This is a genomic window from Candidatus Tisiphia endosymbiont of Stenodema calcarata (assembly GCF_964030695.1).
Classification (GTDB): Bacteria; Pseudomonadota; Alphaproteobacteria; order Rickettsiales; family Rickettsiaceae; genus Tisiphia.
In genome coordinates this window covers 461371-519041 of sequence record NZ_OZ034911.1, presented here as the reverse complement: position 1 = coordinate 519041, position 57671 = coordinate 461371, and the positions used below count along the sequence as shown (strand labels likewise).

The window sequence follows — 57671 nt, the reverse complement described above, 5'->3', positions numbered from 1 at the left end:
AACATAATAGCTTTGTTTTTTATGGATTGTGCTTGGCCAGTATGTTTTTACTTTGCTTATGTTTATTGTGGTAATATTCTTAAGCAAGATTTTGGATTCAGCTCAGAACAAATCATTCATCAAAATTTTATTGTTTCAATAATTCAATTAATAGGAATGTTAGTATTGACTTTTTTAAGTTATAAAGTTTATCCACCAAAAATCATCAAAGCTAAACTATGCTTGTTTATAATTGTTATGTTACTTACCCCAATGTTAATAACAAAAACATCTAGTCATTATACTATATTTTTTATTCAATGTTGTATAATGCTATTTGCCTGTGACTATGTGCCAGCAAGACCAATAACATATACGCATATATCAATTTTCCGACGTTTTACTTATTCATCTTTTTCTTATGCTTTATCACGTGTTATAATGTATATAATAACTTCATTCGGACTGGTGTATTTAGTTGAGTTTTTTGGCTATATAGGATTATTAATTATAATGATACCTGTGGTTATAAGTTATAGTTTTGGTGTAATGCATTTTGGTAGATTAGAGAAAGCGGCTGGTAATTATTTTGATAAGAAAAATTAGTTGCATTTAAATCAATGTCTGTCAATACATTAATAGTAGTATATGTGTGTATTAATTTTGATACGCTAGGTAACCCTAAATATTCTGCTAAAACTACGAAATAACGTAAGGTCTCTTCTATAATCTTTTTAGCTTTTTCCGGTGATTTAGCACTAACCGTTTGTATATTATGTAATCTGTCAAATAACTTAACTAAAAGCACATCATGTTTCTTTTCTTTATATAACATTTCGACCATTTCCGCCGAGCTAATCTTGCCACTAGGTTTAACCCTAGTTAAGTCTTCTACTTGACTAGCCACTTGACTGCCAAAGATGTAAGCAATCATCTTTTCGGTAAGTTTTGTATCCTCGATGGTGTCGTGTAGTAATGCAGTCACAATCATGTCAGTTCTGAAATATTTTGGAATTTCTAGGGCTGTGTACTGGGCAAGCATATACGCCACTTCAATCGGATGAGAATAATAAGGCTCACCAGATTGTCTCATTTGACTGCCATGATATTTTTTAGCATAGTAGATGCCTTTTTTGACTTCATACATGTCTATTGGTTGCTTTACTTTTTTATTTAGCAAAATTAACTCATTAAGCAACCTCTCAGCATATGCACAATACTGGTATTTTGAATTATCCCAATAGTTATTAACATCTTCCATAAGAAACCATGATATTTTAATTATAAAGTTATTATAAACTAAAATTCTTATTACTTAAAGCATTTACTACTTTTTATTTTTAAAAAGATGCAATATTTTCTAATCTTGTTGTATAAATTTTTTCATAAATATGCTTAGCGGGTAGGAAGAATATGATATAATTCAACTATAATGATTATATAAAAGAGGATCAGATGAGTAAAGATAAAGATGTAGCTAGCACTATGCAACTACATGTGGCAGTTAAGAGTGGAAATATTGAGGAAGTAAGAAAAATATTAGAATTGCCTAACCTTGATATTAATGCCAAAGATAAAAATGGCAGAACTCCATTACATATAGCGGCAAAAGAAGGGTTTACTGATATAATAGAGTTATTAATTAAGTCTGGTGCTACGGTAGATGTGTTAGGTTATGAAAAAAGGACAGCTTTACATGAAGCAGCATTGAACACTAAATATCAGGCAGTAGAGATATTACTTGATCACGGAGCTCAAGTGGATAGTAAGGGTTGGGGTAAAGACATTACAAGATTTAAGGACAAAGGAGAATTATATAATACACCATTATTTAATGTGTTGGATCTATGGGTTGCCAAATATCAAGCTCTATGTGATGCAGACCCTGACGACATACCTGATACAGACCCTAAAGTAGATTATGATATAGAAGATAATAGTGATATTACAAAGAATTCAGAACAAAAGGAGGACTATATTAATACAGCCCATACACTAATAGATCATCATGCATCAGTAAATGTTTTTTTTAACAATGGTCACTATTATTATCACGCTATACATACTGCAATACGGGCAGGATTTTCTACTGTTGTAGAAAAGATGATAAAAAATGATCCTTCTTTAGCTAATGTACAAGAGTATTTAGATGAAAGGTGGCCTCATGATAAGCAATATCCCTTAGAAATAGCAATAGAACATGAACACCCTGAAACAGTAATGGTACTACTTAAAAATTATGCTAATGTTTGTGAGATAGAAAACGTCATGGAGAAATTAGCAAAATTGTATAATGAAGAAATATTAAAAGAAGCCAAATGTCTTGAAGAAAAAATAAAGAAATTTGTAGAAACATTTCGTTATGTTTCTGAGCACAAAGAATTACCTAATGATGGAGATAAAGCTGAATTTTGTCGTATTTTCCATATATTAGATAACCCTTCTAGACTCTTTAACTGGGACAAAGACCACTTTCCATTCATGGATGGACTAGATGCCTCGGAACAACTGACAGAAAAAATGAAAATTTCTGTAAGAAGTTTTGTTAACAATTTATCATCTGAAACACCTATTTCTAATCCAGGAACTGGTTTGACAGATGAAATAATTCACCAAGATGATATAATGAAACCATTAGGTGATTCTGATCATCATGACCAATGAAATTACTCATATGTATTATATAGCTAATATACTACTCGTAAATGAAGAGTTGGTAGACGATAGTATAACTTCAAGAAGAGCTAGGCAGTAGCAAAGTCGAGCTGCTAGGCGTACATTAGTACGTGAGCAGCTTCGATCTTTGGTCGCGGGAATCTTAATTCTTGAAGTTCTACCTGAGTATACCATTAATTCTTTACATCATTTGAGTATAGATGATTTAAGCGGATGATGATCTAAAGCCTGTTTTAGATGCTTTGTTTGTATATGTGTGTAAATTTGGGTAGTACTAATATCAGCATGTCCAAGTAGTTCTTGAATTACCCTAAGATCTGCACCGCCTTCTAGCAAATGGCTTGCAAAACTGTGACGTAAAGTATGTGGGGAGATATTACTTGGGTCTAGCCCAGCCTTAATAGATGCTTGTTTTAACAGAATTGCAAAATTCTGCCTAGTCATATGACCACTAGCTGAAGAAGAACAAAATAAATAAATTTGACTTTTAGGGTGTTTTTTGCTTATAAATTTACTACGAATAGTTAAATAATCGGACAAACTCATGGTAGCCTGTTCATTGATTATTACCATTCTTTCTTTATTACCTTTACCGATTATTGAAAATATTTTTCTAATATTTTGGGACATTTGATTTACTAAAATATCAGTTAACCTTATACTGACAAGCTCAGAAACACGTAACCCACTTGCATATAATAAATGAATCATTGCTTTTAGACGTATGGAATCAGGATTTTTGTCTTGATCACAATAGAAAAGTAAATCTTTGATTTTATCAATTGATAATGTAGAAGGAAGTTTAGTTTGATATCTTGGTAGATCTACCATCAAAGCAGGATTATAATTGGTATGCTTTTCGCTAATTAAAAATTCATAATAGTTTTTTATAGTGGATATTTTCCGGTTGATTGATCTTGCCTGCAAGCCATTTCCTGATAAATATTCTATCCAGTCTCTAATATTTTCAGCTTTAATATTCAGCTCTAACAAGTTATTCTGTGATAAAAATTTCTGAAAATCTAACAGATCACCTTTGTAGCCAAGTACGGAATTATTAGCTACACCACGCTCCGCTATCATCATTTCTAGGAATTGTTCGATAAACTCTACCATATTATGTACAGTTTGTTTTAATGGAGGCCAGGGCCGGAATCGAACCGGCGCATTGAGGATTTGCAGTCCACGGCATTACCACTTTGCTACCTAGCCTAAAGGCTTTGAATACTAACCAATATTAGAGCAAAAGGCAACTTATTTTTCTTTTGTTTTAGGCAGGGTAACCTCAGTTCGATATAAGAATTAATAATTCTTATATCGAACTGGCTTTGTTATAAGGAAAAATGCACTCTTAAAGCGGCTGACGCGAGTGCATTTTAACTTTTTTCATCATTCAACATGTGATTTTAATTATTAAAATCACATGTTGAATGGAGTGTTATATTTTAATAATCAGGTGTAGAACCGCTTCAAACCTGATTGTTTCTATATATAATACTGAATTCGATGTAACTTGTTACATCGAATTCAGGTTAGGGTAATATTTTTTTATAACTTATACTTTGTTATCCTTCTAAAATATGCTATACTACCACAGAGTAAAATTAGTCTGTATTGTATACTAATTCTGTTTCGAAGAATTGTTATTTGAAAATATCAAGGACTCCCGTACCATAATGTACGTCTAGTGTGTTCTTTCCTCATTTTCAAATTTAATTCGGAGTCTCATTCAAGTATATTTAGGGAGTGTTATCTTTAGTATTGTGATTTGCAAAATATCTATAGTTAGGATTTAATTATTTGCAACTCACTGACACAAATTCAAATCAATTGACCATGGTCTAAGTTTTTATAATGGAAAGGAGTAAGCATGTCAACATCGTCTGAATTTAAAGTAGGAGAAAGAATTGTATATCCATCTCATGGAGTTGGAGAGATAGTAAATGTAGAACACCAAATCATAGCTGGTGCTGATATTAAGGTTTATGTAATATCGTTCCCTCAAGACAAAATGACTTTGAAAGTACCGGTAAACAGAGCTGCTATTTCGGGTCTTAGAAAACTTGTTAGTAAAACTGATTTAGCTTTAATATATTCAACACTTCAGGGTAAAGCTAAGCAAGGTAATAGGATGTGGAGTAGAAGAGCACAAGAATATGAGGGTAAAATAAATTCTGGTAATGTAGTATCTGTAGCAGAAGTGGTACGAGATCTCTATAAGAATGTTGATAGTGATCGATCTTATAGTGAAAGGACTATTTATGAATCAGCCTTAAATAGGCTAGCTGGGGAGCTTGCAATTCTTGAGAATATAAATCCTGACGAAGCAATTAATAAATTAATTGAAGTATTGAGAGATAAGCTCGCTGCGTAAATTGGAAACTCATTTTTCCAAGGTGATACACTGCTATGATTTCAAGAATTGATAGACGATAGTATAACTTCAAGAAGAGCTAGGCAGTAGCAAAGTCGAGCAGCGTAACGTACATGAGTAACGGAGTAGTTTCGATCTTTAGGTCGCGGAAATCTTAATTCTTGAAGTTCTACCTAAATATAACGAATTTATTTAAACATTACCTCCAGTAATTCGTACTATATTTGCCCCGCAACTGGTTAGTTTTTTCTCCAATGTTTGGTATCCACGGTCTAAGTGGTAGATTCGGTGTATTCTTGTTGTATCGTTGGCGGCAAGTCCAGCTAATACTAGGGATACTGATGCTCTGAGGTCACTTGCCATTACTTCTGCTCCTGTCAAAAAAGGTACACCCCGTATTATAGCACTCTTTCCGTTAATTGTTATATTTGCCCCCATTCTGCATAATTCAGGAACATGCATAAAGCGATTCTCAAAAATGTTTTCTGTAATTATAGAAGAACCTTTGCAAAGAGTCATAAGGCTCATAAACTGAGCTTGTAAGTCTGTTGCAAACCCTGGATATGGATTTGTATGGATGTCCACAGGGTTTAATTTACCTACGTAAGAAACTCTTAAACCATTATCAATAGGTAAAATTTCTATACCAGCTTCAATAAGCTTTAATACTATATTTTCAACGATATTATTGCTGATTCCATAAATGTTTAAATTGCCTTTAGTAATAGCAGCAGCAATCATGTAAGTACCAGCTTCAATACGATCCGGCATAATTGAATAATTGACATTTTTTAAATGAGATCTACCAATTATTCTTATTTCATTTGTAGCAATTCCATCTATTTCTGCACCCATTTTGCTAAGACAATGGCACAGATCAATGATTTCTGGTTCTCTAGCACAGTTAAATAATATTGTTTCTCCTTCAGCCAAAGTAGCAGCCATTATGGCATTAATTGTTGCTCCAACAGATATTTTATTAAAAACAAAATGTACAGCTTTTAATCTACCTTTAATTGTAGCATTAATATAACCATGATCGACGTCAACATTTGCTCCCATAGCTTGTAGAACTGCTACATGTAGATCAACTTGTCGAGCACCTATAGCACATCCTCCAGGTAAGGAAACCTTAGCTTTAGAAAATCTAGAAAGTAGAGGTCCTAGAACCCAAATAGAAGCACGCATTTTACGTACTATATCATATGGGGCAGTAAAATTATTAATATTGCTGCTGTCGATATCCATACTCAATCGATCTTGATGATCAGTTACAGTAACAACACTACCTAAATTCTCAAGTAATTTTTTCATTGTGAGAATATCAGTAAGCTTTGGAACATTGTTAATACTAAGCTTATCTGTAAGTAGTGCTGCAGTCATAATTGGTAGGGCCGAATTTTTAGCCCCACTAATGCTAATACTACCTTCAAGAGGGATACCGCCTTTAATTATCAAACTGTCCATGGAAAAATCCTATATATTACTTACAAAAACTTGAAAATTAGTTTACCACTTTTCAAGTTTTTAGGTAAAAATTGAGTAGCAAAATTGAAGTAAAGGCCTTCGATTTTGCTACAAAACAATAATAGAGATCTTTGGCAAACTCTACTTCTGCTGGTAATACCATTTCCCAAAACTAAATTGCTACTCGGAGTACGAGTGTCGGCTACCTTCGCGTACAACTAGTACGTGAGGAGCGGAGATCATAAAGTACGACGACGTAATGATTAGTTTTCGGAAATGGTACAACTTATTCGTGCTACCGGCTACTGCTGCTCCTCACGTACACCATCGTCCGCTGCGGGTCGATATTCCGTGGCTTCTTTAAATTCCTCAGCATAAGCGAGTTTGCCAAAGATATCTAATAAATATCAAGTTTTACCGTTCTTGTCTCCTTTATTGTCAAGAGCTGTTCCAAGTATGTCCCCTAGACTAGCAGCACTATAAGCAGAACCATATTCTTTGATAGCTTTTTCTCTCTTTTCTATTTCAAGTGCTTTTATTGACAAAGTAACTTTACGAGATGCCTTATCAATGGTAATGATTTTTGCATCAATTCTGTCATTAGGGACAAATCTTTCAGTTTTTTGATCAGCTTTTTCACTAGAAAGATCAGCTTTTTTGATGAAGCCCGGTATTTTGTCGTCTAAAATAACTTCTATCCCATCATCTTTAACTTCAGTAACTGAGCAAGTAACGACCATATTTTTTTTGTACATGTCAAATTCATCTTGCTGGGGGTCAAAGCTTAGTTGTTTAATACCTAAGCTTATACGTTCCTTTTCAATATCAATTGATAAGACTTTACACTCTATTTGATCATTCTTTTTATATGTTTTTAACAGCTCAGTACCATTGCCTTCCCAACTTATATCTGTTTCATGAATCATACCATCAATGTTGTCATTAAGTGCTACAAACATACCAAAGTCAGTGATATTTCGTATTGGTGCTTTAATTATACTACCTATTGGATGACTATGTGCAAACCCAATAATTGGGTTATCTTGACACTGTTTAATACTTAGAGATATTCTATGTTTATCGGTATCAACTTCTAAAATTGTAAATTGAACTTCTTGACCAATAGTAAGCATTTTCTTAGGATGTTGATTTGATTTTACCCAGCTAATTTCACTTGAATGAACGAGTCCTTCAATACCATCTTTTAATTCAATAAATACCCCATAATCAGCAATATTTGTTACTTTGCCAGTCATTACTTTGCCAACTGGGAATTCTTCTTTTATACTTTGCCATGGATTATGATCAAGTTGCTTCATACCAAGTGAAATTCTCTTAGTTTCTTCATTAAATTTTATAACTATAACCCTAACCTTTTGATCTAGAGATAAAACTTCAGAAGGGTGATTTATTCTGCTCCATGAAATATCAGTAACGTGCAATAGACCGTCTACATTACCTGAATTACCTAAAGCAATAAACGCACCGTAATCAGTGATATTTTTTACTGTACCATCTAATATTATTCCTTCCTTAATTTTCGATAACATTTCATCTCTAGCCTCAGATCTTGATTCTTCAAGTATGGCTCTTCTAGAAACTACGATATTACCAAGTTTCTTATCCATCTTTAAAATTTGGAATGGCTGCTTGATACCCATTAACGAAGCAATATCTTTTATTGGTCTAACATCTACCTGACTTCCAGGTAAGAAGGCAACAACCCCTGATACGTCAACAGTAAATCCACCTTTAACACGTCCGAATATTATACCATCAACAAACTGTTTATTGGCACATGCAATTTCTAAATGTCCCCATGATTCTTCTCTAATGGCCTTTTCACGACTTAATATAGTTCTACCGTTACGTCCTTCAATTTTCTCAATATATACATCAACTATCTCGCCAACTTCTGGTAAAGGTTGATTACTAGCTAGAGCAAATTCTTCTATAGGAACTCTGCCTTCATTCTTTAATCCAACATCAACTATGATAATGCCTTTAGCAATCCCTACTACTTGACCTTTGACAACAGTACCTTCTTTTACGTGACTAGTACTTACGGCTTCAAGCATTTGTGCAAAATCTTCGTGAGATTGAATGCTAATTTCAGCAAGTTGAGAAACAAATTTTTTCTTAAATTTTTGCATATTATTCTCTAATACTAGTTGTGCCGTCTAGTATAAAAATTATAGTTAATTGACCTGAATTTACATAAGCAAGTTGTTCTTCGCCTTAAGTAATCAAATTCAACTAAATTAACTATGAATGGTTAATAAAATGTAGATAAAACAACCTATGGCACATAAAATATGTTGATGTTACCTAACTACCCCAATTCGGGATAAGAATTTGTCAATTCTTATCCCGAATTGGCTTTAATATAAGGAAAAATGCATTCTTAAAGCAGTTTTGCGAATGCATTTTAAACCTTTCTAAAGCTAAAAACATGATTTTAATCTTTTAAAATCATGTTTTTAGCAAAATATTAATTTAACAATCAGATGCAGAGCCGTCTCAAATCTGATTGTTTCTATAATTTTACCGAATTTGGGATAAGAATTGGCAAATTCTTATCCCGAATTCGCGTTAACTGAAATAAACTCCATGATCTTATCAATCACTTCTTTTGGTGATAGATAAGAAGTATCAATTTCTAAAGCTCCTTGTGGGGGAAGAGTTGGAGCAATATCACGCTCTATATCCCGTTTGTCTCTTATTTTTAGTTGTTCCAAAACTGTATCAAATATATATTCTCCTCCTTTTTCTTGCAATTCTTTATATCTTCTCTTTGCTCTAATAACAATATCTGCTCTGATAAAAATCTTTAAGTCAGCATTTGGGGCCACTACTGTTCCAATATCTCTACCTTCCATTATAATTCTAGGAGTTGTTTTTATTAATTTTCCTAGATATTTCCCTAGGTTATTTCTTACTTCCGGTATAATAGCAATTTTTGATGCTACATTACCTACAATCTCACTATCAAGTTCTGAATTTTGTACATATTCCGTAGATTTGGATAATTCAATTATTCCATTTATGTCAGTAAGATCAATTTTTTGGTTTATACAAGAAATAGCAAGGCTTCTATATACAATACTTGATTGAAAGTAAGTAAGCTTAAGTTTTTGTGCTAACATTTGCCCAATTGTACTCTTACCCGATGCTGCTGAACCATCCAGTGCCACTACAAAATTATTGCTAATATTAAAAGCTTGAGATTTTAAGGTCATTTACTTATAATTTTATGCCGAATTCTAGCTGAATATTTAAAATAATGCAAATAAAACTTGAAATTGAAGCTATTATAGATTAGACATGTTACCATGAAAACTTGATATATATTTCAAATGATTTGAAGAATTGGGACAATAAACAAGGGGTAACCGGACTAGGTGTACATCTGCTACGTGAGTACGAGATAGACTCTGTAAGTATTTGAAAAAGCAATTCTTTAAAGCAAAAGAGTATACTTTGTTGTTTTAAGTATAAAATTAAATCAGAAAAGCAAGGGCGGTTAGCTCAGTTGGTTAGAGCATTACGTTGACATCGTAAAGGTCGGTGGTTCGAATCCACTACCGCCCACCAAACTTTTATTATATATTAATATCAATTTGTATTTAGGTTGTTTTTGGCGACGGAACCTAAATACAAATTGATGTTAAATATTGTTAAAAAAAGATCTAGGTGGTATTAGTGGTCAGGTATTTTTGTGTTATACTGTTGTTAGTTGCTAACTTCAATAGTTATGCCATAGAAACTATAGTTATAGAGCGAGGACATGTTGATCCAATGCCGATAGCTATTAATAAATTTGATGCAGATGATAGTGCGAATAGTGTAATTGGTGCTGATATAATTAGTGTAGTATCTAATGACCTAAAGAGTTCTGGCATGTTTCGCCCAATTTCCACGGCTTCTTTTATAGAACAAATTTTAGGGGTAAAACATAAGCCTCTTTTTGCTGCTTGGCGACAAATTAATGCTAATCTGCTAATTAATGGTGAGGTTACTAAGCTATCTTCTGGCAAGCTAAAGGTTAGTTTTATATTATGGGATGTAAGCTTAGAAAAAGATCTTATAGGTGAGATTTTTGAAATAGCACCACATTTATGGCGTAGAGTAGCACATAAAATAGCTGATAAAATTTATGAGAAAATTACTGGAGATTCGGGTTATTTTGATACAAAAATAGTATATGTGTCAGAGAGTGGACCTTATCTAAAACGAGTAAAGAAAATAGCTATGATGGATCATGATGGTGCTAATCATAAATATCTGTCAGACGGTAAAAATCTAGTTCTTACTCCAAGATTTTCACCACAAGCAGATAAAATCATGTATCTATCGTATGTTCACAAGCAAAAACCACATGTTTATATTCGTGATCTTAAAACAGGTAAAGAAAAACTAGTTGGTAATTTTCTTGGCATGTCCTTTGCCCCAAGATTCTCACCTCAAGGGGACAAGGCTATAATGTCAATAGCAAGAAATGGAGCTACTCATATTTTTGAAATTGATCTGAATAATATGGCGACTAAGCAATTGACATATGGTATTGGTATTAATACTTCTCCTAGCTATTCACCGGATGGCAGTAAAATAGTTTTTAATTCTGATCGAAGTGGATCAAGACAATTATATATTATGAATTCTGATGGTTCAAATGTGGAACGTATCAGTTTTGGCGGGGGAATGTATACTGCACCAAGTTGGTCACCTAGAGGAGATTATATAGCCTTTACTAAACTTTCTAAAGGAGAGGGTTTTACCATTGGAGTGATGAAAGCACTTTCCTATGGTGATGAGAATAGTGAAAGAATTATAACTAGTGGCTATCTAGTTGAAGGTCCGTGTTGGTCACCCAATGGTAGGATAATTATGTTTGCTAAAGGCTGGCCTCCTAGAAACAAAACAGCAGGTAAAAATCGTATATATTCCATTGATTTGACTGGTTATAATGAAAGAGAGATTCTTACTCCTCAAGATGCTTCTGATCCTGAGTGGTCAAGAATGTTAAATTGACTAGGTTCTTATATCTTAAAAACATATTATAACCTCAGTTCGATATAAGAATTAATAATTCTTATATCGATACTTGCTTTATTATAAGGAAAAATGCACTCTTGAAGCGGCTGACGCGGGTGCATTTTAACTTTTTTCATCATTCAATATGTGATTTTAATTATTAAAATCACATATTGAATGGAGTATTATATTTTAACAATCAGGTGGGCAGCCGCTTCAAACCTGATTGTTTCTATATATAATACCGAATTCGATGTAACAAGTTACATCGAATTCAGGTTATTATACCATTTTCCAAAACTAAATTGCTACTCGGAGTACGAGTGTCGGCTACCTTCGCGTACAACTAGTACGTGAGGAGTGGAGATCATGAAGTACGACAACGTGATGATTAGTTTTCAGAAATGGTATTAGACTTCTTTCGAAACTCGCTTATGCGCAAGGGTGTGAAGGAGACTCGGAACCTCGAACCGCAGCGTACTCTAATGTACGTGAGGAGCAGAGTACCGGTATCACGTACAAATCACCAGCAGAAGTAGAGTTTCGAAAGAAGTCTATTATAAGAACCTAGGGCTAACCTATTGCCGGTATAGCTCAGCTGGCAGAGCGACGCATTCGTAACGCGTAGGTCGGGGGTTCAATTCCCTCTATCGGCACCATAAATATTATATCTTTTTGGCAAACTCGCTTATGCTGAGGAATTTAAAGAAGACACGGAATCTCGACCCGCAGCGGACGATGATGTACGTGAGGAGCAGCAGTAGCCGGTATCACGCACAAATTACCGACAGAAGTAGAGTTTGCCGAAGATATCTATTGTAACACAATAACATCACCTTATTAACCTCAATTTCGGATTAATGAAATTAATCCGAAATTGAGGTTAAATAATACGATATATACAATTCGACTTTCAAGCTGTTGGATTATCTAAGCTAAAAACCTTTTTATTATCATCATAGGAGAAGATTTCTGCATATCTTCCTAAACCTATTATAGACTTTAAAGTTATAGTGGCATCTTCACTAGATAATGTATCCTCAAGCTGTGTCTTAAAACGTGAAAGAGGTGCTTTATGATCTAAACGTTGATGTAAAATTTCACAAATGTAGGATGCAAGAGGGATATTGTCAAGTAAATGCTGAGCAAGCATTTTTTTTCTATCTTCTAAACTACTTGTGAAAAAAAGCTTGCCATGTTTATTTAATTTTATACTCTCAGAAGTAACATTAGCAAAATTTAATATTTGTAAAGCTCCAACAATATGTAAAATTTCCCCCATATTGTTAATGTGAAAAATCTTAGATAATTCTGATAAATTTGCAGAACCTTTATATGGCGATGCAGAAAGTGCCTCAATGCTACCGATCAGTTCATTTACCGACAAATGAATTTTTTGATCGATGTTGCCAACAATAGCTTTCTGTTTATTACTAACAGGCAAAGGTGGTTTTTCATAGGCTGATACCATGAGAGCATAAATTTTATCTACCATAGTACGAAATTCCATACTTTGAACATCACGTAAACGAGGGAGGGTAATTGCTAATTCTGATACAATACGCCCAGGATTAGATGAAAGTATTAACACTTTGTCAGCCATAGTTACTGCTTCTTCAATCGAATGAGTTACCAATACCACCGACTGCATTTGAGTTTTTCCACTACTCCACAGATCAAGAAAATCATTCTTTAAGGTATTAGCAGTTAGAACATCAAGAGCAGAAAAAGCTTCATCCATAAGTAAAATTTCTGGTCTGAGAACTAATGCTCTAGCAAAACCTACTCGTTGCTTCATACCACCTGATAATTCTTTTGGATATGCTGACTCAAAACCATCAAGTCCTATCATATCTATGGCCTCTAATGCACGTTTGCGACGTTCATACTCAGAAATATTGAAACTTTTTAAACCTAGCTCAACATTCTCAAAAACAGTCAACCATGGAAAAAGTGCAAATGTTTGGAAAATCATACTAATATCACAACGATCACGAAAAGCAGGTTTTTTATTTAGTATTACTTTACCTTTAACTGGTTTTGTAAAACCTGCGATAATTCTTAGTAATGTTGATTTTCCAGATCCAGATTTTCCTAGTATCGCAACTATCTCATTAGGTTTTAGTTTTAGAGTAACATTATCTAGTATTTTTTGCGTACTATGATCATCTTTTGTAAAACTTTGTGTAATTGATATTAATTCAAGTAAATTATTATTCATAGGTCTTACTCTTTTTGTAAAATGGTCAACTTGAATGATAAAAAAAGTTAAAATGCACTCGCGTCAGCCGCTTCAAGAATGCATTTTTCTGAATATTCTAGCCAGTTTTGGATTAAAATTTTTAATTTTAATCCAAAACTGAAGTTCACTAATAGACTTCCTGCAGAATTCGCTTTTGCTGAGGAATTTGCAGGAAACACGGAATCTCGACCCGCAGCGTACTCAAATGTACGTGAGGAGCAGAGTACCGGTATCACGCACAAATTACCAGCAAAAGTAGAATTCTGCAGGAAGTCTAATGATAATAAAGTAAATATTCTTTGCTAAATCCATTACAATTGTGCTACATTCCGTAGTGTGCGAATTTGGGATAAGAATTTGTCAATTCTTATCCCAAATTCGGTAAAATTATCGAAACAATCAGATTTGAGACGGCTCTGCATCTGATTGTTAAATTAATATTTTGCTAAAAACATGATTTTAAAAAATTAAAATCATGTTTTTAGCTTTAGAAAGGTTTAAAATGCATTCGCGTTAGCCGCTTTAAGAATGCATTTTTCCTTGTATTAAAGCCAATTCGGGATAAGAATTAACTAATTCTTATCCCGAATTGGGGTGTAGTGCATTTCTCAATTACTATAAAATCATAGTTTTGAGATAACCTAACGTAAGAAAATTATTGATGGAATTAATTTCTTTGATTATTAATTATTTTCTAATAATCTAAAATATAGTATAATTTACAAGAAAATTAAGTAAAAATGTTTAACATTGCATCAAAAGATAAACAACTAGATAGAACTACAGTATCTAGTGTTTTTTATAAATTAGGACAAAAAGAAAAAAAAGAAAAGACTAGAATTAGTGAGTTATTAGTTGATTTTCATGAAAATGGTCTTCTATTAACGATACTTTTTTTTGCAATACCAGTTGCAATTCCGCTGCCGTATCCTCCAGGTTTTACTACTATAGTAGGTATTCCTTTGATGATTCTATCTATGCAGATGTTGCTTGGCTTTAGACAAGTTTCTTTACCATCCAAAATTAATAATTATCAAATTATCAATGATATACTTATTAATATAAGTGACAAGATTGTACCAAAGATTAAATTTGTAGAAAAATATATACGACCAAGATTTAGTTTCGCAGCCTCTATATATTGTGAACAATTTATTGGTTTAATATCACTGATTTGCTCTATTGCTATATCAATACCTTTACCTCTAACTAACGCCATACCTGCACTGGGCATTACAATAATGGCATTAGGTCTTTTAAACCGAGATGGATTAACTATAGTTCTTGGATTTATTACCTCTATAGTTGGACTTATTATAGCTTTTATAGCAATCTCTGCTAGCTGGATTAGTATTAAATATTTATTTAATCTATTCTTCTGATATAATAAATATTAAATTTGTACAAAAGGTGAAAGCCGCTACTATAGAATCTTTTTCAAATGAAACAAAAGTTATATCAAGGATCAAGTAAAGCTCTTTATCAGTCACAAGAAGATTTTGCTTTTATTATGGCGTTTACTGACAAAATTACTTTAGAAAACGGAGAGATTTTTGATATTTCTGGTAAAGGGGTGCTGAATAATAATATTTCGTCCTTCATAATGAGCAGACTTGATATGGTAGGAATAGATAACCACCTAATTGAAAAAATTAACATGCGTGAGCAATTAATACAATCTGTAGATATTTTCCCCGTTCAAATATTGGTTTCTACAGTAGCTTGCGGTAGGTTTGTAAAAGAATTCTCTATGGAAGAAGGATACGTGTTTGATCATCCAATTATCGATTTTAGAGTTAGAAGTAGTGAGTTAAAACATCCTATAATTAATGAACACCAAATACTAAATTTTGGTTGGTTAAGTAAACAAGAAATTGATGAAGTAAAACATAAAGCCATAAGAACATACGATTTTTTAAGTGGATTATTTACAGGTATTGGTATAAGGCTTGTTGAATGCAAACTAGAATTTGGCAGAGTGTTTAATGGTGAGGAATTTATGGTAATGTTGGCTGATGAAATTAGCCCTGATAATTGTCGTTTATGGAATATGAATAATAATGAGAAACTTGGAGCAGAAATGATTGCCAGTGATCCAGAAAAAGCTCTGAAATCTTATCAGGCAATAGCTGATTTATTAAAAGATAGAACTTATATAAGTTAAGTAGTATACCTAAAACCTTCTCTAGGAAGAAAAAAATAAATTGTAAACATGCTTAGTGCTACAAATTTTTGGTGTATAATAAAATGAGAATAATTAGTTATCTAAAGTCTTTTTTTTTATTTGAGATAATCTCAGGGCTTAGTCTAACTTTGAAGTATTTCTTCAAACCTAAAGTAACTATAAATTATCCCTATGAGAAGGGAAGGATAAGCCCAAGATTTAAAGGTGAGCATGCATTAAGGCGTTACGCTAATGGTGAGGAACGTTGTATTGCTTGTAAGCTTTGTGAAGCAATTTGTCCGGCTCAAGCTATTATTATTGAAGCAGAAGAAAGAGAAGATGGTAGTAGGCGTACCACTAGGTACGATATTGATATGACTAAATGCATTTATTGTGGTTTATGTCAGGAGGCGTGTCCAGTTGATGCTATAGTGGAAGGCCCTAATTTTGAATTTGCTACTATTACCCATGAAGAATTGCTTTATGACAAAGAAAAATTGCTGAAAAATGGTGATATGTGGGAACAAGAATTAGCAATTAAGCTATATGATGATTATAAATATAGATAATTATGGAGATATTTTTTTATTTATTTGCAGGGTTAATGGTTATAAGTAGTTGTTTGGTAGTCATCAGTAAAAACCCTGTTTATTCTGTCTTATGGTTGATCTTTACTTTCTGTAACGGTTCGGGGCTAATGGTTTTGCTAGGAGCAGAATTTTTAGCAATGATATTGATTGTTATATATGTTGGGGCAGTAGCAGTATTATTTTTGTTTGTTATAATGATGTTGAATATTCGTTTTACCGATGTTATTGTACAATTTAAAAGAAACTTATTTATAAGTATTGCTGTTGCACTTATTATGTTTGCTGATCTTGTCCTGATAATTTGGTTAGGTACTAAAAATATAATTTTAGATAATAGCCAATTTGAGATAAAATCAGGTGTCACTAATACTCATGCCATTGGACGAGTATTATATACCGATTATATCTTACCTTTCCAAATTTCGGGTATTATTCTATTTGTAGCAATGATATCTTGTATTACCTTAACTATTCGACATCGCAGCGGAGTTAAAAGGCAGGATATTGCTAAGCAGCATGCTAAAAATAAAGATAATTCCATATTAATGGTCAAACCACATTTAAATGAGGGGATAGAAGGACTCAAATATGATTAGTACTATTACTTTGGAACATTATTTAACTTTGTCGGCCCTCATTTTTAGTATAGGGATGGTTGGTTTGTTTATGCATCGTAAGAATATTATAACAATTCTTATGTCGATTGAATTGATGCTGCTGGCTGTAAACATCAATTTTGTGGCATTCTCTACTTATGCACATGAGATATCTGGGCAAATTTTTAGTATAATAATTTTAACAATAGCAGCTGCCGAGACCACAATAGGACTTGCAATATTACTAGTTTATTTTAGAAATAAAGGCTCAATAGAAGTGGGTGATATAAATCAGATGAAGGGCTAATTGATATGATAGCTTCGGCAGCAACACTTACAGTAATGTTACCTTTAATCTCTGGTATCATCAATGGTTTGTTTTGTCAGTGTTTTAGCAAAAAACAAGCAGCTTTCATTTCTACTATTGCTATAAGTTTATCGGCCTTATTATCTATGTTTATATTTTACAATGTGGGCATAAACAAAGCCATTATTCATATAATTTTAGCAAAATGGCTAGAAGTTGGTAACATGAAAGTAAGTTGGGCGATTTACGTCGATCAGCTAACCGCTATTATGTTTATAGTGGTTACTTGGATTTCAGCTGTTGTACATATTTATTCTCTTGGCTATATGGCAGATGATGATGGATTACCTAAATTTCTAGCATTTTTATCATTATTCACTTTCTTTATGCTAGCTTTGGTATCAGCAGATAATTTTTTACAATTATTTTTTGGTTGGGAAGGTGTTGGTCTCTGTTCGTATTTGTTAATTGGTTTTTGGTATCAGAAAGAAGCGGCGAATAAAGCAGCAATTAAAGCCTTTATAGTAAATAGGGTAGGAGATTTTGCTTTTATACTTGGGATTATTACCATTATTGTTTATTTTGGTGTAGTTGATTTTACTAGTGTATTTGCTAAAGCAAAGTCATTATCTAATATACAATTAAGTATATTAGGTTTTAAAGCAACAGTAATTGACGTGGTATGTTTGCTATTATTCTTGGGATGCATGGGCAAGTCGGCTCAAATTGGCTTGCATATATGGCTACCAGATGCTATGGAAGGTCCAACTCCAGTTTCAGCACTTATTCACGCTGCAACTATGGTAACAGCCGGGGTCTTTTTAGTAGCTAGATGTTCTTATTTATTTGAATATAGTATAGGGGTATTGCACTTTATTGCCATTATTGGTGGTATTACATGTATATTTGCCGCAACTATTGCCATAGTTCAAGATGATATAAAAAAAATTATTGCTTATTCTACTTGTAGCCAACTTGGTTATATGTTTCTTGCTTGTGGTGTGTCAGCTTATAATGCTGGTATTTTTCATTTAGTCACCCATGCATTTTTTAAAGCTTTATTATTTTTATCAGCTGGTAGTGTAATTCACGCTTGTCACGAACAAAATATTTTTAAGATTGGTGGTTTGAAAGATAAGATGCCAATTACTTATTGTAATTTTTTAATTGGATCACTAGCTCTCATAGGTATTTATCCTTTAGCAGGATTTTATTCAAAAGATGCTATTTTAGAGCTAGCATATAGTAGCGGTGGTATCGGTACTATCGTGTTTATTCTTGGAATTTTTGCTGCAGTTCTGACTGCCATTTATTCTATGAAAATTATCTTATTAGTATTTCATGGAAAAACTAAATTAACTATTGACATCAATCATGTCCATGAATCACCCCATATCATGAATGGACCACTTAGTCTTTTAGTGGCAGGTAGTTTTTTTGCAGGAATGATAGGTTATTATATATTGTCTTTTGACAAACCAAATGGTTATTTCCTTGATAGTATATTTAATATTCATATTTACCAAATACTAACAATTCATCCTCCTCTTTATATAAAATTATTACCAATGGTTTTGGGACTAATAGGTATTGTTTTGGGGATTTATTTTTATAGAAGAATCAAAGAAAAAATAAAAATAGGATTTATAGAAAAGCTGTTGGTACATAAATATTATTTTGATGAGGTTTATGACTTTGTGATAGTAAGATTAGTAACTAACTTAAGTAAGTTATGCAATTTGATGGATCAAAGAGTGATAGATAGATTTGGTCCAAATAGCTTTGCCAAAACGGTAAATTACTTTGGTTTTTTGGTGAGTAGATCGCAGACAGGTTATGTATTTAATTACACTTTATATATAGTTTTATGTATAGTTGTTTATATTACTTTCTTTATAATAGGAATATTGCGAACTGATTCTTTTTGGTAAGTTTGAAGTAGGGATAGTCATGATTTTTCCATACAAAATTATTGATCTTACACACACTCTTGATGAGCAGACTCCTTCGTGGAGTGGAGGTTGTGGGTTTAATATTGAGGTTAAATTGGATTATTCTGACTGCCGACAGAATGAAGAATTTCGCGTGCAGCAGTTCAAAATGCATGCCGGGATTGGTACACATATGGATGCACCAGCACACTGTATTCCAAGTAGTACTACCATTGACCAAATACCATTATCGCAGCTGGTTGCTCCTTGTGTTGTTATTGATGTATCAAGCTCTTGTCATGAGCGTTATAGTCTAAGCCTAACGGACATTGAACATTTTGAAGAACAATACGGAATGATCAATGAGGGAAGTTTTGTGATGATCAAAACAGGATGGGAAAAGTTTTGGAGTGATCCGGGAAAGTATAGCAATAATCACGTTTTTCCTTCTATATCAGTTGAAGCAGTGGAGATACTGACAAAACGAGGTGTGTGCGGACTTGGTATTGACACTTTGTCACCAGACAGGCCAGCAGATGGATTTCCCGTTCATAAATTGTTTTTGGGCAATGGCAAATATATTGTTGAAAATGTTGCTAATTTGGCAAATCTACCTATAACAGGAAGCTGTATCTTAGCTCTACCAATTAAGGTAAGAGGGGCAACAGAAGCTCCGATAAGGCTTATTGGCTTAATAAAAGAAGAAACAAATTTAAATTTTTAAGGGTATAATGAAAAAACTTATTTTCTATTTAAGCATTGGGTTATTGTTTAATACATCCTCACTGGCAGATACCAAATGCTTTTTGGTTAAAGAAAATGATAAAATTATCAAACAAGAAGGTGATTGTGCATCACGCTATGCACCTTGCTCAACGTTCAAAATCGCCATTAGTTTAATGGGATATGAAGAAGGATTGCTAGTTGATGAGACTCATCCTGAGTTACCATTTAAAGAAGGTTATGTAGATTGGCTTGACAGGTGGAAACAGCCCCACAATCCAACAACATGGATGCAAAATAGTTGTGTTTGGTATTCTCAAGTTTTGACGCAAAAGCTTGGGATGAGTAAATTCAAAGACTATGTTATAAAATTTAACTATGGGAATCAAAATGTTTCAGGTGATAAAGGTAAAAACAATGGATTAACGAATTCATGGCTATCTAGTTCGTTGGAAATTTCACCTGAAGAGCAAGTCGTGTTCTTACAGAGTCTTATTGATAACAAATTACCAATAAGTCTTAAATCTCATGAAATGACAAAAAATATACTCTTTGTGGAGGAACTACCAAGCGGCTGGAGACTTTATGGGAAAACAGGCAACGGTTCTCAGCTTAATAAAAATAGAACTAAGAAGTTAGACCTCCAGCAAGGATGGTTTGTTGGTTGGATTCAAAAAGATAATAGGACTATTGTATTTGTAAACCATATTACAGATGACAGTAAGCAAGACACTTATGCAAGCCTACGTGCTAAAGCAGAGGCAAAAGAAAAATTACTACATTTGATTAAAGACTGAGCAAAAATGATTTGAAAAATTAGCTTTCGTGAAGATTTTGTTTTTATGAGTAGCTCTATACTTTTCTAATTAATTTTCAGGTTGGGTAGTATTAGGCACAGGATCATATCCTCCTTGACAGAAAGGATTACACCTAATTATTCTCTTAATAAATAACCATAATCCTTTAATATTACCATGCATTCTTATTGCTGATCTAGCATATTCTGAACATGATGGATCAAAACGACAATTATTACCAAGTAGGGGGGAAATAAAGAATTGATAAAATCTAATAAGTATGAGTAACAAATTAAAGCGATGTTTCATTTTGATCATGGTTACCTCAAAAAGAGTATACTCAAATGATCCTACGAGTTGGATTTGAAAATGAATGGTGAGCATGCGAACCCATGATATTTTCAAATCCAATTCTTCAAATCGTTTTAGTATATTACTTACTTTGCAGTTTTTGGTTTTGAGTCTTTACGTCCATTGCAGGCAGATTTTAGTTTTTCACCAGCAGAGAACTTAGGTTGAACGTAAGCTTCAATTTTAAGAGGCTGACCAGTTCTAGGATTTTTGCCAGCTCTAGCTGCTACTTTACTAGAGTAAAACTTACCAAAGCCAATCAGTATTACGTCTTTACCTTCAGCAAGAATAGAAGTAACTGCATTGGTAAATGTATTTATAATCTTTTCAGCTTCAACTTTAGTACAATTTTGTTGGTTTGCTATATAATCAATGAATTCACCTTTGTGCATAAATTTTTCCTTTAAGTGAGTTAGTTTAATTTAATTCAGCTAATGATAGCTTGCCTATCAGGTAAAGATATAGATATAGATGTTGTAAATCAATAATTATTAGCTATTAAAGTTATCTATATTATAAAATATTTTCACTTTACGTTTCTTTTTGATATTATTAACACAGATATCTATTTGTTGTTACTGGTTGTCAAGCATCATCATATAAGCATTCAAGCAGGGCAATTTAAAAGCCACAAATAATGATAGAAAAGTTTGTTTTTAAAATGCATAAATGTCTATTAACGAAGAGCCGCAAAGCGGTGACGCTAATAGACGTCTTGTACTTTTCTACAATAGACTTCTTTCGAAACTCGCTTATGCTGAGGGATTTGAAGGAGACGCGGAACCTCGACCCGCAGCGTACTCTAATGTCACACTACTGGACAAAAAGGTTAGGTTGGTTGCACAAAGTGTAACTTAAACAATTTTATGATTAAGGAATCAAAAAATTGCTTAGAACGACTATAAGCTTGTTTAATTGATCTTATACCTAACTGTAGTACAGAATAACTCCTACATCCTAGCGTTTTCTTCATTTTTATCGGTTGCTCTTGCTCTCCAATTGCTCCTATTTTTATTGCCATTGCATATGCTATAAATAAACATTTTATAAAATTCTCTAATCGCACTTTACTCTTTATATGCGTATCTTCCATTCTAAAACCATTACTTTTGCACCCTTTAAAGCCTGCCTCGATATCCCATCTCTTGAACGTATTTAGTCTTGAATCTTTCATCTCAAAATGATTATATAGTAATTCGGCTAGTAACATAGAGTACCACAGATTTTTTTGTGTTCAATCTAAAATACTCTATTTACTAGCTCTTGCAACCACCCCATCTCTTTTGTCCAGTAGTGTGACTCTAATGTACGTGAGGAGCAGAGTACCGGTATCACGTACAAATCACCAGCAGAAGTAGAGTTTCGAAAGAAGTCTAATTTTTAAATTGCCATGGGGGTTATGCGTAAGGTGTGAGTAACTAATACTTCAATACTTCTTGTAGCACTTTAAATTAAACTCGATAATCACAAGGCAAGTTTACACCAAAAAGGTATAAGCTAAAGTAAGAAAGGTAAAAAATGCAAATGAATCAGTTATGGTGGTTAAGAATACACCTGAGCCAGTGGCGGGATCAATATTTAAATAATGTAGAGTAATTGGTATTACTGAGCCAAAAAGACCAGCAATTAGAAAAGTTAGGATAACGGCTATGGAGAAAATTAAGCTAAGATTTGGATCAGAAAGCATGGCTAAGCTTAATAGCGCCCCAACTAAGGCCAGTATAGAGCCGTTAAATCCGCATACAGCTATTTCTTTAAGAATCACTCTCAGCACGTTATTATGGTGAATATCTTTGTTGGCAAGTGCTCTCACTGTCACTGTCATGGCTTGTGTGCCGGCATTCCCTCCCATAGAAGCAACAATAGGCATAATAGCTGCTAGTGTTATAAGTTTTGAGATTGTAGTACTAAACTGGTTAATAATTATCGATGTCATACAAGCAGTAATTAAATTGACAAATAACCAAGGGAATCTATGTCTCACAGTATAAAATAGATTGTAAAATGTATCTTGAGTATGAACGCCACCGAGTGACATTATATCTTTTTCTGTTTGTTGTTCAATGATGTAAAGCATACTATCTATTGAAACAGTACCTATCAACTTGCCACTTTTATTCACCACTGGTACAATTGTTAGAGCATATTGTTTAAAAATAAAACTTAACTCACTTAAATTAGTAAATACATCGGTAATTTTAAATTCAGGATTCATAAGATCTTTTACTAACTTATCCCCTTTATGCTTCAGTAAAGTGCTTAGAAGTATACTACCTATAGGTCGGTATTTACTGTCAAGTACAATAGCAGCATGAAAATCTTGTGCTATATGTTTGTGTCTAATAAAATCTATAGCCGTAGCTACTGTCCAATCTTCTTGAAATGACACAAAATTTCTTTCGATTACCCTACCAACAGTATCTTCTGGGTAAGTACAGCCTTCTATAATTTGCTGTCTTTTTTCTGCTTTGAGATTATTTAAGATCATTTCTTTTGTTAGATCATCAAAATCCTCGATAACTTCAACAGCATCTTCTATAGCAAGTTGATTAATTAGCTGTACACTTTTCTGTACACCTAAAATTTGCATTATAAGTGGTTTACTGTTCACGCTAAGTTGTACTAAAGTTTCAGGCTTTAGTGTATCCTGTAACAAAGGAAGAATTGTTTTATATGTTTTCTGATTTATATTATCTAAAACATCTGCAAGATCTGCATAGTGTAGATTACTCATAATCTCTATTGCTTTGCCAAATTCATCATTATTCAGAAGATTATTAATATGCTCAAATGTTTCGTCAAATTGGTTTTGATGAACCGACAACATATTTTTTGATTGATTTTGCATAACTCCTCGTTTGAGTATACTGCTATGATTTCAAGAGTTAGTACGAAGGTCAACTTCAAGAAGAGCTAGGCAGTAGCAAAGTCGAGCAGCAGAGCATACATGAGTAACGGAGCAGCTTCGATTTTTAGATACGACGACCTTAATTCTTGAAGTTCACCGAGTATACTCAAATGATTTGAGTATATATACTGAATTTTCTAAAAGTACCCTCAATAGCCAAGAAGGATGAGTCACTTGTATTCTAACATGTTAGGTTTTATAAGACAACTAAGTTGAGAGTATATAGAAAACTGGTGCGGTCGAGAAGACTTGAACTTCCACTCTGTTAAGAACAGCCCCCTCAAAGCTGTGCGTCTACCAATTTCGCCACGACCGCAATTAATAATAAGTTTTTAATAAAATTATTCCTGTAGCCTAAATAATTTTGGTTAATCCAAATAGTGTATATAACAAATTATTCTACTAATATCAATATATATACTCGAATGATCCTACGAATTGGATTTGAAAATACGCGAATTCGGGATAAGAATTTGTCAATTCTTATCCCGAATTAGGTAAAATGCATAACTGTTGAAAGTTAAAAAACCGTCATCGCGAGGCGTCGATAGACGCTGTGGCGATCTTATGAAGTAAGCTCTTCTTCACAAGATTGCCACGTCGTCGCTTACAGCGACTCCTCGCAATGACGGTTTAGGGCTTACAAAGCTCATCGCGATGACGGTTTTTTAACTTTCAACAGTTGTGGGCGAATACCCCGCAAGTATTTGCAAGAGCCAATTCTTCAAAGTATTCAAGTATCCGAGTCAATTTGCAGTCAATTGAATAACAAAATTTGGCATTACTTCCTGCTCAGTTGCTGCAATTTTCAAATGGTACATTTTTTCTTCAATAGTATGATACTGGTTATGAAACTTTGTAGCATTACCTGTTAATACTAAAGCTGAATTAATTCCTACTTTATTTGCCCCTAAAATATCAGTATAGAAAGTATCGCCTATCATAAGAATACGTTTCAATGCAATATTTGGTAATTGGTTTAATACTTTATGATATATTTCTATATAGGGTTTGCCGGTAAAAATTACTTCACCACCAAATTGTTTTATTTTTGCAGCAAAGTACCCAGCACAATATCTCTGTATTCCTTGTTGCCTAATTCCAAGATCTGGGTTTGCACATATGCTAATCATGTTTCTTTTAACTGCAGTTTTTAATAAATCGTCAAACTCATCTAAATTTAAATTTTTTTCTTCATCACGATAAAGCGTTAACAGCAAAATATTAGCTTCATTTATGTTTGTGGTGGTAGGTGTCTGTAATCCCTCCATAAGATCATTACTTTCTTGACCAAGATGATAAACTATAGGATTTTTTATACCAAATCTTTTATCACTTTCTAGTATCATATCAATTGCTACTTCACCAGAACTAATAATCATTTCTTTCGTTGCGTTAATGCCCCAGCTGTTAATTTTGGTAAATAAGGAAAATGTGTTGCGTGGGGCATTAGTAACAAAAAAAACTTTCTTTTGTTGTTTAAGTATCTTGTTAATATTGTCAACTACTCCGGGATAAATTTGGTTACCTTCTACTACCACTCCCCAAAGATCAAATAAAAAAACATCATAATCATCTATTACAGATGAAATATGTCTAAAATCTAGTTTTGTCATTTTACACACTATACTTATAGGATAATCTGATGATAATAGACAATAAATATTTTTAGTAAAATATATTTGTTAAAAATTGTAGGGTAATTTAAAAGCCCACCCTAAAAAATCTCTCATAAAAAAATAAATTATGTTAACAAATTATTTTGGTTTCCTTAGAAAGGTTGGAATATCATGGATATCAACTTCTATATTATCCTTCTGAGGAATAGGCGGTGTAGGCTTTTTTATTTGCTCCTGAGTTTGAGTAGTATTAGATCTGAGTGAATTCCACATTCTACTTAATAAAGATGATTTTGCATCATTACTGCTTATAGTTTGCTGATTTAGCATATCAATTGATGTTGCTTGAACACTTAAATTTAAATGTTGTGTTTCAGAATCCACTAAACTAGGCTTTTCGCCAGTATATTGAGCAAAATCTGGAATTTCTTCTAATATTGTTGTTTCTATCGAATTGGACTGACTATCCATCTGTTCAGAACTCGTAGTAGTACTTGCTATTAATTCAATAGGTTGGGATTTGCTACTTATTGAGTGATCAGCATCAATACCAGTAGCAACTACCGATACTCTAATAACACCATTTAATTCTGGATTAAACGTAGAGCCGAAAATAATATTAGCATCGCTATCACCCACTTCTTCTCTAATTCTATTAGCAGCACTATCAACTTCAAATAATGTCATATCCGTACCACCAGTAATGTTAATTAAAACCCCCCTAGCACCACGCATTGAGTTATGATCTAATAATGGGTTAGAGATAGCTGCTTCAGCAGCTTTAACTGCCCTATCCTCGCCAGAGGATTCCCCAGTACCCATCATAGCTTTACCCATTTCGCTCATCACCGTTCTAATGTCGGCAAAATCTAGATTGATAAGCCCTGGCATGATCATCAAATCAGTAACCCCTCTAACTCCAGCATGTAATACATCATCTGCCATTTTAAAGGCATCTGCAAATGTAGTACTCTCATTTGCTATACGAAATAAATTTTGATTCGGTATTACTATCAAAGTATCAACAAATTTCTGTAAATCTAGTAAACCTTGCTCGGCAGTTCTAATCCTATGCTTTCCTTCAAAATGAAAAGGCTTAGTTACCACTCCGACAGTAAGAATTCCTAGTTCCTTGGCTATCTTTGCAACGACCGGAGAAGCACCTGTGCCAGTGCCTCCACCCATTCCGGCAGTGATAAACACCATATTGCTACCCTCTAAGTATCCTTTAATCTCGTCAGCTGATTCTTCAGCGGCTAAAGCACCAATCTCTGGAGATGCACCAGCTCCAAGACCCTTAGTAATAGCAACTCCTAACTGTATTTTATTATCACATAAAGAATGTTCCAGTGATTGTGCATCAGTATTAGCAACGACAAAATTTGCTCCTTGTAATTTTGCAAGTACCATATTATTTACCGCATTACCACCAGCTCCCCCAACACCAAATACTGTAATAACTGGTTTAAGAACTATATTCTCTGGTGCTTTGAAATGTAAAGCCATAATAATACTCTACCTGTTAAATTAAATTGTTGTTAGTATAGTAAAGAATACAAAAATTTCCACCAAAAAATATACTTATAGGCATCACCCTAATTATACCATATTTTCTGCTAGCACTAAGCTATCAAAATCTTCACCTGATAAAAAATTTAATTTTATAGCCGCTTCTCTTAAAGTTATGCCTTCTTGATAGGCTTTTTTTGCAATCTTTGCTGCATTATCATAGCCTATATGTGGATTTAATGCTGTTATTAACATTAGCGATTGTTCTCTGAGCTTATTAATACGTTCTATATTGGGTACTAGCCCATCAATACAGTGTGTAACAAAACTATTGATGCTAGAAGACATTAAGTCTATTGACTGCAAAATATTATATATTATAACAGGCTTAAAAGTATTTAGCTCGAGGCAACCGTTTGATCCGGCTACAGTTACTGCAAGATTATTTCCCATGACCTGAACACAAACCATAGTTAATGCTTCAATTTGTGTTGGGTTGACCTTACCTGGCATAATTGACGAACCAGGTTCATTTTCTGGTAGATGTAATTCACCAAAACCACATCTTGGCCCTGATCCGAGCAGTCTAATATCATTAGCAATTTTCATTAAACTTACCGCTATAGTATTTAGGGTACTAGAGAATTCTACTAATGCGTCATGAGTAGCTAGTGCTTCAAATTTATTAGCAGCACTTTTGAAAGGATAGTTAGTATATGAGGCAACTTTATCAGAAAATTTTATCGCAAATTCTTTACGGCAATTAATACCAGTACCTACTGCAGTGCCACCTTGTGCCAAGAAATATACTCTTTTTAGTGATTCTTCAACCCGTTCTATAGCATATGCCACTTGTGCTACATATCCAGAAAATTCTTGTCCAAGAGTTATAGGTGTAGCATCCTGCAGATGAGTACGCCCTATCTTAACTATTTTATTCCAAGCTTGAGCTTTGGTATTTAACGCCGAATGCAGACTTGTTAAGGCTGGAATCAATTGTTGCTTACTAGCAAGTACGGTTGCTATATGCATAGCAGTTGGGAAGGAGTCGTTGGATGATTGTGCCATATTCACGTGATCATTGGGGTGAATTGGTGATTTACCACCCTTTTTACCTACTAGCTGTTCATTACCAATAGAGGCGATTACTTCATTCATATTCATATTAGTCTGTGTACCAGACCCGGTCTGCCATACTACTAAAGGAAATTGAACATCAAATTCCCCATCTAATATTCTAGTGGTAGCTTGATCTATTGATTCTGCTATTTCAGGCTTAAGATCACCTAATTCCTTATTGACCTTTGCTGCACATTTTTTTAAAATTGCCAGTGCCTTAATCAATTGGATAGGCATTTTTTGATTACCTATCTTAAAATTTTCAAGAGACCTTTGAGTTCCCGCACCCCAGTAAAATTGATCATCTACTTTAATTTCTCCAAATGAATCAGTTTCAATTCTATAATTTTTCATAACAATCTTTTCCTTTTCCTACCTATCTGTATTAAGAGTCTATTCACCCTAATTCGGGATAAGAATTATAATTCTTATCCCGAATTAGCTGTGATATAAAGAAAAATGTACTCTTGAAGCGGCTGACGCGAGTACATTTTAACTTTTTTACCGTTCAATAGATGATTTTAATAATTAAAATCATCTATTGAACGCAAATGATATTTTAACAATCAGGTGGGCAGCCGCTTCAAACCTGATTGTTTCTATATATACAGCCGAATTTGGGATAACCTGTTATCCCGAATTCGCGTTATTCATCTGCCCAAGTTTTTGACTTACCTTCTTCATTCAAAGGATTGCCTGCATCATCAGTAACTAAAGATTGCTCAGCAAACTTAAAGAAAAAAGCCATAGTTGTGTTATCAGGCGTTTCTACAAATATAGCTCCATCTTGATAAATACCATTATTTTTACTTTGCGACATCATTAAAGAAGTACCTTGGTTCATATGTATATCATGTATACCTCTAGGAGGTAGATGATTATATGTTTGTCTTAGATGTAAGCCATAAGGTATCTCTTGTATTGTTTCACTATTATAATACGATTCACCTAAAATACACACTTTTGCACCACATATAAGATATTGGTCTAACAAAGCTGATATTTCTTGCCATGATTTTGGTAGTATATTCTTTAAATCAGCTACTTTTAAAATTCCACTACGAAGATAATCAAGCCTAGAAGTGCTAGGTAACTTATCCAAACTAAACAATCCTTCATTTCCTAGTTTATTTAAATTAGTTAATAGTTCATTACTAAACTGATCGGTATAGTACACCTTAACATTAGATATCGAATCGGACTGAGTATCTATATTTACTTGATAGTCTAATCCATTAGCTTGTACTATAAGATTATGATGAGTCATTGTGTGTTTTATATGATCTTCTAAATCCTGTGATACGATTCCCTTTAAACACGAATAATTTTTTAACATACTAATAACCTTTTTATACAGAGTAGATTTGCTCACTCTACTATAGAAGCTTGTGAAGTGCTACCGTATTTTAAATTCTTTATATTTAAATTACTTGACTCTTTTTCCTACTATATTATACTTATAATTCGATAATCAAGTTTTTCCTTAACTGTCTATTAGCAAGAAGCGGCGTCGTGGCAATCTTTTGAAGTAATACTTGTCCCCACTTCACAAGATAGAAACAATCAGGTTTGAAGCGGCTGCCCACCTGATTGTTAAAATATAATACTCCATTCAATATGTGATTTTAATAATTAAAATCACATATTGAATGATGAAAAAAGTTAAAATGCACTCGCGTCAGCCGTTTCAAGAGTGCATTTTTCCTTATAACAAAGCAAGTATCGATATAAGAATTAATTAATTCTTATATCGAACTGAGGTTACCTACGATCCACAACTGTCGAAAGTTCGAAGAGGAAGCGGTTTTAGGCAGGGCAGTTTAAAAGTTGTATGTGGTCAACGTCTATTATCGAAAAGACCGTAGGTCGACGAAGCAATCCAAAAAGTAACCAAAATGGGTTGCTTCGTCGGCTTATGCTTCCTCGCAATGACGCTAGGCTGTTTTTCCTATAACTTTTAAATTGCCATGGGGATTATGCGTAAGGTGAGTGATTAAGAAAGTTCAACTTATCAAATGTACTTCTTAATGTGGGAATGTAAGTTCTAATATTATTATAAATTTTATCCGCTAGCTGCTCATCATAAGTATGAGAGGTAATATTTCTATCTAGCAGCATTTTTAACCACTCTTGTTCATGATCAATCAGATGTCCTTTAAATGCTTCTCTTAAAACATCTTTAGGATATTGCACTTCTACTCCTTTGCTTTCAAGAATTACCCTTAATAATTTCCAAAATAGTTCTATTGTAAACTCAAATCTTTGAATGGTAGCATCTATATTACTTCGATCTTCTAGCACGGGCTTAAATACAATATCTTCTAAAGATATTAAAGCTCTACTTAGCTTTGAAAAACCTAACTCTATTTTAGGATCTTTCATATAATTTCACCCCTTCTCGTATTATAGATAATTTTAAGTCTGATGAATCCTCTAATTCGTCAAGCCTTATACAATCTATTTTTAAGAGTGTATCAGCATTATCAACAATTTCTTGTAATTTCAACCAATCCTTAGTAGTAGCATTATGACATACTATAGCTAAATCAATATCTGCTCTATCCTGATTATCGTTCCTTGCCCTAGAACCAAATAACCAAACTTCCTCAACCACAATCTGTGATATTAAATCATTATAAAATTTATAATCCTGAACTTTCATTTATTAATTCCATACTTTTTGTTTTTTTATTATATATCATATTTACCTTTTACCCAACACTCCCCAATGTTAAAAAATAAGGTACATGATCAGAGGGCATAAGCCAATTCCTAGCTTCTGATAAGGAGCTGACAGATAGCATCTTATCTTGTAAGTTAGAACTAGTCCAAATATGATCTAATCTACGTCCCCGATTAGATTTTTGCCAGTCTATATTTCTATAACTCCACCAAGTATAACATTTTTCATTATACGGTATGAAATAGCGGCTACTATCGATAAAACCTAAGGAAGCCTGTAATTCCAACAGAGTTGAACGCTCTATGTCTGTATGGCTAACAACATTACGTAATTGACGGCTAGACCATACATCATGCTCATGAGGGGCAATATTTAGGTCTCCCGTTATAATAATCTTACTATCTTTACTCCGATTATTGGTTAACCATTCTTGTATTAATTTTACGTATGCCAATTTATGTTTAAATTTTTCATTAACATTTACATCAGCTATATCACCACCAGCCGGTACATAAAAATTATGTATCTCAATACCTAAAACTTCTACTGCTACATGCCTTTTATTGCTATTATACAATTCAAGAATGAATTTATTGGTAAAAGGAAATTTTGATAAAATTGCTACTCCATTATAAGACTTCTCTCCTGAACAATATATATGCTGGTAGCCCATATCATTAATAGCTTGGTAAGGGAATAGTTCATTAATTGTTTTAATCTCCTGCAGTGATATAATATCAGGCTGATGTTCATCAATTAGCTTTTTGAGCAAACTAAGTCGCAAACGTACCGAATTAATATTCCAGGTTACTATTTTCATTTATTAAACCTCTCCAATATTTCCACTACAACATGCTTTAAAATTCTTAGAATTTTCGCCTCTGGGCTAAGATTCTTAGCTGCCCATTTCTTGATCCATGGTTCTATAAGCTGCCATACGTTAATTTCTGGATCAAGCTGCTGCCCTACCCCTTCTACTACTACTATAGTTTTCTGTAATAATAGCAATTGTGGTTGTACCTCCATGCCAAAATCTTCGGTGATTTTAAATAATTGTGCAAGTAACCTACCTATAGAAATATCTTTGACGACATATCCCATAATCGGTTCACTCACCGCTCTACACGCTTGAGCAAAAAGATCAAGATCGGTATTCTGAGGAATATAACCAGCCCTAAGATGGACAAGTGCTACTAACTTATAGTTTCTACTTAAAAAACCAAATAGGCTTTCAGCAATTGCCATTCTATCTTTATCAGATAACCTACCCATAATACCAAAATCTAGTAACACTATGCTACCATCCGACCTAACTAAAATATTGCCGGGGTGTAAATCTGCATGAAAGAAGCCATCTCTATATACTTGGTTAAAAAATATTGTAGCAAATCTTTGGGCTACTTTAGTTAGATCTAAGCCCTGCTCTATAAGCTTATCTCGAGCATAAATTGATATTCCATCTAACCATTCTGTGGTTATTATATATTCATGAGTCAGTTGCCAATAAACTTTAGGAATATATATATCAACATCATTTTGCAGATTATCAGAGAGTTCTGAAGCTGCCGCCGCTTCTAAACGTAAGTCAAGCTCAAATTTCATAGTAGTATTAAATACATCTATTACCGCTACTGGTTGCAGTCTTTTAAATTTTATAAATATTCTTGCTACTAGTTTAGCAAGAATATATAAAAGTTTAATATCCTTATTATATGTATGATGAATTCTCGGGCGTAATATTTTTACTGCAACGAATTCACCAGACTTCAACTTAGCTCTGTGTACTTGAGAAATCGAAGCTGCTGCAATTGGTATATCCTCAAAGACGGAGAATAACTCATCGGTACTTTGACCAAAAGACTCATCAATAATCTTTCGTGCTATACTACTACTAAAAGGTGGCAACTTATCTTGAAGAGACTGCAAATAACTGGCAATCTTAACTCCTATAAGATCCGGTCTTGTGGAAAGAGTTTGGCCAAATTTTATATAAACAGGACCTAATTTTTTAAAACAATCAGTTAACCTTATAGCAAAATCATCTTTTGGTGTTTTAAATAGACCAATTGGATAAACTACTATGGTTATCACCCAGCCAAGAATTTTTAACCTAGATGGTAATCTTATTATACCAGGATAAGTCAGTATTTGCTGCTTGCTTACCACTCTTAATATATATAAAAAATTCAATAATAAGCTAATCATATATACTCAAATGATTTGAAGTTTTAAGCTACTTGCCTAAGCAGTAAAACATCCGCTAAATTCCTTGGGATTAAGTACTTAAAAAAACGTTGTATTACAATTTACTGTGCTTTAGTATTTATAAACTTGACGGCAAATTGTAGTCCCCTATCATCAATAGAATGCATAAGATTTGGTATCTTGTAATTACTATGATCAATATTATATTTCTGTAAATATTCTATTATCTCGTCCATGCTACTTACATCAACCACATCGTCTAATTCGCCATGTATTACGCAAACTGGCGTAGTTTTATTGATACATTCTAATGGGGCGATTAATTTACCAGAAAATCCTACCACACAAGCAAAAGGCTCTTTTTGTACCAAATTTAAATACAGTCCCATCATAGTGCCTTGTGAAAAACCAATTATGATAGTATCTTTATTAGTTAAATTTAGTTCAGCTTGTTTTTTTTGAATTATCTTTGTAACTAAACCACTATTTTTAGCAACTAATTCCCCTATTACATAAGGAGTACGATCATTTAGACTAAACCATTGTCTACCATACGGTGCATTATCAAATTTTTCAACTCCATGCGGCGAAATAAAATGACAATCTAGCAATTCCTTAGATATAAAGGGAACTAAGCTTATTAAGTCATGCCCATCTGAACCAAGCCCATGTAACAATACAACAAGCTTTTTACATTGACCATTCAAACTTTTTACTTCTGGGTAAGATAATATTTCATTTTTAATCATTTTTTAAGCTCTTAAAAAGTTTCCACAGGGGTAACACCCCGTTAACCTAGACGATGCACACAAAATTAGTAAGATGTATACAACTTTTAGTTAAACGTCATTGCGAGAAGCCACTTTAGTGGCGACACTGCAATCCAAATTACTTATTATATTTTTTGTGGATTGCTTCGTCGGCTCATGCCTCCTCGCTAATAGACGTATCTTTTAATAATTCTAAAAAACTTGATTATCGAGTATTAGGCATTTTCTTTTCAAATATTCTCCTTCAACCAAATTAGAAATTTTTTAAACCAACTAGTATCGTTATTATCATTAATATTAAAATTATTTTTTTGTATTTTTAAAGATTGATTTTTTACCATACCTATAGAAGTGGAGTATATATGGGGATTATAATCTTCAGCAAAACCTGGTAATACCTCTGGTTTACCAATTCGTACTTGTTTTTCAAAAATTTTGCTTGCCAGTTCTTTTACTCCTCGGAGCATTGCCCCGCCGCCGGTAATAACAATGCGATAAGCGATCATATTGCCTGCAACAACTCTGTCATATTCTGCTTGAACCATCAATAATATTTCTTCTACTCTTGGATTAATAACAGATGCAAGATATTTTGAAGTAATTGTTGGTCTGCCGCTATCAGGAATCTCCATTTCAGAATCTTCTAAACTAATAATACTATCTTTATCAAAAGAAGATGGCATAGCATTACCATGAAGAATTTTAAGTTTTTCTGCAATATCAAGGCTTACTGAAAAGACTTTTGCTATGTCAGATGTAATATGAAAGCTACCTATATCTATGTAGCTTGTATATAGTAATTTACCTGAGACGAATACACCAAATGAGGTAGTTCTAGCACCCATATCAATTATAATAGAGCCAAGAGTTTTTTCATCTTTTGAAAGACAAGCAATTCCCGAAGCGTAAATTGCTAATATAATATTATTTATTTCAACATGACATTTTGCAAAACAATTGGTAATATTCATCAGCATATTAGAATTTGCTGTAATAATATGTAATTCACACCCTAATTCTTTGCCAAACATCCCAACTGGATCTTCAATAGCATTATTATCGTCAAGAATAAATTCTATAGGAAAATAATGAATAATTTCTTGGTCTTTAAGCTTGAACTCCAATAGGGCTTTTTTGATAAGTTTTTTGATATCTTGCTGTGAGATTGGCTGATTAGAAAGTTTTATTTTATTATTTATGTAATAAGACTTAGTGCCATAGCCTGTTAGTGATATAGTTATTTTTTTTATGTTTTTACCGCAATCTTTTTCTAATGCATAAATCGCCCCGACTATGCTATTTTCTGCCTCTTTTAAATCTAATATAACTCCTGATTTAATGCCTTTTGAGTAATACAGATTTTGGCTTATTATTTTTGCTTCCTCTCTTTTGTCAATATATGCCGCAATGCAAGCTATTTTACTACTGCCAAGGTCAAGAGTAACAAAGTTAGACAATTTGGCTTTCATAATTTTTAATATTTTTCCATATAAACTTTAGTCGAATCTCGTAAATCTATAATTTTATAGTTCTGATTAAATAATATATTTTTCATATCCAATCCTGCAAGATAATCTAAAGCATGTTCAAACCCTAAGTCCGGCATTTTAACAGTAATACCTTGCTCTAGATTTAAATCCCAACGTCTTCCTCCATAACGTACAGAAGAGATAATTTTTTTAGCTAATTCAGGGTGTTTAGCTAAATCCTGAATTAATTTGCTAGTATAAATATTAGCATCCGATCCCACAACATGCAAAAGATTAGAGAAACTACCTATATTATTGGTAATTTTATATCCTTCTTGATCAATAAGAAAAACTTGCCCGTTAATCTGCCAAATAGCAATGGGTATTCTCTCAATTAGTCTTATGTAAAGAGTATTAGGTAATCTTCTCTCAATAATTGAGACATTTTTAATCCAAGGATTGCGTCTTAAATTACTTTTTATTGAATCCAAATCTAAAGAAAAAATAGCTGTACCCTTATCGGCATTTAAAGTAGCCAATATATCTTCTTCCTGAATATTATATTGCCCTTCTATTAAAACATTTTCAAGCCTAAAACCAAGATCAGAAGTGAACTCGTAAATATATTGGGCAATTTCTTGTTTTACAGAAGTAAAATAGTTGGTGAAGAAAAATAAAGAAAGAAAAACTACTAGGATAATTTTAATAAACAATACCACCCTAACATACACCACTCCAATCTTTCGTCGCAGCGGTATATTAGCTTTTTTTTTCTTATTAAACATCTTATTCTTTTTCATGGGTCAATGCTTGCTGTTTCTAAAATTTTTTCAATTAGCGAGCAAAAATCTATTCCCTGTGAAGCAGCTATTTCTGGTATAATCGATAAGGGAGTCATACCAGGATGAGTGTTAATTTCTAGAGCAAAAAATTCATTTGTGCTTTCATCCAAAATAAACTCTGCTCTAATTGCACCTCGGCAATGCATGATTTTATATATTCTTTCAGACTCTTCTAGTAACTTATTATACATATTCTGTGGTAATGGAGCTGGGCATAAATGCTGTGCTAACCCTTCTGTGTACTTAGTATCATAATCATAAAACCGCCGTTTTAGGAGTTTTATTTCCAATACCCCTAAGGCTTCACCGTTTAAAACGGCGACCTGCATTTCTCTCCCCTTAATATATTCCTCAATCATTACTTCACCATAAGGAAAATCATAATCAGCAAAGTTAAAATCATCCTCAACAAATATCACCTCAACACCAATACTTGATCCCTGTGTAATAGGTTTTATAACATACGGTCTTGGCATAGGGTCGTTGGTAATATTATCAGATTTATTAACTACAATATTCTTGGCTATCTTAATATCATTGGTAACAAACCATACTTTTGTATGTGTTTTACTAAATGCTAAAGAAGAAGCAAGAACGCCACTGTGAGTATAAGGAATCCGTAGGATATTTAGTAAGCCAGGAAGACAACCATCTTCACCATAAGTGCCATGTAAACAATTAAAAACTACATCAGGTTTTACCTGCAAAAGTACTGATGCAATATCTACTCCCATATCGATAAAAGTAACTTTATATCCACTATCTACCAAAGCTTTATTAACTGCAGAAGATGATACTAAAGAAATTTCTCGTTCAGCCGACATACCGCCACCTATTAGCGCCACGTGCTTTTTCCCTTTATTACTCAATATGGTAACCTTAGAATTCGCAATAAAGCTAGTATGATATTTATGCATATTTTCCTATTCGTTTAATCTCCCATTCTAGACTAATTCCACTATCTTCAAATACATTCTTTTTAACGAGATCACCTAGATCTTCTAAATCACGAGCAGAGCTATTACCATGGTTTATCATAAAATTACAATGTAGTTGCGACATAGAAGCCCCACCAATTCTGTATCCTCTCATACCAGCCTTGTCAATTAGTTGCCATGCTTTATGATTTTCTGGATTAGCAAATGTACTGCCGCTCGTCCGTTCTTTAATCGGCTGGGTTGCTAGCCTATTTTTATTTATTTCATCCATTTTTGCTAGGATCATCTCTCGCTCCCCAATAGTTGCCTTAAAGATAGCCCTAGTTATAATCAAATCTTTTGGTAAATTATTACCACGATACTTAAAACCTATCTTTTCGTTAGGGATTAGGATAAAATTTCCTCTAGAGTCTATTGCTTCAATTGCTATTATGATATCTTTAAACTCTGAACCATACGCCCCAGCGTTCATAACCACTCCACCACCTATAGTACCCGGTATACCAACCAAAAACTCAAACCCGGTAATTGCTTGACTTTGACAGAATTTTGCCAAATTATAGTTCAGGCAACCAGCTCCCACTGACAATTTGTTATCGCCTTGAAATCCTATATTAGTAAAATTTTGACCAAGTTTTACTACAACTCCATCTATACCACCATCTCTAATGATAATATTTGATCCAGCCCCTAAAACAGTTATTGGCCTCTGTTGTTGGTTTTGTGATACAAAATTTGCTAAATCTTGTACATCTAATGGTTTAAACAAGACTTCAGCTGGTCCACCAACTTTAAACCAAGTTAGATGACTTAAATTGTAATTATTTCTATATTCACCAACAGTCTTAGGTAATTTCATAATTATAAAATATCTCCCTTAATACCATAATACCCTACATTTTTCTATAATCATCATAGCAAGGCTCTTTAGATGCCGCAACTGTTGAAAGTTAGTGAATATAGTTTCCCTATACGTCATTGCGCATAGGTGTCAACTTAAGAGCGTAATGATTGAGCATGTATAAGTAAATTAAACCTAAACGTCATTGCGAGAAGCCGCTGCAAGCGGCGACGCGGCAATCTAAGATACGCGAAGCGTTACTCTAAAAAACAGCTTCGCTGTTTATCTGGATCGCCACGGCATCTAACGATGCCTCGCGATGACGGCTGTGTTTAATTTGTTTATACATGTTCAATCATTACGCTCCTAAGTTGACGCCTATACGTCATTGCGAGATCACGTAGTGGTCGTGGCAATCCATTTTTAATCACTTTTATGTATTGCTTCGTTCGAGCTTCGCGGCTCCTCGCAATGACGTTCTCGCGTAAATTGCTGATGCAAATCATTGGCCCAAGCAGAAATGCTCCCAGCACCCATCATTACTATTATATCATTTGGCATAGCTTCACTAATAATAATTTTAGCTATATCTTTGTGATCCTCGATAAAGGCTGCCATTGGATGAGATTTAGTATTGTTGATTTCATCCACTATACTTTTTCCTGTTATACCATCTATTGGCTGTTCCCCGCCAGCATATATATCCGTGATATACACCTGGTCAGCATCAACAAAACAAGTCAAAAAATCATCAAACAAATATTTAACCCTTGTGTACCTATGTGGTTGGAAGATTGCTATAATCTTACTATTTTGCTTGTTAGCAATGTTTCTTGCTGTAGCAAGTGTAGCTTTTACTTCCTCTGGATGGTGAGCATAATCATCAATTATGGTAGCACTGTTATATTCGGCTACCTTAGTAAATCTCCGTTTGATCCCTTTGAAACTATTAAATCCATTTTTAATGATTTTAATACCAAAATCAAGTTCCACAGCTATCGCTATAGCAGCAAGAGCATTAAGGATATTGTGTCTCCCTGGGGTAGGTAAGGTAATTTGCTCTATAATTGTTACACCATTTACGTTAGGTAGGTTAATTCGCACATCAAAAGTTGATGATGTAATATCGAAATTCAAATTAAAGGCTTGTATGTGAGCATCATTTGAGTCTATGCCATAAGTTATAATTTTACGCTCAAAGATGCTACTTACTAAATTTCTAACAACTTTATGATCAATACAAGCAACTGCAAAGCCATAAAATGGTAAATTAGTTATAAAGCTCCTAAAAGCTTGAATTAAACTATCAAAATCATGGTAAAAATCTAGATGCTCAGGATCAATATTAGTTATTACCGCAATTGTTGATGGCACACGAATAAAAGTTGCATCAGACTCATCGGCTTCGGCTATCAGATAATTCCCAGACCCAAGATAGGCGTTAGTAGATTTACTATTAACAATACCACCATTAATTAAAGTCGGACAAAGCCCGGCAGCTTCAAATAAACAAGCAACGAGTGATGTTGTAGTAGTCTTGCCATGTGAGCCAGAAATTGCTACAGAGCATTTTAGCCTCATTAATTCAGCCAGCATTTCAGCCCGCCTAATTATTGGTATCTTTCTATGTAAGGCTTCCTGAATTTCAGGGTTATCTTTATTTATAGCTGATGATACTACTACATATGAAACATTAGTGACATTTTGTCCTTGATGACCAAGGAAAACCTTAATACCATTAGTTTCTAGTCTTTTGGTATTATAATCTTCTACTATATCAGAACCTTGTACTTTATATCCAAGATTATGGAGTATTTCGGCAATGCCACTCATACCGATTCCTCCGATACCTATAAAATGCATCGTATCAAGAGTTCCGTTTATTTTTTTTAATTCTAATAAAAACATTTTATATAATAATAGTTATAGTTGTTTATCTCTTGCATAATCAGTTTTTAACCAAAGGTCAAGCTTTTAAGAAAAAATATTTCGATTGATTTGAGTATACTCACTAACAATAATCACAGACCTCTGTGACCTAACCCATTAGCTGATCTATTTCAGGTTTTATTTGTGATTCCCAAGTTTTAGCAAGTGTGCAATCCGTAGGATCAATAAGCAATATTTTTGTTGTTGCTGTAAATTCGTGATCTGCTGCCATAATTTCATAAGTCGCTCTCATTTTATTAGAATAATGATCGTACTCATCTACAGTCATTTTTGCCTCCCAACTTTTACTATTACTACATTTAGCTATTATTTGTGATCTAGTAAAAGAATTAACACAAATAAATATTATATCAGGAAATTGTACGGTCTTATGAGTAGTTTGTACCTGATCTGTATAATGTCTTTTTAGCATCTCCCAACTAAATCCTTGATCTCCACAAACAGCACCTTGGTATCCAATTACTTCTGGAAACCCTCCTTTACAAAATATGTACTGATGATTTTCTAAAGCACTACTAATTAGATTATCATAGATATTACAGCTTGCAGTTATATATAATGCTCCACTTACTGTATTGTTAATTTTATCTTCTACTCTATCAAATTGAACAATTTTCTCTCCAAACTCAGTACTTTTTGGATCATCTACAATCGAGATAAGTTCTGGTGCAACCTTTCTTTCTTGCATAAGATAATCTACAGACATTTGTCTATATTCGTTTTTTCCAGCAAAACTCATACCACAAAACATTACATATTTACTCATAGTTATACCTCCCTATTTATATTATTTTATTATAATAACATAAAATAATTAAACACTAAGTACATTAGATAAATTTTTACAATTAATAAAGTAATAATCTTTCTAATTAACCTGAATTCGATGTAACAAGTTACATTGAACTTCCGTGATAAGAGTAATAAGAAGTTGACAACTCTACATGATGATTCAATTACCCGGTGCTTTACAAAAAGGTCAAGTATGCGTATATATGTTCGTCTAGTAAGAGTTAATTACTATAATTTAATAATTCTGTAATATTTAGTTTGTATTAATTAACATTTATTAGATTATATCTTTAATTAATAATAATGAGCATAAATTTATGACTGATAGTCTTCCATCTAATAGCTACTTTAGTAAATCACCAAAAGTAGAGGATGATAATCTTGCTGTTAATCCTGCTGTTAATCTTGATGCAGTTTCTGATGATTCAGTTTCTCCCCCATCCTTCTCCTTGCCTTATAGTGTTGCTAACTCAACGTTTTACACTTCCCTTGTCAATGTACAGGGACACACGAACGACCACAATAACGACCACAATTAGGGAATATAAAATTATAGAAACCCATTATGAAAACAAATATGACTATTGCTAAAAAAAATATCCACCCACACTTAGTGCAGCTATATTATATGATATAATGCCTTATATTAACTATAAATATAAGGCATTAATATGTTTGGTCAGATTTTAGGTAACATAGGAAGTAGCATTGGTGGTGTTTTTGGTGGCGGTATATTATCCACTATTGGGCGATTTGCCAGTAGGACACTCGGTGATTACTTAGAACATTTAAATTATGAACCTGAGGAGTATTACCATTTTAAAAATATTAGAGAAAGTTTTTCCTTATCAAAAGCTGTATATGGACATCCAATAACCTTAGTTTTTGGTACGGCAAGGGTCAATGGTAAAATAATTTGGGCAAGTCAAATTAAGGAAGTACAAGTTACCAGTGTTACACAACGAGGTTTATCAGCTACTACCGAAACTGCTTCTATCCATAATGTAACGGAATGTGAATATTATTTATCCTTTGCAGTTAGCTTATGTGAAGGCGAAATAGCTGAAATTGGTAGAGTATGGGTTAATGATCAGTTACTCAATCTTGAACAATATAAATTCAGGCTTTATTTAGGGTCAGAAGAGCAATTACCCGATCCTTTAATTGCTGCAACTGAAGCTCAAGGTCAAGCACCAGCATTTCGTGGATTAAGTTATGCTGTATTTGAAGACCTACCCTTAGCTGATTTTAATAATTCAGTGCCTAACTTCTCCTTTGAAGTAACTAGGAAGGCTAATATTCCCGGTGACATTGAAGACGATAATAGCTCTATTGCGAAACTGTATATGAGAGAGGAATTTCTAGGAAAAATCAAGCAAAAAACCGGAACATACTTTAGCGTATGTGAGGATTTTGAGCTTGATTCTGACAACAAAATTACCTCTCAGATACAGTTTCGGAGTGTAGAAGATTTAGTTGAGGCTGTTGACATAATTCCAGGATCTGGAGAATTTGTTTACGACACTATAGTACAATACAAAACTATACTAAACTCTTTAGGCGGTATCATTAGTAAAAAACCAATAAATTCAAATAATTACCGTAATATTGCTAATAGTCTTTATAGTCTAAATCAAATGAAAATTATATGCCCTAACATCAAATGGGTTGCACCAGTTGTATGTTGGTTTGGCGATAGTTTGGATATTGCAAGTTGTACTATTAAACCTGCTGTGGAATTTAATGACCCAAATACAGAATATTCAGAACAATGGCAAGTTGGGAAATATTTACGTGATACGGCAAGGCTAGTATCACGAGATGCAGATGATTTCCCTAAATATGGCGGCAGCGTCAATGATGCTAGCTTAATCCGTTACTTATAGGAATTAAAACGTAGAAACTTTAAAGTTATGTTTTATCCAATGTTTTTTTTGGATGTTTGGCAAAAGCCATGGCGTGGTCATTTAACAGGCTGCGTAAATTCAATAGTAGATTTTTTTAATAAAGATGAGGGTTATAATAATTTTATCCTACATTATGCTAAATTGGTTAAAGATCATATTGATGGTTTCGTAATCGGTTCTGAACTAATAGGTTTAACTAGCGTCAAGGATCAACATAATAATTTTCCCGCTGTTACCCAATTGATAAAATTAGCAAAATTAGTCAAAGAAATCGTGGGTAATAATGTACTTGTTACTTATGCAGCAGATTGGTCATAGTATCATCACACACAAGATGGATGGTATAATTTAGACAAATTATTTGCCTCAGAATATATAGATTTTGTAGGTATTGATGCCTACTTTCCTGTAACGAGAAGCATAAATTCAGGAATTTTACCAGAAGAAATCATGAAAGGCTGGCAATCAGGTGAAGGATATGATTACTTTATAGATAAAAATGGTGGCAAGCATCAGTTAGCTGCCGATTATGCTTGGAAGAATTTAAGATATTGGTGGGAGAATTATCATCGTAATCCTGATGGTGTTACAACAGAATGGCAACCAAGAATGAAAAAAATTTGGTTTACGGAATTTGGCTTTCCTTCCATTGATAAAGCAACTAATCAACCTAATATATTCTTTGATCCTTTATGTAGTGATGGTGGAGTACCGAGATATTCTACTGGCGAAGTTGATTTTTCTATTCAGCGTAAAGCTATCCGAAGTTTTATTGAATATTGGCAAACGCAAGAATATATCGAACAAATGTTTTTATGGACTTGGGATGCCAGACCTTACCCAGCTTGGTCACATAGTAATATTTGGCGAGATGGTAACTTATGGGCAAAAGGGCATTGGGTTAATAATAAATTTGGGGCTTGTAGTTTAGCGGCAATAATTCTCGAATTGTCTTATAAATGCGGTATTCCATTAAAGAACATCGATATATCAACTCTCGATGAAGCTGTAGAAGGGTTGGTATTAAATAAAGCTTTGTCTTGTATTGATGTTATTAACCTTTTGCGGATTATATATTTCTTTGATATCATAGCTTATCAGGAACAAATTAAGTTCACCAAACGTGGATATTCTACCCCTAGTCATATTAGTCCCAAAATATTGGTTAAACTATCAAGCAATAGTTATTTAGAACAAATAGAAATTTCTAAAACTAGCATTATTAGTAAACTAGCACTAAACTTTATCGACCGGTATGATGATTATAATAATAGCTTTTGCCAAATAAATAGTGAGAATCTTTCACATAGAGCTATTCCTAACTTAAAACTACCTATTATACTATCTTATCTTGAAGCTGAAAGATTAGGACGGTTAATCCTAAAAAATGCCGCTACTGAAACTAAAATTTTAAGATTTATCATGCCAGCAAATTTTATTAAATATCAACCGGGGGATTTTATCATATTATATTATCGGAATTATCAATATCAGATTAGAATTATCTCCATGAGATTATTTCGCCTAACAGCTGAAATTCACGGAATTATTGATGAAGTTGAGAGTTATATATTCAAGTGAATAGCTGCTTATAGTACCCTTTTTTATATAACCACTATTAAAATGGCTGCTGATCGTCATTGCACATAGGCGTCAACACAATTCTTGCTTTTCTATTCTAGAGTATATAAGCAGCAAAAATTTATTTGGAATCTATCCAAGATATATTCCCATCCCGACGATAATAAACTACATTCATGCGATTAGTATGACTATTTTGAAACATTAAAGCAGGAAGGTTCTCCATATCCATTTTCATCACTGCTCCACTTACTGATAGAGTTAATATTTCTACAGATTTTTCTGCTATAATTACAGGATTATCATATGCTGCCACATTATCTTCGTCTTCATGTTCATATTGATGGGGTGTTATAGTATATTTAACTGCTTTAGATGTTACTTCGGATATTTTAACTCTATCATGACGATCCTTGAGCTTAGATTTATACTTTCTAAGCTGCTTTTCAAGTCTAGCAAGAGCAATATCAAACGCTGAATATATGTCATCTGAAGCAGCGTTACCTTTCAATATCATATGTCTGCCTGTACCATCATTCACGACAATATCACAAACCAATTGGAATCCTTGTTTAGAAAAATGCACATTTGCACTAATTATTACATCACAAAAATACTTTTCTGACACCTGCATAGTACGATTTTTTACGTAGTCTTGCAAAGAATTCCCAATAGAAATATGTTGACCTGATACTGATATTTGCATAAAATCCCCTTTATATTTAGTTAAGTCAAATATTATATGTAATAATCAGATGCAGAGTCGTCTCAAATCTGATTGTTTCGATAATTTCACCGAATTTGGGATACTCAAATGATCCTACGAATTGGATTTGAAAATGAATAGTGAGCAGGCGTAGCGTACATATAGTATAGTTACGCATGCGAATCCATGATATTTTCAAAAAACAATTCGTAGGAGCAGAAGAGTATATAAGAATTAACAAATTCTTATCCCTAATTCGTATAACTACCTATCTATAAAACTAATGTATAATCATGTGAATTTCAAGCCATTATTTTGAAATTTTTATAATGACTTGATAATTGCTTTAGATAAAATATAAGCTTATAACGCTTACTTCAAATTGTTCTTTTAAAGTATTTTTCAGTTAAAAAGCGATTCTTTGACCGTAATTTTACCTAAATTGTAACATTTTATAGCTAACTTAAATAAGGTTATAATTTTGTTCTAAATAATGTTTTTTTTGTTTTTACTATCTGTTTTGTTGTGATGACTTTCTAAGCCTAGATTTATTCTTATGTAGCTTTATAATTGCTTTAGTTACTCTTACTACAAAAGATGGCTCAATCCCACCTTCTAGACAAGTTTCTTTAAAAGATTCACTACCACCAAAAATCCATAATTTTGCTTCTTGTTCTAGCTTTTTTGCTGTGCGGAATTTTGATATATTGGTTGCATCAATAATTGCCTGAGTAATAATAGCTTTACGTAAGATGACATCAGGTGAATTAGTGTATGATTTAAGACGTTCAAATGGGGATTGGAATTTAATAACATTATATATATTTACTTTGTTAACCATAAATTTATTACCATATATTGATTTTAATTAAGTTCTGCGTGCAGAACCTAAGAAGTATAATGATTTTTATGCGTGTACTAATAGTTTCAGGGTAAAAAAGTGTAAATATTTTAAACTTTCTTAATAATTTAACCTGTATTCGATGTAACAAGTTAATACTAGGCTCAAGTAATCATCCCCATTAGGAGGATATCAGCCCACAACTGTTGAAAGTTTACAAATACCTATACCACAGCGTCTATTAGCGAGCGTAAGCGAAGCAATCTAGGAAACAATCTATAGATAAATGATGTTACTGGATTGCTTCGTCGGCCTTACAGCCTCCGTAACTCGTGACGTATAGGAAGCTGTATTTACTAACTTTCAACAGTTGTGGATATCAGCCCTGCGTAGCTTACTATTACCCACATCTTTTTTTCGTTCGCTAGCAAATGGCTCACACTAGACTCATTGGTTATTTTGTGGTACAATATAAATGTTTTGGTATATTCGAATGATCCTACGAATTGGATTTGAAAATGAGGGACAAGCGAACTAGGTCATAGTACCCTACATTTTTCTATAATCGTCATAGCAAGGCTCTTTAGATGTCGTGGCGATCTAGGTAAACAGCGAAGCTGTTTTTTTAGAGTAACGCTTCGCGTATCCTGGATTGCCGCGTCGCCGCTTTTTCGCGACTCCTCGCTAATAGACGATCAGCAGCCATTTTAATAGTGGTTATATAAAAAATGTAGGGTACTATGGAACTAGGTATACATTTATCACGCGAGTTCCTGATATTTTCAAAAAACAATTCTTCAAAGCAGAAAATTATAAATAATTTATGGTTTTAAAGTACTATGTCTGTGTTACCTATTGTTACTGCTCCAGATTCAAGATTAAAACAAAAATCTTTGCCAGTAAGTATAATCGATGATACTATAAGAAAGTTGATGGATGACATGGTTGAAACTATGTATCATGATCGTGGTGTGGGGTTAGCTGCCATTCAGATTGGAATAACTAAACGTATATTGGTAGTTGATTTGCAGAATAATGATGATACAGAAAGACCTGTTGGTTTTTATCCATTATTTATCGCTGACCCGAAGATAATAGACAAATCTAAAGAATTAGTTGTGGCAGTAGAAGGGTGTTTATCTTTACCGGAGCAACAGGTCGAGGTAGCAAGGTCTGAGTCTATAACTATAAGATTCTTAGATTATAATAATATCCAGCAAGAATTAAAAGCTGATGGTTGGCTTGCTAGGGTTATTCAACATGAAATGGATCATTTAGATGGTAGGCTACTAATTGATTATTTAAGTGATATGAAAAAGGACGTAGCATTACGTAAATTAAAAAAGCTAAAAAATAATATTTTGTGAAAGTAATTTTTATGGGTACGCCAGAATTTGCTGTACCTACTCTTAAAAGTTTAATTAACAGCAAAGATCACCAAGTGGTTGCCGTATTCACTCAAGCTGCAAAATCTAAAGGAAGGGGACTAAATGAGGTAGCATCACCTATCCATAGTTTGGCATCAAAATATGATATTCCAACTTATACCCCTAAAACCTTGAGAACCGAAGAAATAACCAATTTAATTAATTCAATTGATGCAGATATAATAGTAGTAGTTGCTTATGGGTTTTTGATACCACAAGCTATCCTACAAGCCAAAAAATATGGATGTCTTAATATCCATCCCTCAAGTTTACCACGTCATAGGGGAGCGGCCCCATTGCAGCGTACTATTATAGAGGGAGACCCTGAAACTTCTGTATGCATAATGCAGATGGATGAGGGGTGGGATACTGGTGATATTATATTGCAGCATTCGTTTTCACTCTCTCCTAGAATAACTTTACCAATTTTGCATGACCAATGTGCAGAAATAGGGGCTGATTTATTGGTTAAAACTTTAGATAATATTGATAACTTACCAAGGATTGTCCAAGATAAAGATGGAGTAACTTATGCTCATAAACTCAAGAAAGAAGAAGGAAAGATCGATTGGTATGAGACTGCTTACAAAATAGATTGTAGAATTCGCGGTATGAATCCATGGCCTGGAATATATTTTGAATATAGAGGTAAAGTTATAAAGATCCTAGAAGCGTATTATAATGATTTGGATGTTAAATTACCTCCTGGTACTGTGGTTAATAATAGTGTCTTGGAGATAGCTTGTGGTAAGGGTACTTTGATTATCAAAAAATTACAGCAAGAAGGAAGAAAAGCTTTAAACGTTGAAGAATTTATACGTGGGGTACAAATCCCCCTAGGTACTTTATTGGATTGATGTGGGAGAATTAGTATATACTAACTCCAACCACTCGTCTTCATCAATAATTTTAATTCCAAGCTCCTTAGCTTTTCTGAGTTTACTACCGGCATCGCTACCCGCTACCACTAAAGCAGTAGCAGACGAAACACTACTACTTACTTTAGCTCCTAACTTCTCTGCCTGAGATTTTGCTTCTGCTCTTGAAAGAGTGAGTAGAGAACCGGTAAATACCACAACTTTGCCAGTTAATGCGGTTTTGGTGGTTTGACCACTATAGTCTTGAATTTCTAAAATTTTACTTAGCTGATGAATAATTTGTAGATTTTCTTTAATATCAAAGAAGTCGATAATATCCACCAAAATTTTATCTCCTATTCCTTCTAGATCATTTAACCTTTGGTACATAGGCTGATCACCTTTTAATAAAGATTCCATAGCTTCTATAAAATTACCATAATTCTGAAATTCTCGAGCAAGTAATTTGGCATTTTGTTCGCCAATATGCCTAATTCCTAAGGAATAAATGAATCTGTTTAAGGAAACATTTTTAGCTTTGTCGATGTTTGCGAATAAGTTTTCTACAGATCTTCGCCCCCATCCTATCATATTTTCAAGCTTGACTAAGCTTTTTTCATTATTATTTTGTAAATAAAAAATATCCACTGGATTTTTTATTAAAGACTCTTTCAGTAGAAATTCTATTTGCTTTTTTCCTAAACCGTCTATATCTAAAGCATTTTTAGAGCTAAAATGACAAATTCGTTCGTAATTCTGAGCAGGGCAATTTAACCCATTATCACAACGAATTATTATTGTCTCTTGATTATAATGTAAATGAGAACCACAAGATGGGCAAAGTTTTGGCATATCGATTTTTTGTGATTCACTAGAACGTCGAGTAAAATCTACGGCAGTAATTTGCGGTATGACATCACCTGCCCTCTGCAAAAATACATAATCATTGATCCTTATATCTTTCCTTATGATTTCCTGATAATTATGTAATGTAGCTCTTGATACCCTAACTCCCCCAATAGAAAGCGGCTCTAACTCAGCAACAGGCGTTAATACACCTGTCCTACCTACTTGTAGAGTAATATTAATTAGTTTAGTTTGACCAACTATTGCAGGGAATTTATGAGCAATAGCAAATCTTGGACTTCTTGCAATAAACCCCATTCTTTGCTGCAAAGCAAAATCATTTAACTTATACACAACACCATCAATTTCATAAGGCAATTGATCTCTAGATGAATTCAAATATTCGTAGAAAAATTTCAGATCATCTTCAGAATACGCTAATTTTCCTATATTATTAACAATAAATCCTAGCTCTTTCAGTTTATGTAATAAAGCATCTTGAGAATCAGCTATTTTGCTACTACTACTTCCCACAGCATAAACAAAATATTGTAGTGATCTACTTGCTGTAATGTTTGGATCTAACTGCCTTAATGATCCGGCAGCAGCATTACGTGGATTTGCAAACTTATCTTTCCCATATAATTCCTGTACTTGATTTAATAATAGGAAATCATTTTTATTAATATAGACCTCACCTCGTACTTCCAAAATTTCGGGGCTTGATACTATTGAATGAGGGAAATTCTTGATAGTCTTAATATTTTCAGTTATATCTTCTCCAATAAAACCATCCCCTCTTGTCGCAGCAGTGGTGAGTATGCCATTCTTATAGGTAGCAGAAAAAGATAGACCGTCTATTTTAGGTTCGCAAAAGATAGGTTGAAAACTATCAAGACGTAAGAAATTCTTTATTCTATTTATAAATTCTGATACATCCTCATTATCAAATGCATTACTAAGAGAAAACATTGGATTTATATGTTTTACTTTAGAAAATTTCTCTGCAGCTAGGCTACCGATTTGTTTAGTTGGACTATTTGCCAGCACAAGATGAGGAAATTTTTTTTCAAGTTCAAGATTTAAATTAAATAATTGATCATATTCAGCATCAGAAATCAGAGGAGTATCTTCTTGGTGATATGCTTTATTATATTTTTCTATCTCACTTGCCAGTTGTTTTAGTAAGTTTTCTACCTCTGATTCAGAAAGATGTTCAATATTGGTTGGAATATTTTGCATATTAATCGTAAAAGTTTAAAGATCAGACGTCATTGCGAGGAGGCTGTAAGACCGACGAAGCAATCCAGTAACATCATTTATCTATAGATTGTTTCGCTTACGCTCGCAATGACGCTGTGGTATAGGTGTTTGTAAACTTTTGACAGTTGTGGAGACCGTAGGTCGACGAAGCAATCTATATGACAAGCTTCATGGATTGCCACGCTCACGTACGTTCGCTCGCTAATAGACGGTTTTTTAACTTTCAACAGTTATGCATGATCATCATTCATTTTCAAATCCAATTCTTCAAATCATTTGAGTATAAGACATTATATCTCTTTGGCAACATAAGCTAATAAGATCTATTTAACGTAAACTCAAGTAAAGAAGCTAAATGATCTTTATAAATATTCTGTATAGGGATTTGCTCCAATAAATTACTAGCCTCATTCTTAATGTTTGCTAGATGGTCGATAATTTGTTGCTTAATACCATGTTGTATCATCAAATTCCGTATTATCTCAAATTCACTCTCAGATCTATTATCCGCCTTAATCATTTTCTGAACTGTTAATTGCCCGGTATCATCAAGCTTCTTATATAAAAAGATTAGGGGTAGAGTTATTTTTCCTTCTAAAAAATCATCACCTATATTCTTGCCCATATCATGACTATTTCCTAAATAATCAAATAAATCATCAATAATTTGGAAAATATTTCCTAAATATCTACCAAATTTTTGTAAACTTTCACAAATCTCGTTAGATTGACTAGAAATAATTGCTCCTACTTCACAAGATACTCCAAATAACTCTGCCGTTTTAGCCATAATTATTTCATTATATTCCGTTTCGTCAATAATTCTCCGCTGATTCAATTTCACAAGCTGAGAAACTTCACCTTCTGATATAATTGCCGAAGCTCTTGATAAAGATTTCATAGCTTTAACAGATTTGGTATCTACCATTAGCTGAAATGATTGACTAAATAAAAAATCTCCAACTAGAATACTAGCCTTACTCCCCCAAACAACGTTAGCAGTAGGTTTGGATCTTCTCATTGTACTTTCATCTACTACATCGTCATGAAGTAAAGTTGCTGCATGAATAAATTCTACAGCCCCAGCAAGTTTTATATTATCTTCACCGACATAACCAAACATTTTACTAGTTAAAATTGTTAGTAATGGCCGTATTCTCTTTCCACCAAATTCCAATAAATATTTACCTACTACGCCAACTAGTGGTTCTTTGGCAGCTAAGTGGGTCAGAATAAGTTTATTTAAGCTAGACAGTTCTACTGCTAAATCTTTATGTATTATTTTTATAGTATCCAATTTACATCTCTAATGCTATTTTAACCTGAATTCGATGTAACAAGTTACATCGAATTCAGTATTATATATAGAAACAATCAGGTTTGAAGCGGTTCTACACCTGATTGTTAAAATATAATACTCCATTCAATATGTGATTTTAATAATTAAAATCACATATTGAATGATGAAAAAAGTTAAAATGCACCCGCGTCAGCTGCTTCAAGAATGCATTTTTCCTTATAACAAAGCCAGTTCTATATAAGAATTATTAATTCTTATATAGAACTGAGGTTATTTTATGATTTCCTGCCAAACATCACTATCAACCTCCAAAAAAGGCTGGATCATTAATTGTTTTAACAATGAATGATGCTCATTAAAATCAGGTACTAGTTCTTGTATCCTTTTTGTTACATTATCACCAATATGTATTTTTTCCGAGGCTTTTTTGTATAATGCTAGATAATATAATGGCAAAAATTTATTAAAGTCTACGGAACCTATTTTGCCTTTTTCTATATTACTTGAATCTAATTTATACTCAAAACTTATGTCACCTGAGTTAGAATCAGGATGATCTGATATGGTTTTTAAAAAATACTTCGTACCTTCTTTGTATACAATACGACTATCTTCTGAGAATGTTTTAAACCTACCCAAGTTAAAGAAATAATTGGTTATAATATCCGTTGCCTTTAAATAATTATTAAAGACAACAAGTCCCTTAATATCAAATTTTCTAAATGCATCTAGCCTGCATTCGCTTGATAATCGAAATCCGGTATTATTAGAAAACAAACTAAGATTATTTATTTGAGCTCTCATTATATCTTGTTTTCTAGCAAGAAAATCTATATCTAAATCAAAAATATATTGATGGTTCTCTAATTCAGTCAAGTTGAATTTATCTTTATTACTGTTAATATATTGTAATTCTTCTATTAAAGATGAACTATTAGGGAGTAGCGATATATATGACAATAAGTACTGTACAGAATTCAATATATTATCGGAAAATCCTGGCTTCAAATCAATTTTTGATTCAACCTTAAGATGACTATCATTGCTACTTTCTTCTACTTTACTTTGATACAATAAAGTAGTCAAGGATTCTTGGATACTACTTGAGAACTTGCTTGATATCATTTTTATTTCTAAATCTTTAGCAAACTCACTATATAAAGATTTATTAGTTTTTATATAAAACTTACCTTCAAAACTAAAAGGCATCGGCCAAGCAAATCTATATAATAAAAGACCAGCTGGTATTCTTCTGTTTATAATATTACTTTCTAATATTTTTGTTGAATAAGCGATATTTAATTTTTGTGGCACATTATTTTTAAAATCTTCTATATCAGTATAGTATTTATTCTTTTCTAGTGAAAATGAAATAATTGTATGATCTTCATCATATAGTTTTTGCCCGTCAACTAAATCAAAAATTTTTGTCTTGTCAGATGTTAATTCCAATTCTTTTATAAAATTTATAATTTCAAACGGATCTTTTTTTTGTATAAAAACCTTAAGTAACTTAAAGCTTAAAGGAATTTTTGCTATAAAAGAATAATTACCACTTTCGAATCTTGTACCAAATCCCAAATCAATAGGTTTATAGCGACCTGTTGCGTTACCAAAATAACTAACAAAGCAAGCCTGTTTCAGTAAATCATAACCTATATAAATCGGGGAATTAAATTCAATTATACTATTTTCTCCCTCTTCATGCCAACCAATTACTTGCAAGGCAATTTTAAACGGAAAACCATAGAGAGCAACTTTATTAAACTTAATGAAATATCTTTGTTCACTATCTATTGAATTAACAGCGATATAACGGTTACTATATTGCCCATTAATCTTATTAGCTAAAGAAGTAACAATTACCAACCATGAGATGGTATAAATCAATAGGATTACAGCAATTATAACTGATATATATATTAACGTTTTTCGCATGCTAATTACATAACTTCACATATTCACGATTTAGTTGTACTATATTCCAAAACCACAAAATAACTATAATAATAAAAATTGTTAGTAAATAAACTACTATTGAATCACATGTGGCAGTAGGCACTATAATAAATATAAAAGACTGGATAAAAGCTCCTAAAGACTTACCAAATTTAATACCTATAACCTCAACAGCAGCTTTACCTTTTGTTCGAAGTTCTAATGATAAAGGAATATATGCCATTTCCTTTGTTGAATCAAATAACGAATATTTAGTTGATTTACTTAGAATATTTTGTACTCCTCCGATAATTACAGCCGCATAAATTGGATTAAAGTCCTTTATACCAAAACTTATATATTCTGAGAAAATAACAAAGATAAAAAACATTAAGCCAGTTATAAAAAGCATTAAGGGTGTTAATAATGCTGAAATTAACCAAGTAAATTTCCTAATCACATTACTACCAACTATCATAAAAGTAACGCTAGAAATTCCCATCCAAATATTAAACCTACCCATAAAATGTATATAATCTAACGTATTGGGATTAAGCTCCCTTACCTTAGCTTTCCACGGACCTTCTACTATATTAATTAGTAGTGCATAACAAATTATCAATAAAGCAATGCGTCCAATATATTTTGAGTTAATAACCAACCTTATACTATCCATAAGTGATAAGGAAGTTTTTGCCTGTATTTGAACTATTTGGAAATCAGCCTTTAGCACCTTGTCATTCAAAATAAAATAATTAATTAACCTAAATAATACCATGGAAATTATACCGGCAAACACTATTATAGAAATAACAGGTTGTAGCATTAGTTCTGACTTATATTGCAAATCTTCATTTATTATAACTTGAGCATCGACTACCCCTCGTACATTTGAGAAAGCTACTAATACATTGCCAGCTAAAATCAAACCAACATTACCTACCATTCCTAAAATTGGATAGAAACGTTTCGCTTTACTGGTATCAAAAATATTATTAGCAAATTGCCAAAACATTAGATTAATAATTACTGCACTCCATAATTCTGAACAGATATACATGAGAGCATAACTCCACTTACCCATTATCTTGATAAACCATCGAAAATTAGGATACAATGATACTAAATGTTCTACCTGCTCAGCATTTGGATGATAAAAGTCCTGATTAGGGTAAATGATATAAGCAAATATCAGGAAAAAAAGCAAAAAACTCGAAATTACTATATAAAAAATATATTCAAAACGTACGTGATTACTAAGTTTTACATATATTATAGTAAATAATATAGAGGAAGGAAGAACAAACCAAAGTTTTAGAAAACTAATGACTTCTGCTCCTATTGATGGTATGACCAATCCGTCTTTAACGGATCTAAGTGTTCCAAAATTAAAAAGAATACACAGCATCATTAATGCCATAGGCAAAAAAAGTTTCAATTCCTCTCTTTCTATAGGCCAAATGATTTCCTGAATTTTAGTAAAAATACTTTTGAATGGTAACATTATTTTATACAAAAAATTACCTAAAGACTAACTCTATCTATTTAACATAGATAATGTAATGGAAGTCGAACTAAATCTTTTAAAGCTCTATGCGAATAAAGTCAATGAAAATAAACATATTTTTCTATTAACAAAATATTTATGTGACAAAATTATAGGACAACGAGACATAACTTGCCTTGTAGGAAAATTTTTAATATGCTACAAAAGATAAAGTAAGATGATAATAATTATGTCCATTAGGTCAATAGACCTCTTTCGAAACTCTACTTCTGCTGGTAATTTGTACGTCGTTCCGGTACTCAAATCCTCACGTACGCTTAAGTACGCTGCGGTTCTACGTTCCGTGACTCCTTCAAATTCCTCAGCACAAGCGAGTTTCGAAAGAGGTCTAATATTAGCCATATATTTATTGTTTCTCTTTCCGTTATATTTATATGTTAATGTGGCATATGCTAATATAGACGTAGAAATTGCTGAATCACGTAAATGCTCAAGGATGTTTCCTTACTTTGAAAAGATACATAAAATTCCTCCTAATACGTTACACTCGATAGCTTTAAAAGAATCGGGCAAAAAACATACTGAATATAAAATTAAAGTAGTTTGGCCTTGGACTGTCAATATTGAAGGTAAAGGCTATTATTTTAATACTAAAAAAGAGGCAATATCATTTGTAAAAAAACAAATTATTCAAGGCAAAGAAAATATTGATGTAGGATGTATGCAAATCAACTTAAAACATCATTTAAATGCATTTAACTCTTTAAATCAAGCTTTCGATCCTAAGAAAAATGTCGCCTATGCTGCTAAATTCCTAAAAGCTAAATATGATCAGTTAGGTAGTTGGCACAAAGCAATTGCTCATTACCATTCAGCCACCCATGAGTTTGGCTATAGATATAAACAAGATGTTATCAAAATTGCTAACAATATGGATTTGTATAAAAACTCTATTAACATGTATAGTGGGTACAATTATTATAATAATACACCTACTCTGCCAACAAACATGCTTTTGAGGAATAAACAGAGAGCTTCATTTGAAAGTAATATTAGGAAATATAAGAGTAATATTATGGTAGTATTACCAAGAGCTAGCTAGAGGTAACAATTATATTTGATCGTGAGAAGTTAAAATCTAATCGTGACAAAGTGGTGGATAATATCGCTGAGTGTGCGTTTTTTAAATATGCAGCATTCGATATTATTGAGCGTCTAAATATTATTGATAAAGAATTTCCTGATATTTTAGATTTAGAATGTCGTACTGGTATACTAACTAAACTATTAGTGCAGAACTATAACTATGCTATAATTGTAGCGGCTAGTACATCAAATGCTATGTTACAATCGTTTGACCATACTCCCAAATTACTAATTGATGAAGAAAACTTACCATTTAAGGCAGCTAGTTTTGACCTAATAACTTTTTCCTTAGGTCTACACTGGATCAATGATGTACAAAATTTTCTGTTACAGATAAAACGTATTTTAAAACCAAATGGTCTATTTATTGGTAATTTTATCGGTGGTAACAGCCTAAAAGAACTACGAATGAAATTCATTGAAGCTGAAATAGCATTAAGTCGCCCTCACTTCCAATATGTTTCCCCTTTCATCCATTTTGATCACGTAACACCTTTACTAGGACAGGCAGGATTCACAGAAATTATCGTTGATTATGAAAATATTCAGCTGAGCTATAAAAGCCCTTTAGATTTCATTAGAGAACTAAAGAATATTGGAGAATCTGGAGCATTATTAAAAAACTCTCATAACATAATATCGAAGCAAATGCTTTCTATTCTAAGCAATGATACTAACACTTTTACCGAACAAATTAATATAATCAGCTTCATTGCCTCTCCGAGTAAGAATAGTATAAAAATAACTCGTAATTTAAAACAGTAGGAAAAATAAGTATTTATAGCTTGCTCTTACTTTCTCCTTACATTATTATAATAATCACAACTAATATACATAATTATGGTATCTTATGAAAGCACACTGTTCAACAATTACAAGTAAGGGACAAGTTACTATCCCATCATATATTAGAAACAAGCTACACTTATCTTCTGGTAGTAAATTATAGTTCATTATGCAAGATGACTCTTTTATAGTAGTGCCAATTAATAAGCCAGTTAAAAATTTAAAAGGAATACTACCCAAACCAAAAACACCATTAAGTATCGAAGATATGAATGAAGCCATTAAGAGTGGATATGATCGGAATTGATACTAATTTATTGGATTGCTTCCTCGCCACCAAAGTGTCTCCTCGCAATGACTCTATTCTCCCTATGGCTTTTAAATGCCATGCGTAAGGTGAGTAAAATAATCAAATTAAATTCAAATTAGCTATTAGTGTTCGTATATTTATGGTTTATAATACCATTAATTATTATAAGTAAGGGAAAATATATGCAAGAATTTGATTTAATAGTAATTGGTAGTGGTCCAGCTGGTTATACAGGGGCAATAAGAGCAGCACAGCTGGGTATGAAAGTTGCATGCATAGAAAAAAGGGCAACGCTTGGTGGTACTTGCCTAAATGTTGGATGTATTCCTTCAAAACTATTACTAAATTTTTCTGAAAAATTTAATGAGGTATCAAACCAT

55 protein-coding genes, 4 tRNA genes and 2 pseudogenes (2 of these 61 only partly in view) are annotated in these 57671 nt (G+C 33.0%); 27 read left to right on the top strand and 34 right to left on the bottom strand.

Annotated elements, in window-relative coordinates:
• Positions 1 to 585: the 3' end of an MFS transporter gene (locus tag ACQH1W_RS02385; protein ID WP_375332937.1), read on the top strand. Its footprint begins 741 nt before the window's first position; 585 of the gene's 1326 nt are visible here — the last part of the coding sequence; the start codon falls outside the window, past its left edge; it ends in the stop codon at positions 583 to 585.
• On the opposite strand, the gene ACQH1W_RS02380 is transcribed toward ACQH1W_RS02385, so the two are convergent.
• Positions 506 to 1240 (bottom strand): HD domain-containing protein, encoded by a 735-nt coding sequence (locus tag ACQH1W_RS02380; protein ID WP_341763154.1) that lies wholly within the window; start codon positions 1238 to 1240, stop codon positions 506 to 508. The genes ACQH1W_RS02385 and ACQH1W_RS02380 overlap by 80 nt on opposite strands.
• 194 nt (positions 1241 to 1434) lie before the next feature.
• Here ACQH1W_RS02380 and ACQH1W_RS02375 point away from each other — a divergent pair, with 194 nt between their 5' ends.
• Positions 1435 to 2643: an ankyrin repeat domain-containing protein gene (locus ACQH1W_RS02375; RefSeq protein ID WP_425361130.1), complete on the top strand. Its 1209-nt coding sequence runs from the start codon at positions 1435 to 1437 to the stop codon at positions 2641 to 2643.
• Between the two features lie 198 nt (positions 2644 to 2841).
• On the opposite strand, the gene ACQH1W_RS02370 is transcribed toward ACQH1W_RS02375, so the two are convergent.
• Together ACQH1W_RS02370 and ACQH1W_RS02365 are read right to left on the bottom strand one after the other, a co-directional pair.
• Positions 2842 to 3771: a site-specific tyrosine recombinase XerD gene (locus ACQH1W_RS02370; RefSeq protein WP_341763151.1), complete on the bottom strand. Its 930-nt coding sequence runs from the start codon at positions 3769 to 3771 to the stop codon at positions 2842 to 2844.
• A gap of 21 nt (positions 3772 to 3792) precedes the next feature.
• A tRNA-Cys gene (locus tag ACQH1W_RS02365) sits at positions 3793 to 3867 on the bottom strand.
• A gap of 658 nt (positions 3868 to 4525) precedes the next feature.
• Here ACQH1W_RS02365 and ACQH1W_RS02360 point away from each other — a divergent pair.
• Complete coding sequence (locus tag ACQH1W_RS02360) at positions 4526 to 5029, top strand: CarD family transcriptional regulator (protein ID WP_341762124.1); 504 nt, start codon at positions 4526 to 4528, stop codon at positions 5027 to 5029.
• A 192-nt stretch (positions 5030 to 5221) separates the two neighbouring features.
• Here ACQH1W_RS02360 and murA read toward each other — a convergent pair whose 3' ends face one another.
• The 3 genes from murA to cmk form a co-directional block, all read right to left on the bottom strand.
• Complete coding sequence (gene murA / locus ACQH1W_RS02355) at positions 5222 to 6496, bottom strand: UDP-N-acetylglucosamine 1-carboxyvinyltransferase (RefSeq protein WP_341763150.1); 1275 nt, start codon at positions 6494 to 6496, stop codon at positions 5222 to 5224.
• 407 nt (positions 6497 to 6903) lie between these two features.
• Positions 6904 to 8649: a 30S ribosomal protein S1 gene (locus ACQH1W_RS02350; protein WP_425361129.1), complete on the bottom strand. Its 1746-nt coding sequence runs from the start codon at positions 8647 to 8649 to the stop codon at positions 6904 to 6906.
• Positions 8650 to 9072: 423 nt separating this feature from the next.
• Positions 9073 to 9735 carry a (d)CMP kinase gene (gene cmk / locus ACQH1W_RS02345; protein WP_425361128.1) on the bottom strand — a complete coding sequence of 221 codons (663 nt, stop codon included), beginning with the start codon at positions 9733 to 9735 and terminating at the stop codon, positions 9073 to 9075.
• Between the two features lie 278 nt (positions 9736 to 10013).
• On the opposite strand from cmk, the gene ACQH1W_RS02340 reads away from it, so the two are divergent.
• The 3 genes from ACQH1W_RS02340 (at position 10014) to ACQH1W_RS02330 (ending at position 12189) form a co-directional block, all read left to right on the top strand.
• Positions 10014 to 10090, top strand: a tRNA-Val gene (locus ACQH1W_RS02340).
• A 204-nt stretch (positions 10091 to 10294) separates the two neighbouring features.
• Complete coding sequence (tolB, locus tag ACQH1W_RS02335; protein ID WP_425361194.1) at positions 10295 to 11527, top strand: Tol-Pal system beta propeller repeat protein TolB; 1233 nt, start codon at positions 10295 to 10297, stop codon at positions 11525 to 11527.
• 586 nt (positions 11528 to 12113) lie between these two features.
• Positions 12114 to 12189 (top strand) — tRNA-Thr (locus tag ACQH1W_RS02330).
• Positions 12190 to 12443: 254 nt separating this feature from the next.
• On the opposite strand, the gene ACQH1W_RS02325 is transcribed toward ACQH1W_RS02330, so the two are convergent.
• Positions 12444 to 13751, bottom strand: coding sequence for an ABC transporter ATP-binding protein (locus ACQH1W_RS02325; RefSeq protein ID WP_341763147.1), 1308 nt, complete (start codon positions 13749 to 13751; stop codon positions 12444 to 12446).
• A 78-nt stretch (positions 13752 to 13829) separates the two neighbouring features.
• On the opposite strand from ACQH1W_RS02325, the gene ACQH1W_RS02320 reads away from it, so the two are divergent.
• From ACQH1W_RS02320 to blaOXA, 9 genes are all read left to right on the top strand, one after another.
• On the top strand, positions 13830 to 14078 hold the full coding sequence (locus ACQH1W_RS02320; protein ID WP_425361127.1) for a palindromic element RPE1 domain-containing protein: 249 nt from the start codon (positions 13830 to 13832) through the stop codon (positions 14076 to 14078).
• 434 nt (positions 14079 to 14512) lie between these two features.
• The gene (locus tag ACQH1W_RS02315) at positions 14513 to 15154 is read left to right on the top strand and encodes an exopolysaccharide biosynthesis protein (RefSeq protein WP_375332932.1); all 642 of its coding nucleotides are present in this window, start codon (positions 14513 to 14515) and stop codon (positions 15152 to 15154) included.
• A gap of 59 nt (positions 15155 to 15213) precedes the next feature.
• Positions 15214 to 15936 (top strand): phosphoribosylaminoimidazolesuccinocarboxamide synthase, encoded by a 723-nt coding sequence (locus tag ACQH1W_RS02310; protein ID WP_341762116.1) that lies wholly within the window; start codon positions 15214 to 15216, stop codon positions 15934 to 15936.
• Between the two features lie 89 nt (positions 15937 to 16025).
• Positions 16026 to 16505 (top strand): NADH-quinone oxidoreductase subunit NuoI, encoded by a 480-nt coding sequence (gene nuoI / locus ACQH1W_RS02305; protein ID WP_341763390.1) that lies wholly within the window; start codon positions 16026 to 16028, stop codon positions 16503 to 16505.
• A gap of 2 nt (positions 16506 to 16507) precedes the next feature.
• On the top strand, positions 16508 to 17122 hold the full coding sequence (locus ACQH1W_RS02300) for an NADH-quinone oxidoreductase subunit J (RefSeq protein ID WP_341762115.1): 615 nt from the start codon (positions 16508 to 16510) through the stop codon (positions 17120 to 17122).
• Positions 17115 to 17429 (top strand): NADH-quinone oxidoreductase subunit NuoK, encoded by a 315-nt coding sequence (gene nuoK / locus ACQH1W_RS02295; protein ID WP_341763144.1) that lies wholly within the window; start codon positions 17115 to 17117, stop codon positions 17427 to 17429. The genes ACQH1W_RS02300 and nuoK overlap by 8 nt, the downstream gene beginning before the upstream one ends.
• Before the next feature lie 5 nt (positions 17430 to 17434).
• Entirely contained in the window at positions 17435 to 19360 is a 1926-nt protein-coding gene (gene nuoL, locus ACQH1W_RS02290; protein WP_375332931.1) for an NADH-quinone oxidoreductase subunit L, read from the top strand.
• Between the two features lie 19 nt (positions 19361 to 19379).
• Positions 19380 to 20084, top strand: coding sequence for a cyclase family protein (locus tag ACQH1W_RS02285; RefSeq protein ID WP_375332930.1), 705 nt, complete (start codon positions 19380 to 19382; stop codon positions 20082 to 20084).
• 7 nt (positions 20085 to 20091) lie between these two features.
• Positions 20092 to 20880, top strand: coding sequence for a class D beta-lactamase (gene blaOXA, locus ACQH1W_RS02280; protein WP_375332929.1), 789 nt, complete (start codon positions 20092 to 20094; stop codon positions 20878 to 20880).
• A 69-nt stretch (positions 20881 to 20949) separates the two neighbouring features.
• Here the strand turns inward: blaOXA and yidD are convergent, their stop codons facing one another.
• Complete coding sequence (yidD, locus tag ACQH1W_RS02275; RefSeq protein ID WP_375333200.1) at positions 20950 to 21189, bottom strand: membrane protein insertion efficiency factor YidD; 240 nt, start codon at positions 21187 to 21189, stop codon at positions 20950 to 20952.
• Between the two features lie 128 nt (positions 21190 to 21317).
• Complete coding sequence (locus ACQH1W_RS02270) at positions 21318 to 21623, bottom strand: HU family DNA-binding protein (protein ID WP_341752074.1); 306 nt, start codon at positions 21621 to 21623, stop codon at positions 21318 to 21320.
• Between the two features lie 277 nt (positions 21624 to 21900).
• Between ACQH1W_RS02270 and ACQH1W_RS02265 the strand changes: the two genes are divergently transcribed.
• Positions 21901 to 22089 carry a hypothetical protein gene (locus ACQH1W_RS02265; protein WP_375332928.1) on the top strand — a complete coding sequence of 63 codons (189 nt, stop codon included), beginning with the start codon at positions 21901 to 21903 and terminating at the stop codon, positions 22087 to 22089.
• Here ACQH1W_RS02265 and ACQH1W_RS02260 read toward each other — a convergent pair.
• From ACQH1W_RS02260 to ACQH1W_RS02175, 18 genes and pseudogenes are all read right to left on the bottom strand, one after another.
• Positions 22061 to 22441: a hypothetical protein gene (locus ACQH1W_RS02260; RefSeq protein WP_375332658.1), complete on the bottom strand. Its 381-nt coding sequence runs from the start codon at positions 22439 to 22441 to the stop codon at positions 22061 to 22063. The genes ACQH1W_RS02265 and ACQH1W_RS02260 overlap by 29 nt on opposite strands.
• Positions 22442 to 22708: 267 nt before the next feature.
• Entirely contained in the window at positions 22709 to 24079 is a 1371-nt protein-coding gene (gene mgtE, locus ACQH1W_RS02255) for a magnesium transporter (protein ID WP_375332927.1), read from the bottom strand.
• 291 nt (positions 24080 to 24370) lie between these two features.
• Positions 24371 to 24455: transfer RNA gene (locus ACQH1W_RS02250), tRNA-Leu, on the bottom strand.
• Positions 24456 to 24885: 430 nt separating this feature from the next.
• Positions 24886 to 25755: a TIGR01459 family HAD-type hydrolase gene (locus ACQH1W_RS02245; RefSeq protein WP_375332926.1), complete on the bottom strand. Its 870-nt coding sequence runs from the start codon at positions 25753 to 25755 to the stop codon at positions 24886 to 24888.
• 536 nt (positions 25756 to 26291) lie between these two features.
• Positions 26292 to 27264: pseudogene (gene ftsZ, locus ACQH1W_RS02240) on the bottom strand (cell division protein FtsZ); the annotation flags it as partial.
• 93 nt (positions 27265 to 27357) lie between these two features.
• The gene (gene fumC / locus ACQH1W_RS02235) at positions 27358 to 28740 is read right to left on the bottom strand and encodes a class II fumarate hydratase (protein ID WP_375332925.1); all 1383 of its coding nucleotides are present in this window, start codon (positions 28738 to 28740) and stop codon (positions 27358 to 27360) included.
• 292 nt (positions 28741 to 29032) lie between these two features.
• Positions 29033 to 29722, bottom strand: a complete 690-nt coding sequence (locus ACQH1W_RS02230) for a DUF2278 family protein (protein WP_341763135.1) — start codon at positions 29720 to 29722, stop codon at positions 29033 to 29035.
• 638 nt (positions 29723 to 30360) lie between these two features.
• A complete protein-coding gene (locus ACQH1W_RS02225; protein WP_342278805.1) occupies positions 30361 to 30768 on the bottom strand; it encodes an HI0074 family nucleotidyltransferase substrate-binding subunit in 408 nt (135 codons plus the stop codon).
• A complete protein-coding gene (locus ACQH1W_RS02220; RefSeq protein ID WP_341747307.1) occupies positions 30755 to 31048 on the bottom strand; it encodes a nucleotidyltransferase domain-containing protein in 294 nt (97 codons plus the stop codon). The genes ACQH1W_RS02225 and ACQH1W_RS02220 overlap by 14 nt, the downstream gene beginning before the upstream one ends.
• A 49-nt stretch (positions 31049 to 31097) precedes the next feature.
• The gene (gene xth, locus ACQH1W_RS02215; protein ID WP_341762101.1) at positions 31098 to 31889 is read right to left on the bottom strand and encodes an exodeoxyribonuclease III; all 792 of its coding nucleotides are present in this window, start codon (positions 31887 to 31889) and stop codon (positions 31098 to 31100) included.
• Positions 31886 to 33274, bottom strand: a complete 1389-nt coding sequence (gene ubiB, locus ACQH1W_RS02210; protein WP_425361126.1) for a 2-polyprenylphenol 6-hydroxylase — start codon at positions 33272 to 33274, stop codon at positions 31886 to 31888. The genes xth and ubiB overlap by 4 nt, the downstream gene beginning before the upstream one ends.
• 101 nt (positions 33275 to 33375) lie before the next feature.
• Positions 33376 to 34023 carry a dienelactone hydrolase family protein gene (locus ACQH1W_RS02205; RefSeq protein ID WP_341763133.1) on the bottom strand — a complete coding sequence of 216 codons (648 nt, stop codon included), beginning with the start codon at positions 34021 to 34023 and terminating at the stop codon, positions 33376 to 33378.
• A 251-nt stretch (positions 34024 to 34274) separates the two neighbouring features.
• Positions 34275 to 35513 (bottom strand): cell division protein FtsA, encoded by a 1239-nt coding sequence (ftsA, locus tag ACQH1W_RS02200; RefSeq protein WP_425361125.1) that lies wholly within the window; start codon positions 35511 to 35513, stop codon positions 34275 to 34277.
• 5 nt (positions 35514 to 35518) lie between these two features.
• Positions 35519 to 36313, bottom strand: coding sequence for a cell division protein FtsQ/DivIB (locus tag ACQH1W_RS02195; protein WP_375332923.1), 795 nt, complete (start codon positions 36311 to 36313; stop codon positions 35519 to 35521).
• On the bottom strand, positions 36310 to 37272 hold the full coding sequence (locus ACQH1W_RS02190; RefSeq protein ID WP_375332922.1) for a D-alanine--D-alanine ligase: 963 nt from the start codon (positions 37270 to 37272) through the stop codon (positions 36310 to 36312). The genes ACQH1W_RS02195 and ACQH1W_RS02190 overlap by 4 nt, the downstream gene beginning before the upstream one ends.
• The gene (gene murB, locus ACQH1W_RS02185) at positions 37265 to 38152 is read right to left on the bottom strand and encodes a UDP-N-acetylmuramate dehydrogenase (protein ID WP_375332921.1); all 888 of its coding nucleotides are present in this window, start codon (positions 38150 to 38152) and stop codon (positions 37265 to 37267) included. Before murB ends, ACQH1W_RS02190 begins: the two co-directional genes overlap by 8 nt.
• Positions 38153 to 38557: 405 nt before the next feature.
• The gene (gene murC, locus ACQH1W_RS02180) at positions 38558 to 40042 is read right to left on the bottom strand and encodes a UDP-N-acetylmuramate--L-alanine ligase (RefSeq protein ID WP_425361124.1); all 1485 of its coding nucleotides are present in this window, start codon (positions 40040 to 40042) and stop codon (positions 38558 to 38560) included.
• Between the two features lie 130 nt (positions 40043 to 40172).
• Entirely contained in the window at positions 40173 to 40850 is a 678-nt protein-coding gene (locus ACQH1W_RS02175; protein WP_375332919.1) for a hypothetical protein, read from the bottom strand.
• A 343-nt stretch (positions 40851 to 41193) separates the two neighbouring features.
• Between ACQH1W_RS02175 and ACQH1W_RS02170 the strand changes: the two genes are divergently transcribed.
• From ACQH1W_RS02170 to ACQH1W_RS02155, 4 genes and pseudogenes are all read left to right on the top strand, one after another.
• Positions 41194 to 41415 carry a hypothetical protein gene (locus ACQH1W_RS02170; RefSeq protein ID WP_341763127.1) on the top strand — a complete coding sequence of 74 codons (222 nt, stop codon included), beginning with the start codon at positions 41194 to 41196 and terminating at the stop codon, positions 41413 to 41415.
• Positions 41416 to 41547: 132 nt separating this feature from the next.
• Positions 41548 to 42762, top strand: coding sequence for a hypothetical protein (locus ACQH1W_RS02165; protein ID WP_425361123.1), 1215 nt, complete (start codon positions 41548 to 41550; stop codon positions 42760 to 42762).
• 27 nt (positions 42763 to 42789) lie between these two features.
• Positions 42790 to 43572 (top strand): annotated as a pseudogene (locus ACQH1W_RS02160) (baseplate megatron protein TIM-barrel domain-containing protein); the annotation flags it as partial.
• Positions 43573 to 43590: 18 nt separating this feature from the next.
• Entirely contained in the window at positions 43591 to 44364 is a 774-nt protein-coding gene (locus ACQH1W_RS02155) for a phage tail protein (RefSeq protein ID WP_375333199.1), read from the top strand.
• Between the two features lie 121 nt (positions 44365 to 44485).
• Here ACQH1W_RS02155 and hpf read toward each other — a convergent pair whose 3' ends face one another.
• Both hpf and ACQH1W_RS02145 read right to left on the bottom strand, forming a co-directional pair.
• Positions 44486 to 45070, bottom strand: a complete 585-nt coding sequence (gene hpf / locus ACQH1W_RS02150; protein ID WP_341762089.1) for a ribosome hibernation-promoting factor, HPF/YfiA family — start codon at positions 45068 to 45070, stop codon at positions 44486 to 44488.
• 511 nt (positions 45071 to 45581) lie between these two features.
• Positions 45582 to 45911 (bottom strand): hypothetical protein, encoded by a 330-nt coding sequence (locus ACQH1W_RS02145; protein ID WP_341763126.1) that lies wholly within the window; start codon positions 45909 to 45911, stop codon positions 45582 to 45584.
• Positions 45912 to 46750: 839 nt separating this feature from the next.
• Here ACQH1W_RS02145 and def point away from each other — a divergent pair.
• Positions 46751 to 47278, top strand: a complete 528-nt coding sequence (gene def / locus ACQH1W_RS02140) for a peptide deformylase (RefSeq protein WP_425361122.1) — start codon at positions 46751 to 46753, stop codon at positions 47276 to 47278.
• Positions 47275 to 48195 carry a methionyl-tRNA formyltransferase gene (gene fmt, locus ACQH1W_RS02135; RefSeq protein ID WP_375332917.1) on the top strand — a complete coding sequence of 307 codons (921 nt, stop codon included), beginning with the start codon at positions 47275 to 47277 and terminating at the stop codon, positions 48193 to 48195. Before def ends, fmt begins: the two co-directional genes overlap by 4 nt.
• Here the strand turns inward: fmt and ligA are convergent.
• From ligA to ACQH1W_RS02110, 5 genes are all read right to left on the bottom strand, one after another.
• Positions 48184 to 50283: an NAD-dependent DNA ligase LigA gene (gene ligA / locus ACQH1W_RS02130; RefSeq protein WP_375332916.1), complete on the bottom strand. Its 2100-nt coding sequence runs from the start codon at positions 50281 to 50283 to the stop codon at positions 48184 to 48186. The two genes, fmt and ligA, sit on opposite strands and share 12 nt — an antisense overlap.
• Before the next feature lie 334 nt (positions 50284 to 50617).
• Positions 50618 to 51601 carry a polyprenyl synthetase family protein gene (locus ACQH1W_RS02125; RefSeq protein WP_375332915.1) on the bottom strand — a complete coding sequence of 328 codons (984 nt, stop codon included), beginning with the start codon at positions 51599 to 51601 and terminating at the stop codon, positions 50618 to 50620.
• A 273-nt stretch (positions 51602 to 51874) separates the two neighbouring features.
• Positions 51875 to 53542, bottom strand: coding sequence for a hypothetical protein (locus ACQH1W_RS02120; RefSeq protein WP_375332914.1), 1668 nt, complete (start codon positions 53540 to 53542; stop codon positions 51875 to 51877).
• Position 53543: 1 nt separating this feature from the next.
• Complete coding sequence (locus ACQH1W_RS02115) at positions 53544 to 55046, bottom strand: Npt1/Npt2 family nucleotide transporter (RefSeq protein WP_375333198.1); 1503 nt, start codon at positions 55044 to 55046, stop codon at positions 53544 to 53546.
• 201 nt (positions 55047 to 55247) lie between these two features.
• The gene (locus tag ACQH1W_RS02110) at positions 55248 to 55451 is read right to left on the bottom strand and encodes a palindromic element RPE1 domain-containing protein (protein ID WP_375332913.1); all 204 of its coding nucleotides are present in this window, start codon (positions 55449 to 55451) and stop codon (positions 55248 to 55250) included.
• On the opposite strand from ACQH1W_RS02110, the gene ACQH1W_RS02105 reads away from it, so the two are divergent.
• From ACQH1W_RS02105 to lpdA, 5 genes are all read left to right on the top strand, one after another.
• On the top strand, positions 55393 to 56151 hold the full coding sequence (locus ACQH1W_RS02105) for a lytic transglycosylase domain-containing protein (protein ID WP_375332912.1): 759 nt from the start codon (positions 55393 to 55395) through the stop codon (positions 56149 to 56151). The genes ACQH1W_RS02110 and ACQH1W_RS02105 overlap by 59 nt on opposite strands.
• Positions 56152 to 56270: 119 nt before the next feature.
• Complete coding sequence (locus ACQH1W_RS02100; RefSeq protein WP_375333197.1) at positions 56271 to 56960, top strand: methyltransferase domain-containing protein; 690 nt, start codon at positions 56271 to 56273, stop codon at positions 56958 to 56960.
• Between the two features lie 85 nt (positions 56961 to 57045).
• Positions 57046 to 57144, top strand: a complete 99-nt coding sequence (locus ACQH1W_RS02095) for an AbrB/MazE/SpoVT family DNA-binding domain-containing protein (RefSeq protein ID WP_341763118.1) — start codon at positions 57046 to 57048, stop codon at positions 57142 to 57144.
• A gap of 6 nt (positions 57145 to 57150) precedes the next feature.
• Positions 57151 to 57288: a hypothetical protein gene (locus ACQH1W_RS02090; RefSeq protein WP_341763117.1), complete on the top strand. Its 138-nt coding sequence runs from the start codon at positions 57151 to 57153 to the stop codon at positions 57286 to 57288.
• Between the two features lie 185 nt (positions 57289 to 57473).
• Positions 57474 to 57671, top strand: the start of a protein-coding gene (gene lpdA, locus ACQH1W_RS02085; RefSeq protein WP_375332911.1) for a dihydrolipoyl dehydrogenase. It continues 1200 nt past the right edge of the window; 198 of the gene's 1398 nt are visible here — the first part of the coding sequence; the start codon lies at positions 57474 to 57476; its stop codon lies off the right edge, out of view.

What these genes read in the sequence shown, in the direction of transcription:
- ACQH1W_RS02300 (WP_341762115.1), top strand. Translation starts at nt 16,508, where the DNA reads ATGGAGATATTTTTTTATTTATTTGCAGGGTTAATGGTTATAAGTAGT.
- ACQH1W_RS02370 (WP_341763151.1), bottom strand. Translation starts at nt 3,771, where the DNA reads ATGGTAGAGTTTATCGAACAATTCCTAGAAATGATGATAGCGGAGCGT.
- ACQH1W_RS02225 (WP_342278805.1), bottom strand. Translation starts at nt 30,768, where the DNA reads ATGAAAGATCCTAAAATAGAGTTAGGTTTTTCAAAGCTAAGTAGAGCT.
- ligA (WP_375332916.1), bottom strand. Translation starts at nt 50,283, where the DNA reads ATGCAAAATATTCCAACCAATATTGAACATCTTTCTGAATCAGAGGTA.
- mgtE (WP_375332927.1), bottom strand. Translation starts at nt 24,079, where the DNA reads ATGCAAAATCAATCAAAAAATATGTTGTCGGTTCATCAAAACCAATTT.
- ACQH1W_RS02220 (WP_341747307.1), bottom strand. Translation starts at nt 31,048, where the DNA reads ATGAAAGTTCAGGATTATAAATTTTATAATGATTTAATATCACAGATT.
- ACQH1W_RS02165 (WP_425361123.1), top strand. Translation starts at nt 41,548, where the DNA reads ATGTTTGGTCAGATTTTAGGTAACATAGGAAGTAGCATTGGTGGTGTT.
- ACQH1W_RS02205 (WP_341763133.1), bottom strand. Translation starts at nt 34,023, where the DNA reads ATGATTAAAAATGAAATATTATCTTACCCAGAAGTAAAAAGTTTGAAT.
- ACQH1W_RS02230 (WP_341763135.1), bottom strand. Translation starts at nt 29,722, where the DNA reads ATGTTAAAAAATTATTCGTGTTTAAAGGGAATCGTATCACAGGATTTA.
- ACQH1W_RS02110 (WP_375332913.1), bottom strand. Translation starts at nt 55,451, where the DNA reads ATGGCTAATATTAGACCTCTTTCGAAACTCGCTTGTGCTGAGGAATTT.
- ACQH1W_RS02090 (WP_341763117.1), top strand. Translation starts at nt 57,151, where the DNA reads ATGCAAGATGACTCTTTTATAGTAGTGCCAATTAATAAGCCAGTTAAA.
- nuoK (WP_341763144.1), top strand. Translation starts at nt 17,115, where the DNA reads ATGATTAGTACTATTACTTTGGAACATTATTTAACTTTGTCGGCCCTC.
- ACQH1W_RS02375 (WP_425361130.1), top strand. Translation starts at nt 1,435, where the DNA reads ATGAGTAAAGATAAAGATGTAGCTAGCACTATGCAACTACATGTGGCA.
- ACQH1W_RS02115 (WP_375333198.1), bottom strand. Translation starts at nt 55,046, where the DNA reads ATGTTACCATTCAAAAGTATTTTTACTAAAATTCAGGAAATCATTTGG.
- ACQH1W_RS02315 (WP_375332932.1), top strand. Translation starts at nt 14,513, where the DNA reads ATGTTTAACATTGCATCAAAAGATAAACAACTAGATAGAACTACAGTA.
- ACQH1W_RS02320 (WP_425361127.1), top strand. Translation starts at nt 13,830, where the DNA reads ATGCATTTTTCTGAATATTCTAGCCAGTTTTGGATTAAAATTTTTAAT.
- ACQH1W_RS02360 (WP_341762124.1), top strand. Translation starts at nt 4,526, where the DNA reads ATGTCAACATCGTCTGAATTTAAAGTAGGAGAAAGAATTGTATATCCA.
- ACQH1W_RS02190 (WP_375332922.1), bottom strand. Translation starts at nt 37,272, where the DNA reads ATGCATAAATATCATACTAGCTTTATTGCGAATTCTAAGGTTACCATA.
- fumC (WP_375332925.1), bottom strand. Translation starts at nt 28,740, where the DNA reads ATGAAAAATTATAGAATTGAAACTGATTCATTTGGAGAAATTAAAGTA.
- nuoL (WP_375332931.1), top strand. Translation starts at nt 17,435, where the DNA reads ATGATAGCTTCGGCAGCAACACTTACAGTAATGTTACCTTTAATCTCT.
- ACQH1W_RS02095 (WP_341763118.1), top strand. Translation starts at nt 57,046, where the DNA reads ATGAAAGCACACTGTTCAACAATTACAAGTAAGGGACAAGTTACTATC.
- ACQH1W_RS02195 (WP_375332923.1), bottom strand. Translation starts at nt 36,313, where the DNA reads ATGAAAAAGAATAAGATGTTTAATAAGAAAAAAAAAGCTAATATACCG.
- yidD (WP_375333200.1), bottom strand. Translation starts at nt 21,189, where the DNA reads ATGAAACATCGCTTTAATTTGTTACTCATACTTATTAGATTTTATCAA.
- hpf (WP_341762089.1), bottom strand. Translation starts at nt 45,070, where the DNA reads ATGCAAATATCAGTATCAGGTCAACATATTTCTATTGGGAATTCTTTG.
- ACQH1W_RS02270 (WP_341752074.1), bottom strand. Translation starts at nt 21,623, where the DNA reads ATGCACAAAGGTGAATTCATTGATTATATAGCAAACCAACAAAATTGT.
- ACQH1W_RS02380 (WP_341763154.1), bottom strand. Translation starts at nt 1,240, where the DNA reads ATGGAAGATGTTAATAACTATTGGGATAATTCAAAATACCAGTATTGT.
- blaOXA (WP_375332929.1), top strand. Translation starts at nt 20,092, where the DNA reads ATGAAAAAACTTATTTTCTATTTAAGCATTGGGTTATTGTTTAATACA.
- ACQH1W_RS02245 (WP_375332926.1), bottom strand. Translation starts at nt 25,755, where the DNA reads ATGACAAAACTAGATTTTAGACATATTTCATCTGTAATAGATGATTAT.
- ACQH1W_RS02170 (WP_341763127.1), top strand. Translation starts at nt 41,194, where the DNA reads ATGACTGATAGTCTTCCATCTAATAGCTACTTTAGTAAATCACCAAAA.
- murB (WP_375332921.1), bottom strand. Translation starts at nt 38,152, where the DNA reads ATGAAATTACCTAAGACTGTTGGTGAATATAGAAATAATTACAATTTA.
- ACQH1W_RS02285 (WP_375332930.1), top strand. Translation starts at nt 19,380, where the DNA reads ATGATTTTTCCATACAAAATTATTGATCTTACACACACTCTTGATGAG.
- def (WP_425361122.1), top strand. Translation starts at nt 46,751, where the DNA reads ATGTCTGTGTTACCTATTGTTACTGCTCCAGATTCAAGATTAAAACAA.
- ACQH1W_RS02265 (WP_375332928.1), top strand. Translation starts at nt 21,901, where the DNA reads ATGTCTATTAACGAAGAGCCGCAAAGCGGTGACGCTAATAGACGTCTT.
- ACQH1W_RS02175 (WP_375332919.1), bottom strand. Translation starts at nt 40,850, where the DNA reads ATGAGTAAATATGTAATGTTTTGTGGTATGAGTTTTGCTGGAAAAAAC.
- ubiB (WP_425361126.1), bottom strand. Translation starts at nt 33,274, where the DNA reads ATGATTAGCTTATTATTGAATTTTTTATATATATTAAGAGTGGTAAGC.
- murA (WP_341763150.1), bottom strand. Translation starts at nt 6,496, where the DNA reads ATGGACAGTTTGATAATTAAAGGCGGTATCCCTCTTGAAGGTAGTATT.
- ftsA (WP_425361125.1), bottom strand. Translation starts at nt 35,513, where the DNA reads ATGAAAGCCAAATTGTCTAACTTTGTTACTCTTGACCTTGGCAGTAGT.
- murC (WP_425361124.1), bottom strand. Translation starts at nt 40,042, where the DNA reads ATGTTTTTATTAGAATTAAAAAAAATAAACGGAACTCTTGATACGATG.
- ACQH1W_RS02260 (WP_375332658.1), bottom strand. Translation starts at nt 22,441, where the DNA reads ATGTTACTAGCCGAATTACTATATAATCATTTTGAGATGAAAGATTCA.
- ACQH1W_RS02325 (WP_341763147.1), bottom strand. Translation starts at nt 13,751, where the DNA reads ATGAATAATAATTTACTTGAATTAATATCAATTACACAAAGTTTTACA.
- ACQH1W_RS02120 (WP_375332914.1), bottom strand. Translation starts at nt 53,542, where the DNA reads ATGCGAAAAACGTTAATATATATATCAGTTATAATTGCTGTAATCCTA.
- ACQH1W_RS02145 (WP_341763126.1), bottom strand. Translation starts at nt 45,911, where the DNA reads ATGGTTAACAAAGTAAATATATATAATGTTATTAAATTCCAATCCCCA.
- tolB (WP_425361194.1), top strand. Translation starts at nt 10,295, where the DNA reads ATGCCGATAGCTATTAATAAATTTGATGCAGATGATAGTGCGAATAGT.
- ACQH1W_RS02350 (WP_425361129.1), bottom strand. Translation starts at nt 8,649, where the DNA reads ATGCAAAAATTTAAGAAAAAATTTGTTTCTCAACTTGCTGAAATTAGC.
- ACQH1W_RS02155 (WP_375333199.1), top strand. Translation starts at nt 43,591, where the DNA reads ATGTTTTTATGGACTTGGGATGCCAGACCTTACCCAGCTTGGTCACAT.
- cmk (WP_425361128.1), bottom strand. Translation starts at nt 9,735, where the DNA reads ATGACCTTAAAATCTCAAGCTTTTAATATTAGCAATAATTTTGTAGTG.
- ACQH1W_RS02310 (WP_341762116.1), top strand. Translation starts at nt 15,214, where the DNA reads ATGAAACAAAAGTTATATCAAGGATCAAGTAAAGCTCTTTATCAGTCA.
- xth (WP_341762101.1), bottom strand. Translation starts at nt 31,889, where the DNA reads ATGAAAATAGTAACCTGGAATATTAATTCGGTACGTTTGCGACTTAGT.